The organism is Corynebacterium amycolatum SK46 (genome assembly GCF_000173655.1).
GTDB classification, from domain to species: domain Bacteria; phylum Actinomycetota; class Actinomycetes; order Mycobacteriales; family Mycobacteriaceae; genus Corynebacterium; species Corynebacterium amycolatum_A.
In genome coordinates, this window is the sequence record NZ_ABZU01000007.1 from 57672 (window position 1) to 115342 (window position 57671).

Annotated in this window: 48 protein-coding genes and 1 tRNA gene (2 of these 49 cut by a window edge); 36 read left to right on the top strand and 13 right to left on the bottom strand. The window is 58.6% G+C overall.

The window, feature by feature from the left end; translation table 11 throughout:
• From CORAM0001_RS06020 to acnA, 3 genes are all read right to left on the bottom strand, one after another.
• On the bottom strand, positions 1-73 hold the start of the coding sequence (locus CORAM0001_RS06020; protein ID WP_005510733.1) for a glutamine amidotransferase-related protein. The gene continues 677 nt to the left of window position 1, outside the view; only the first 73 of its 750 coding nucleotides appear in the window; its start codon is at positions 71-73; its stop codon lies off the left edge, out of view.
• Positions 74-216: 143 nt separating this feature from the next.
• Positions 217-783 (bottom strand): TetR/AcrR family transcriptional regulator, encoded by a 567-nt coding sequence (locus CORAM0001_RS06025; RefSeq protein WP_005510746.1) that lies wholly within the window; start codon positions 781-783, stop codon positions 217-219.
• Between the two features lie 222 nt (positions 784-1005).
• Positions 1006-3792, bottom strand: a complete 2787-nt coding sequence (acnA, locus tag CORAM0001_RS06030; RefSeq protein ID WP_005510761.1) for an aconitate hydratase AcnA — start codon at positions 3790-3792, stop codon at positions 1006-1008.
• Between the two features lie 367 nt (positions 3793-4159).
• On the opposite strand from acnA, the gene CORAM0001_RS06035 reads away from it, so the two are divergent.
• The 6 genes from CORAM0001_RS06035 to CORAM0001_RS06060 all read left to right on the top strand — a co-directional run bounded on the left by CORAM0001_RS06035 (position 4160) and on the right by CORAM0001_RS06060 (position 11153).
• A complete protein-coding gene (locus CORAM0001_RS06035) occupies positions 4160-4669 on the top strand; it encodes an Rv1476 family membrane protein (protein WP_005510765.1) in 510 nt (169 codons plus the stop codon).
• Positions 4670-5299: 630 nt separating this feature from the next.
• Positions 5300-6964 carry a DIP1281 family NlpC/P60 protein gene (locus CORAM0001_RS06040; protein ID WP_005510823.1) on the top strand — a complete coding sequence of 555 codons (1665 nt, stop codon included), beginning with the start codon at positions 5300-5302 and terminating at the stop codon, positions 6962-6964.
• Positions 6965-7018: 54 nt separating this feature from the next.
• The gene (locus tag CORAM0001_RS06045; protein ID WP_005510819.1) at positions 7019-8023 is read left to right on the top strand and encodes an AAA family ATPase; all 1005 of its coding nucleotides are present in this window, start codon (positions 7019-7021) and stop codon (positions 8021-8023) included.
• The gene (locus tag CORAM0001_RS06050; RefSeq protein ID WP_005510732.1) at positions 8023-8871 is read left to right on the top strand and encodes a DUF58 domain-containing protein; all 849 of its coding nucleotides are present in this window, start codon (positions 8023-8025) and stop codon (positions 8869-8871) included. The genes CORAM0001_RS06045 and CORAM0001_RS06050 overlap by 1 nt, the downstream gene beginning before the upstream one ends.
• A 112-nt stretch (positions 8872-8983) precedes the next feature.
• Complete coding sequence (locus tag CORAM0001_RS06055) at positions 8984-9976, top strand: VWA domain-containing protein (protein ID WP_005510773.1); 993 nt, start codon at positions 8984-8986, stop codon at positions 9974-9976.
• 118 nt (positions 9977-10094) lie between these two features.
• The gene (locus CORAM0001_RS06060) at positions 10095-11153 is read left to right on the top strand and encodes a ferrochelatase (protein ID WP_005510738.1); all 1059 of its coding nucleotides are present in this window, start codon (positions 10095-10097) and stop codon (positions 11151-11153) included.
• 41 nt (positions 11154-11194) lie between these two features.
• Here CORAM0001_RS06060 and CORAM0001_RS06070 read toward each other — a convergent pair whose 3' ends face one another.
• Positions 11195-12052, bottom strand: coding sequence for a hypothetical protein (locus CORAM0001_RS06070; protein ID WP_005510805.1), 858 nt, complete (start codon positions 12050-12052; stop codon positions 11195-11197).
• Positions 12053-12117: 65 nt separating this feature from the next.
• On the opposite strand from CORAM0001_RS06070, the gene CORAM0001_RS06075 reads away from it, so the two are divergent.
• The 3 genes from CORAM0001_RS06075 (at position 12118) to CORAM0001_RS06085 (ending at position 14953) form a co-directional block, all read left to right on the top strand.
• Complete coding sequence (locus CORAM0001_RS06075) at positions 12118-12972, top strand: DUF3097 domain-containing protein (RefSeq protein WP_005510727.1); 855 nt, start codon at positions 12118-12120, stop codon at positions 12970-12972.
• 60 nt (positions 12973-13032) lie between these two features.
• On the top strand, positions 13033-13470 hold the full coding sequence (locus CORAM0001_RS06080; protein ID WP_005510741.1) for an NfeD family protein: 438 nt from the start codon (positions 13033-13035) through the stop codon (positions 13468-13470).
• A 91-nt stretch (positions 13471-13561) separates the two neighbouring features.
• Entirely contained in the window at positions 13562-14953 is a 1392-nt protein-coding gene (locus CORAM0001_RS06085; protein WP_005510846.1) for an SPFH domain-containing protein, read from the top strand.
• A gap of 4 nt (positions 14954-14957) precedes the next feature.
• On the opposite strand, the gene CORAM0001_RS06090 is transcribed toward CORAM0001_RS06085, so the two are convergent.
• The gene (locus tag CORAM0001_RS06090) at positions 14958-15530 is read right to left on the bottom strand and encodes a hypothetical protein (RefSeq protein ID WP_005510816.1); all 573 of its coding nucleotides are present in this window, start codon (positions 15528-15530) and stop codon (positions 14958-14960) included.
• A gap of 128 nt (positions 15531-15658) precedes the next feature.
• A complete protein-coding gene (locus tag CORAM0001_RS06095; RefSeq protein ID WP_005510787.1) occupies positions 15659-16330 on the bottom strand; it encodes a TVP38/TMEM64 family protein in 672 nt (223 codons plus the stop codon).
• 384 nt (positions 16331-16714) lie between these two features.
• Between CORAM0001_RS06095 and CORAM0001_RS06100 the strand changes: the two genes are divergently transcribed.
• From CORAM0001_RS06100 to meaB, 3 genes are all read left to right on the top strand, one after another.
• On the top strand, positions 16715-18607 hold the full coding sequence (locus tag CORAM0001_RS06100) for a methylmalonyl-CoA mutase family protein (protein WP_005510745.1): 1893 nt from the start codon (positions 16715-16717) through the stop codon (positions 18605-18607).
• Between the two features lie 8 nt (positions 18608-18615).
• The gene (gene scpA, locus CORAM0001_RS06105) at positions 18616-20835 is read left to right on the top strand and encodes a methylmalonyl-CoA mutase (RefSeq protein ID WP_005510731.1); all 2220 of its coding nucleotides are present in this window, start codon (positions 18616-18618) and stop codon (positions 20833-20835) included.
• Positions 20836-20901: 66 nt separating this feature from the next.
• Complete coding sequence (meaB, locus tag CORAM0001_RS06110; RefSeq protein WP_005510827.1) at positions 20902-22014, top strand: methylmalonyl Co-A mutase-associated GTPase MeaB; 1113 nt, start codon at positions 20902-20904, stop codon at positions 22012-22014.
• A 51-nt stretch (positions 22015-22065) separates the two neighbouring features.
• Here meaB and CORAM0001_RS06115 read toward each other — a convergent pair whose 3' ends face one another.
• Positions 22066-22398, bottom strand: a complete 333-nt coding sequence (locus tag CORAM0001_RS06115) for an ArsR/SmtB family transcription factor (RefSeq protein ID WP_005510797.1) — start codon at positions 22396-22398, stop codon at positions 22066-22068.
• Between the two features lie 188 nt (positions 22399-22586).
• On the opposite strand from CORAM0001_RS06115, the gene cls reads away from it, so the two are divergent.
• Positions 22587-24080: a cardiolipin synthase gene (gene cls, locus CORAM0001_RS06120; RefSeq protein ID WP_005510789.1), complete on the top strand. Its 1494-nt coding sequence runs from the start codon at positions 22587-22589 to the stop codon at positions 24078-24080.
• A 77-nt stretch (positions 24081-24157) separates the two neighbouring features.
• On the opposite strand, the gene CORAM0001_RS06125 is transcribed toward cls, so the two are convergent.
• Positions 24158-24243: transfer RNA gene (locus CORAM0001_RS06125), tRNA-Leu, on the bottom strand.
• A gap of 226 nt (positions 24244-24469) precedes the next feature.
• Between CORAM0001_RS06125 and CORAM0001_RS06130 the strand changes: the two genes are divergently transcribed.
• On the top strand, positions 24470-25066 hold the full coding sequence (locus CORAM0001_RS06130; RefSeq protein WP_050773610.1) for a YbhB/YbcL family Raf kinase inhibitor-like protein: 597 nt from the start codon (positions 24470-24472) through the stop codon (positions 25064-25066).
• Between the two features lie 138 nt (positions 25067-25204).
• Here the strand turns inward: CORAM0001_RS06130 and CORAM0001_RS06135 are convergent, their stop codons facing one another.
• The 3 genes from CORAM0001_RS06135 to CORAM0001_RS06145 all read right to left on the bottom strand — a co-directional run bounded on the left by CORAM0001_RS06135 (position 25205) and on the right by CORAM0001_RS06145 (position 28513).
• Positions 25205-26305 (bottom strand): quinone-dependent dihydroorotate dehydrogenase, encoded by a 1101-nt coding sequence (locus tag CORAM0001_RS06135; protein ID WP_005510777.1) that lies wholly within the window; start codon positions 26303-26305, stop codon positions 25205-25207.
• Positions 26306-27469, bottom strand: a complete 1164-nt coding sequence (locus tag CORAM0001_RS06140) for a hypothetical protein (protein WP_208854640.1) — start codon at positions 27467-27469, stop codon at positions 26306-26308.
• 108 nt (positions 27470-27577) lie between these two features.
• Positions 27578-28513, bottom strand: a complete 936-nt coding sequence (locus CORAM0001_RS06145; protein ID WP_005510811.1) for an aldo/keto reductase — start codon at positions 28511-28513, stop codon at positions 27578-27580.
• Positions 28514-28645: 132 nt separating this feature from the next.
• On the opposite strand from CORAM0001_RS06145, the gene CORAM0001_RS06150 reads away from it, so the two are divergent.
• From CORAM0001_RS06150 to metH, 4 genes are read left to right on the top strand one after another with little or no spacing between them, the layout of a single operon-like run.
• Positions 28646-29527 (top strand): undecaprenyl-diphosphate phosphatase, encoded by an 882-nt coding sequence (locus CORAM0001_RS06150; RefSeq protein WP_040361409.1) that lies wholly within the window; start codon positions 28646-28648, stop codon positions 29525-29527.
• Between the two features lie 18 nt (positions 29528-29545).
• Positions 29546-30901, top strand: coding sequence for a cysteine--1-D-myo-inosityl 2-amino-2-deoxy-alpha-D-glucopyranoside ligase (gene mshC / locus CORAM0001_RS06155; protein ID WP_005510782.1), 1356 nt, complete (start codon positions 29546-29548; stop codon positions 30899-30901).
• 2 nt (positions 30902-30903) lie between these two features.
• Entirely contained in the window at positions 30904-31311 is a 408-nt protein-coding gene (locus tag CORAM0001_RS06160; RefSeq protein ID WP_040361372.1) for a hypothetical protein, read from the top strand.
• A gap of 49 nt (positions 31312-31360) precedes the next feature.
• Positions 31361-35020, top strand: a complete 3660-nt coding sequence (metH, locus tag CORAM0001_RS06165; RefSeq protein ID WP_005510794.1) for a methionine synthase — start codon at positions 31361-31363, stop codon at positions 35018-35020.
• A gap of 7 nt (positions 35021-35027) precedes the next feature.
• Here the strand turns inward: metH and CORAM0001_RS06170 are convergent, their stop codons facing one another.
• Positions 35028-35936, bottom strand: coding sequence for a thioesterase family protein (locus CORAM0001_RS06170; protein ID WP_005510826.1), 909 nt, complete (start codon positions 35934-35936; stop codon positions 35028-35030).
• A 155-nt stretch (positions 35937-36091) separates the two neighbouring features.
• Between CORAM0001_RS06170 and CORAM0001_RS06175 the strand changes: the two genes are divergently transcribed.
• The 5 genes from CORAM0001_RS06175 to CORAM0001_RS06195 all read left to right on the top strand — a co-directional run bounded on the left by CORAM0001_RS06175 (position 36092) and on the right by CORAM0001_RS06195 (position 41078).
• Entirely contained in the window at positions 36092-36775 is a 684-nt protein-coding gene (locus tag CORAM0001_RS06175) for an HAD family hydrolase (RefSeq protein WP_005510757.1), read from the top strand.
• A gap of 22 nt (positions 36776-36797) precedes the next feature.
• Positions 36798-37061 (top strand): phosphoribosyl-ATP diphosphatase, encoded by a 264-nt coding sequence (locus tag CORAM0001_RS06180; RefSeq protein ID WP_005510825.1) that lies wholly within the window; start codon positions 36798-36800, stop codon positions 37059-37061.
• 14 nt (positions 37062-37075) lie between these two features.
• Positions 37076-37921, top strand: coding sequence for an ATP phosphoribosyltransferase (hisG, locus tag CORAM0001_RS06185; protein ID WP_005510747.1), 846 nt, complete (start codon positions 37076-37078; stop codon positions 37919-37921).
• A 354-nt stretch (positions 37922-38275) separates the two neighbouring features.
• Entirely contained in the window at positions 38276-39724 is a 1449-nt protein-coding gene (gene aspA, locus CORAM0001_RS06190; protein ID WP_005510833.1) for an aspartate ammonia-lyase, read from the top strand.
• A 40-nt stretch (positions 39725-39764) separates the two neighbouring features.
• Positions 39765-41078 carry an anaerobic C4-dicarboxylate transporter gene (locus CORAM0001_RS06195; RefSeq protein ID WP_005510839.1) on the top strand — a complete coding sequence of 438 codons (1314 nt, stop codon included), beginning with the start codon at positions 39765-39767 and terminating at the stop codon, positions 41076-41078.
• 88 nt (positions 41079-41166) lie between these two features.
• Here CORAM0001_RS06195 and CORAM0001_RS06200 read toward each other — a convergent pair whose 3' ends face one another.
• Complete coding sequence (locus tag CORAM0001_RS06200; RefSeq protein WP_050773613.1) at positions 41167-42102, bottom strand: RecB family exonuclease; 936 nt, start codon at positions 42100-42102, stop codon at positions 41167-41169.
• Between the two features lie 120 nt (positions 42103-42222).
• Between CORAM0001_RS06200 and CORAM0001_RS06205 the strand changes: the two genes are divergently transcribed.
• The 13 genes from CORAM0001_RS06205 to CORAM0001_RS06265 form a co-directional block, all read left to right on the top strand.
• Positions 42223-43065, top strand: a complete 843-nt coding sequence (locus tag CORAM0001_RS06205; RefSeq protein WP_005510776.1) for a tRNA (adenine-N1)-methyltransferase — start codon at positions 42223-42225, stop codon at positions 43063-43065.
• A gap of 109 nt (positions 43066-43174) precedes the next feature.
• The gene (gene arc / locus CORAM0001_RS06210) at positions 43175-44752 is read left to right on the top strand and encodes a proteasome ATPase (RefSeq protein WP_244262007.1); all 1578 of its coding nucleotides are present in this window, start codon (positions 43175-43177) and stop codon (positions 44750-44752) included.
• A complete protein-coding gene (gene dop, locus CORAM0001_RS06215; RefSeq protein ID WP_005510763.1) occupies positions 44745-46346 on the top strand; it encodes a depupylase/deamidase Dop in 1602 nt (533 codons plus the stop codon). The genes arc and dop overlap by 8 nt, the downstream gene beginning before the upstream one ends.
• Before the next feature lie 60 nt (positions 46347-46406).
• Entirely contained in the window at positions 46407-46601 is a 195-nt protein-coding gene (locus tag CORAM0001_RS06220; protein ID WP_005510795.1) for a ubiquitin-like protein Pup, read from the top strand.
• 3 nt (positions 46602-46604) lie between these two features.
• The gene (gene pafA / locus CORAM0001_RS06225; RefSeq protein WP_005510838.1) at positions 46605-48095 is read left to right on the top strand and encodes a Pup--protein ligase; all 1491 of its coding nucleotides are present in this window, start codon (positions 46605-46607) and stop codon (positions 48093-48095) included.
• 43 nt (positions 48096-48138) lie between these two features.
• Complete coding sequence (locus CORAM0001_RS06230; protein ID WP_005510832.1) at positions 48139-49167, top strand: helix-turn-helix transcriptional regulator; 1029 nt, start codon at positions 48139-48141, stop codon at positions 49165-49167.
• A complete protein-coding gene (locus CORAM0001_RS06235) occupies positions 49167-50198 on the top strand; it encodes a helix-turn-helix transcriptional regulator (RefSeq protein ID WP_005510767.1) in 1032 nt (343 codons plus the stop codon). Before CORAM0001_RS06230 ends, CORAM0001_RS06235 begins: the two co-directional genes overlap by 1 nt.
• 74 nt (positions 50199-50272) lie before the next feature.
• Positions 50273-50596 (top strand): Sec-independent protein translocase subunit TatA, encoded by a 324-nt coding sequence (gene tatA, locus CORAM0001_RS06240; protein WP_005510726.1) that lies wholly within the window; start codon positions 50273-50275, stop codon positions 50594-50596.
• An 18-nt stretch (positions 50597-50614) separates the two neighbouring features.
• On the top strand, positions 50615-51841 hold the full coding sequence (tatC, locus tag CORAM0001_RS06245; RefSeq protein WP_005510762.1) for a twin-arginine translocase subunit TatC: 1227 nt from the start codon (positions 50615-50617) through the stop codon (positions 51839-51841).
• A gap of 24 nt (positions 51842-51865) precedes the next feature.
• Positions 51866-54652 carry a DEAD/DEAH box helicase gene (locus CORAM0001_RS06250; RefSeq protein WP_005510749.1) on the top strand — a complete coding sequence of 929 codons (2787 nt, stop codon included), beginning with the start codon at positions 51866-51868 and terminating at the stop codon, positions 54650-54652.
• A 162-nt stretch (positions 54653-54814) separates the two neighbouring features.
• A complete protein-coding gene (locus CORAM0001_RS06255) occupies positions 54815-55666 on the top strand; it encodes a GDSL-type esterase/lipase family protein (RefSeq protein ID WP_005510760.1) in 852 nt (283 codons plus the stop codon).
• 69 nt (positions 55667-55735) lie between these two features.
• Positions 55736-57352 carry an AMP-binding protein gene (locus CORAM0001_RS06260; protein WP_005510755.1) on the top strand — a complete coding sequence of 539 codons (1617 nt, stop codon included), beginning with the start codon at positions 55736-55738 and terminating at the stop codon, positions 57350-57352.
• A 47-nt stretch (positions 57353-57399) separates the two neighbouring features.
• Positions 57400-57671, top strand: the 5' end (the start) of a protein-coding gene (locus CORAM0001_RS06265) for a M24 family metallopeptidase (RefSeq protein ID WP_040361384.1). Its footprint extends 844 nt past the window's final position; 272 of the gene's 1116 nt are visible here — the first part of the coding sequence; the start codon lies at positions 57400-57402; the stop codon falls past the right edge of the window.

The window sequence follows — 57671 nt, forward strand, 5'->3', positions numbered from 1 at the left end:
AGTCCTGGTACTCGGCTTGCCCCGCACCATCCGCGGGGCGGAGCGCCACCAACAAAAACTTACCCACACTCATAAATAGACAGCTTAGTCCATATTGGATGAAATCTATGTATCTTCACCGGTCAAATGGGGTAAATGCAAGGCAAAAAGCCGAAACCCGCTCCCGTATTAGGGGGAGCGGGTGGTACGGAACGCTATCAGACCTAGCCTGAGTGGCTAGACCTTGCGCCGTAAGCTGTCTTCAACTAAATCAAGCACGGAATCCAATTCGTCGACAGTGCGACCAGATGCCAGACGAACGATGATGCCATCGAGCATCAGCTCGAGAAAAAGCTGCATCGTGCGAACCGAATAATCCGTCCGTAGGGAGCCGGATGAGGATGTCTGGGTCAATCGGTGGGCAACAGCGTCATCCAATTGATCCTGATGGCCCAACCATTGACCCTTAAACTCCGGATCGCTGCGAAGGCGACGGGCAATCTCAAGGCGAGTTCCCAGCCAGCCATGCTTGTCTGGGTTCGCCACGATGTCACGCATTACTTCCACTAATCCGGAAGACTCCGCGACTTCCGCCATATTTGCGGCATCTTCTTCGGCCAACGCTAAGAACAGACCTTCTTTGGATCCGAAGTGATGGAAAATAGCACCGCGAGACTTACCGGTAGCGGCCTCCAGACGAGACACCGTTGCGCCGTCGTAGCCGAATTCTGCAAAGCACTGCCGAGCGCCGTCGAGAATTTCGTGCCGCCGTTGAGCTAAATCCTGATTACTCACTTTTGGCATTAGGAAACTCTTTTCTTGCCGGCGACCCCCAGGGGCATATTTCACTGCATGACGTGGCAACGCCATTCCTATACTTCCCAGGCCTCATTTTGACTGGAGTAGAGAAACCCGAGGCCGGCAGGGCGCTAGTCCGTGGGGTGTGAATCCGCGGGCTAGCGCTACCTACCGGCCTCTAGAAGCGCTGCTTACAACAAGCCCTAGCGCGCACGAGTCAAAGGGAAACTAGTTGCCCTTGATCATGTTGCGCAGGACGTACTGCAGAATACCGCCGTGGCGGTAGTAGTCAGCCTCACCAGGGGTATCGATACGGACCACAGCGTCGAAGTCGAAGGAATCGCCGTTTTCCTTGGTAACCGTGACCTTGACGGTCTTCGGAATGGAGCCGTTGTTCAGCTCCTCCAGACCAGCGATGTCGAAGGTCTCAGTGCCATCGATGCCCAGGGACTTCCAGGACTCACCCTCCGGGAACTGCAGCGGAACAACGCCCATGCCGATGAGGTTCGAACGGTGAATACGCTCGAAGGACTCAGCGATAACAGCCTTGACGCCCAGCAGCAGGGTGCCCTTAGCTGCCCAGTCACGGGAGGAACCGGTGCCGTATTCCTTGCCACCAACGACGACCAGCGGAGTGCCAGCCTCCTTGTAGTTCATGGCAGCGTCGTAGATGAAGGCCTGCGGGCCACCCTCCTGGGTGAAGTCGCGGGTGTAGCCACCGGTAACACCGTCAAGCAGCTGGTTCTGCAGGCGGATGTTAGCAAAGGTACCGCGCACCATGACCTCGTGGTTACCACGACGGGAACCCAGGGAGTTGTAGTCCTTGCGCTCAACACCCATGGAGTCGAGGTACTGAGCAGCTGGGGTGCCCGGCTTAATGGAGGAAGCCGGGGAGATGTGGTCGGTGGTCACCGAGTCGCCCAGGGCAGCAAGGACGCGAGCGCCCTTGATGTCGGAAACCGGTGCCGGCTCCATCTCCATCTCGTCGAAGTACGGTGCCTTGCGGATGTAGGAGGACTTGTCGTCCCAAGCGAAGGTCTTGCCCTCCGGGGTCGGCAGATTCTGCCAGCGCTCGTCACCAGCGAAGACATCCTTGTAGTCCTCGTCGTACAGCTCGGAGGAGATGGAAGCCTCGATGGTTGCCTCGATCTCTTCGGTGGACGGCCAAATGTCGCGCAGGAAGACATCGTTGCCCTCTGCGTCCTGACCCAGGGCGTCGGTTTCGAAGTCGAAGTCCATGGTACCGGCGATCGAGTAAGCGATAACCAGGATCGGGGAGGCCAGGTAATTCATCTTCACGTCAGGGGAGATGCGGCCTTCGAAGTTACGGTTACCGGACAGAACCGCGGTAGCAGCCAGGTCGGCCTCGTTGATGGCGGAGGAAATCTCAGCCGGCAGCGGACCGGAGTTACCGATACAGGTTGCACAACCGAAGCCGGACAGGTAGAAGCCCAGAGCTTCGAGGTCCTTCCACAGGTCAGCGCGCTTGAAGTAGCCGTTAACAACCTGGGATCCCGGGGCACAAATGGTCTTGACCCACGGCTTAGCCTTCAGACCCTTCTCGACAGCCTTGCGTGCCAACAGACCAGCGCCAATCATGACCGACGGGTTGGAGGTGTTGGTACAAGAGGTGATGGAAGCGATAGCGACCATACCGTGGTCGAGCGTGTACTCGCCGCCGTTCGGGGAAGTGACGGTGATCGGGGAGCTCGGGCGACCTTCAGCGCCGTTAGCGGCGGACTCGCCGTGGCCCTCGCGGGACTCGTTGTAGTCTGCGGCCAGCTCGGAGGTCGGTGCGGAAGCCTTGACAGCGCCCTTGATCTCGCCGTCGGAGTAGTTGTGCAGGTCCTTGCGGAACTGCTCCTTGGCGGAAGCCAACTCGATGCGGTCCTGCGGGCGCTTCGGGCCGGCGATGGACGGAACGACGGTGGACAGGTCCAGCTCGAGGTACTCGGAGTACTCAGCCTCCGGAGTGTTCTCGTCCAGCCACATGCCCTGAGCCTTGGCGTAAGCCTCGACGCGCTCCAGGGTCTCCTTGTCGCGACCGGTCAGGGCCAGGTACTTGACGGTCTCGTCGTCGATCGGGAAGATTGCGGCGGTGGAACCGAACTCCGGCGACATGTTACCGATGGTCGCACGGTTGGCCAGTGGCAGCTTGGAGACGCCAGCGCCGTAGAACTCTACGAACTTGCCGACGACGCCGTGCTGGCGCAGCATGTCGGTGACGGTGAGCACAACGTCGGTTGCGGTAACGCCCGGCTGAATGTCGCCAGTCAGCTTGAAGCCAACGACGCGCGGGATGAGCATGGAAATCGGCTGGCCAAGCATTGCGGCCTCAGCCTCGATACCACCGACACCCCAGCCCAGGATACCCAGGCCGTTCTGCATGGTCGTGTGGGAGTCAGTACCAACACAGGTGTCCGGGTATGCCAGGCCGTTGTTCTCAAAGACAACGCGAGCCAGGTACTCGATGTTGACCTGGTGGACAATACCGGTTCCCGGAGGAACAACGCGGAAGTTGGAGAATGCACCAGTACCCCAACGGAGGAACTTGTAGCGCTCATCATTGCGCTGGTACTCAATCTCGACGTTCTTAGCCAGAGCGTCTTCGCTACCGAAGGCCTCGATGATGACTGAGTGGTCGATGACCATCTCTGCCGGGTTCAGCGGGTTAACCTGATCCGGGTCGCCGCCGAGAGTCTTAACAGCCTCACGCATGGTAGCCAGGTCAACAACACAGGCGACGCCGGTGAAGTCCTGCATAATAACGCGAGCAGGGGTGAACTGAATCTCGATCGACGGATCAGCGGAAGGAACCCAGTTGGCGACAGCCTTGATGTGCTCCTCAGTGATGTTGGCGCCATCTTCGTTGCGCAGCAGGTTCTCACCGAGAACCTTCAACGAGTAAGGCAGCTTCTCCATACCCGGCACGGCGTCAAGAGCGAAGTAGTCATAAGACTTGTCTCCGACCTCAAGCTTGCGCAGGGCGTTGAAAGAGTTCTTGCTTTCAGCCACAGTCAGCTCCATTTCTATTCGGGTGAATTGTCGCCTTAACTGAAGAGTCCGGCACTCGAATTTCGGCTCTCCACAAGGCATAGGTGCGATCACGCCGCCCCTTATCAACCAATTAAAGCAATAATCACGACGCGGGGCACACGAGCCCACGCACACGTTTTCAAGGAAGCGTTACCGTCCTTGCATCAACAATAACAGTACGAACGTTCTGTATGTAGATTGCCTGCGGCGCGCCGAGTCAAGCTACCCCCGTTCACGTCCAAGACAGGCCATTATAGATAGGACAAACGAAGTAGTATCTCCGCCAAATTGGGGCGCGTGGAAACCATTCTCACGCAAAACAGGAGCACGATACGGAAGGCAGTTAATGCATACGCCAGCAGATTCACAGGCAGCGAAAGAAACCGTCGAAAAGGCGGTCGCCCAGCTACGCACCGACAACATCGTGACAACTAACCCAAAGCTCCGGGAAGCGGTCCAGCCAATTGTCGACGATGCAGCAAATCGGGGGGTGCCCAATTTCCATATCATCTACCTAGACACCGAGAAGATTTACCCCGTCGCCGAACAAAAGAACACCGACATCTTTTCCTTTGCCCGCCAAGTAGCGGACCAAGTCGGCGGAACGACTGTCGTGCGCACACCGGGCAATGTGGCCACCGCATCTTCCGATTTTCCCCGCGCAGCCATTGAACGCGCCGACCACGCAATGATGGAGACTCCGCGAGACTATCCGGCAGGTCTCGATGCCTATTTGCACGAGCTCACTAACTACGTCGTTCCGTGGACTCTTTACAGCCTCATCGCTGGCGTCGTTATCGTCGCACTATTCGTCGGACTGACGTTCTACTGGCTACGCACACGCCCAACCGTCTAAGGGCTCGCTTTACGACGGGCACTGAAGCTAGCGGCCCCACTGGACACATTCACCATCCTCGGTTTTCCATCCCCAGGAAAGAGACAGAGTAAATGCCCCAAAAACTGGTAGCAGTGAGGAAATCAGCCACTATCCAAATTGGATAACGCTGTTGCATTCGCCGTAACCGTGCCAACGATTTTTACAAAGGTCAAGCATGAACGCTTGACCTTTTCTTATGTCCGATACCCTAGGTAGGGGCCTGCGATATTCCGGCACGCCGACAAGCCATCGAATAGTGACATAATTCACATAGAAAACTAGGGCTCACCATAACCGCAGGCCACGGCGTATAACGAAACGATTACAAAGTGGGGGACAGTTGGTAATTTTGTTACTTATGTTTTTTTAGAGCTTTTTGACCCGTAAAGTGCTTCGTGATGCCAATAGTGGACTCAAGGGTCCAGTATTGACCAAAGAAAACTCGCGGGAGCGCCGCTGTTGCTTTTGGTTCTGGTTTCGGTTCGACGTTTTTCGTAGTTCCACTCAAGACCGGGAGACAACAACGGGAAGATATCCAACGATGGGGAAGTCGCTGGTGTCGATTCTGAGGCGTGAACGCACCCATAGGAGAAATGTAGGAGTAACGCGGTGCCGAGTAATCGCAAAGTCCGTGCATCATATTGGACTCGTCCAATTGCCGGTATTATCACGGCGGGTCTTCTGGCGACGAACACTCAGGTCGCAGCTGCACAACCACTAAATCCGAGCGACGCCCAGATCCGTCAAGCGCGCGAGGCGGCCTCTAACGCCGAGTCGTACTTGCAGTCCCTGGTCGCCGAGGTAACTTCGAGCGAGCGCCGGGTATCTGACCTCGAGCTACGCATGGGCACTCTGCGCGAGGACGTCAACAAGGCCATGGTGGACCTTGAAAACGCTCGGGATGCTGCGAACCGTGCGCGCGAGGCGGTCAACGAGGCACGTACCCAACTCGACCGTTCCCGCGCCGAACTCGCTAGCGCTCAGAAGCAGTTCGATGAGCTAGCACGCACCATCATGCGTCAGGGCCGTTCCAGTGGTTCGATTCTCGAGGGTGCGCGAGATGCTTCCGAGGCCATTAACCGCCTGTCCGCTTTGCGTCGCGAAGCTGACCGTCAAGAGCAGACCGTTGACTCGCTGGATAAGAATCGAACTGAGGCTGCTAACCAGGAGTCCACACTTCGCAAGAAGAGTGACGAGGCTCAGCAGGCGGAGGCCACCGCAAACCAGCGAAACACCGATGCTCAGAACGCGTACTCCGAGGCAAACGAGGAGCTTCAAAAGGAGCAAGCTGATTACCAGCAGGCTCAGGTCGACCGCGATGCTGCAAAGGCATCTTTGGACGCAGCCCGAAACGCGGTCAACGAGCTGAACTCTCAGCGCCAGAATTATGAGAACGAGCAGGCCCGCAAAGAAGCGGAAGACGCCGCTGCCAAGAAGGCCGCTGAGGAAGCTGCAGCTAAGACTCGCGCCGAGGCGCAGTCGAACCAGACTGATGAGGATTCCTCTTCCGAGTCCACAGATGAAAGCTCTAGCACCACCGACTCGACTGGCTCCACCGGCTCCACTGGTTCTAACAGCTCCACAGGTTCCAATAGCTCGACCGGCTCGACTGGTTCCGCGGGTACCACCGACTCGACTGGCTCCACCGGCTCCACTGGTTCTAACAGCTCCACCGGCTCTTCTGGTTCCACTGGCTCCACCAGTTCCTCTGAGACGACCGAATCTTCGGACTCCTCTGAGTCCACCGAGACCTCGGAATCGTCGAGCACCGGCAGCTCGTCGTCAAGCGGTACCCCAGCACAGACTGTGGCGCCGACGAATCCAGAGACCGGTCAGAGCACCTCAGGTTCTTCCAGCCAGAAGGTTGAGACTGTCATCGCACGTGCGATGGGGCAGCTCGGTGTCCCTTACGCATGGGGCGGCGGCAACGCCAACGGCCCGACCAAGGGCATCCGTGACGGCGGAGTAGCTGACTCCCACGGCGACTACAACAAGATTGGTTTCGACTGCTCGGGACTGACTCTGTACGCCTACGCCGCTGTCGGCATTGACCTGCCTCACTACACCGGCTACCAGTACCAGCGCGGAAAGCACTACCCGGCATCTCAGATGAAGCGTGGTGACCTGCTGTTCTGGGGCCCGAATGGTCATGGCCACGTCGCTATCTACCTGGGCGATGGCAAGATGATTGAGGCACCACAGTCTGGTTCTGTGGTTAAGATCTCGCCAGTCCGTTATAACGGAATGACACCGAACGTTGTCCGCCTCGTCTAGTTTCTAACGACGTGTTCTACAGGTCGGGCGACCGACCTAAAGAAGGGTTTCTCTGTGACCTACCCAACGCCCACTGACCACACGGACCTCGAGCGCGCATACGCGGAGCTGGGGAAGGTTGTGGTTGGCCAGGAGCACCTGATTAAGCAGCTCTTTATCGCGATGCTCGCAGGAGGACATGTCCTGCTCGAAGGTGTTCCGGGTGTTGCGAAAACTCTGGCAGTGTCTACCTTTGCCACAGTGATGGGTGGGTCCTACTCCCGCATCCAGTTCACTCCGGATTTGGTGCCATCAGATATTGTCGGCACCCGGATTTTCCGCCAGGACACCTCGGAGTTCATTGTCGAGCCCGGCCCGGTCATGTCAAATATCGTGCTCGCTGATGAAATCAACCGCGCACCGGCGAAGGTGCAGTCGGCACTGCTGGAAGTCATGGCAGAGCACCAGGTGTCCATCGCAGGAGAGTCCACGCCAGTACCCGAGCCGTTTCTGGTCCTGGCCACGCAAAACCCAATTGAAAACCAGGGTGTCTACCCACTGCCAGAGGCCCAGCGGGACCGATTCCTATTCAAAGTCCTCGTGGGTTACCCCACTCCGGCGGAAGAGCGGGAGATTGTCTACCGCATGGGAGCCACCCCTCCAGCCGCGCAGCAGATTCTCACCCCAGAGAGTGTTCGGGAACTGCAGCGCGCTACCCGCGAAGTCTTTGTCCACCACACACTGATTGACTACATCGTGGCCGTTATCGAACTCACCCGTAATCCGATGCGGGCGGAGTTGAAGGATGTCGACCGCTGGCTTTCCTATGGCGCATCGCCGCGTGCAACTCTTGGTGCTGTCGCGGCTGCCCGCGCTCACGCGCTGTTTTCCGGTCGCGACTATGTCGTGCCGGACGATGTGGTCTCCGTGCTTCCCGACGTGCTGCGTCACCGCCTGGTCCTGTCCTATGAGGGATTGGCCGATGGCGTTACTCCCGAACGGATTATTGACATCGTGTTGTCTCACGTGCGTCTTCCCCAGGGCGCGGGCACTGGCTCCGATGAGGGCACTGCCTCCTAATGTCAGCTCGTGAAGACGATCTTGCACGCGTCCTGGCGTACTTAGAGCTAACTGTTACACGTAAGCTTAACGGACTTTTGCGCGGCAGCTTTCTCTCCACCGCTACTGGAGAAGGCTCTGAGCCGGTTGGCTCCCGCGAATATGTCATCGGCGATGATGTTCGCCAGATGAACTGGGCAGTGACAGCCCGTACTGGAGTGCCACACGTTCGCACCTCCGAGGCCGAGCGCGAGCTGGAGTGTTGGATCGTCGCCGAACCCGCCGCACGTCTGTCCACGGGATTGGCCGATACCACCAAACGACATCTGCTCACCGCCGCTGCCGGCGCTGTAACGATGCTTAACGACGCCCCGGGGTCCCGAACTGGATTAATCGCCGGTGGCACTCCAGTGCCCGCGGGCCAGGGCCGTGCCCACAGCTTGATGCTGCTCAAGCAGTTGGCTGACGCGACTGCTGAGCATAACCTCGCAGCGGATATTGACACAGTAATGACTCAGGCTCCGCGCGTTGGGCTGTTGGTTGTCATCTCGGATTTCCTTGGATCACTCGATTGGGCGCGCCCGCTGCGCGTTGCCTCGGCCTCGACAGAGATTATGGCGATCCGCCTGGTCGATCCAGCCGATGAAGCCCTGCCCGGCGAAGGCCCGGTGGTTATGGCGGATTCAGCAACTGGTGAGACCATTGAACTCAACATCAACGACAAAACCCGCGCCGAGTATGCAGCTCAGGCTAGTGCCCACCACGAGCGTGTAATCAATGAACTGCGCAAATGCCGTGCTCGCGTTATTACCTTGCGTACGGATTCCGATTGGATACTGGATTTTGCTCGACAAATTGGCCAACATTAGCGGCTGAGTAACCGCTTGTTAGTGCTATTTTTAGGCCACCGACTAACCGGCTATAACCACTGGTTTATACGCGACTGTTTAGGCGACTGGATGTGAGGAAACTGATACCGCGATGACGTTCCTAAACTCAACTTTTGCGCACCCAGGTTGGCTACTCGCACTCGTTCTGCCTCTCGTGGCAGCCGCGGCCTATTGGATCAGCACTAAGCAGCGAAAGCAACGTGCCATTGCCTTTGGCAACTTCACCATCGTTGGGTCACTGGGGAATAAGTCGTCGGCACGCCTGCGCCATGTCGTGGCTATCAGTGCGCTGTTGTCTCTAGTTCTGGTCATCATTTCATTGGCTGGTCCGATATCGGAGACCAAAGTCGCCCGCAACCGAGCGACGGTCATGCTGGTGGTCGACGTTTCACTGTCCATGTCGGCCACCGATGTTGCGCCCGACCGCATCACTGCCGCTAAAGAAGCCGGTCAAGAATTCGTGGAGAACCTTCCCGACGACCTCAATATCGGCCTGGTGACGTTCTCTGGCCGCGCTCGCACTGCTGTTAGCCCGACTACCAACCATGACACCGTGAATCGAGCGCTTCAGGCTGCTGAGTTAGATCAGGCTACTGCTACCGGTGATGCCATCGCAGCCGCGCTCGATGCCATCAATCAGTTCAGCGACTCAGTTCAAGGCGGGGGAGAAGGTGCCCCACCAGCGACAATTGTGCTGCTTTCCGACGGCAAACAGACCGTTCCACAAGAACTCGACGATCCCCGCGGCGCGTATACAGCCGCCGCCGAAGCCGCCAAGGCCGGGGTGCCAGTCAACACGATTTCGTTCGGTACCGCGCAAGGCGCAATCACGGTTCAGGGCGAATTAATTCCAGTGCCTAACGACGACGATTCGCTGCGAGAAATCGCCCGTCGAACAAAAGGTGAGTTCTTCAGCGCTGGGTCCTTAGAGCAGCTCCGCGATGCCTATGGCTCACTGGAAGATGACATCGGTTACGAACTCAAGCGGGCCGAGAATCCGAGGCCCTATCTGATTGCGGCCTTCGCGATGCTGCTAGTGACTGTGGGCTCACTGCTTGTGACCAATCGTCGAATTCCGCAGTAGGGCGGGGTTAGGGTGCCGTCGTAAAGCGATGGGCATGGAACCCAATGGGTAGGAGACGCCGGGGCATTGAGCAGTCGTCTTATGGTGTCCTCAGACTGCGCTACTAACATGATTGGCTATGTCTTCTGATAATTTTGACGCTATTTTGCTGTTGTCTTTCGGCGGTCCCGAAAAGATGGCCGATGTGCGTCCCTTCCTGGAGAATGTCACCCGCGGCCGCGGAATTCCGCCGGAGAGGTTGGACGAAGTCGGTGCTCACTATGCGCACTTCGGCGGTAAGTCCCCGCTCAACGATTTAAACCGTGAAATTGTCTCCAACCTTAAGGCTGAGCTGACTCGCCGTGGCTATGACTTGCCTGTTTATTTCGGCAATCGCAATTGGCATCCGATGGCTGAAGACACCGCGGCAAAGATGGCTGAAGACGGCGTTAAGCGAGCGCTCGTATTCGCCACTAGCGCCTGGGGAGGCTATTCCGGCTGCCGCCAGTATCACGAAGACATTGCTCGGATGCGCGAATCTCTGGGCGACCGTGCTTTTGACATGGAGAAGATTCGGAGCTTCTACGATCATCCACTCTTTATTGAAGCCTATGCAGACGCAGTGCGTGAGGCGTTTGCCAAGCTGCCGGATGACCGCCGTGACGAGGCCCGGCTTATTTTCACCGCTCACTCTATTCCGGTATCGGCGGACAAGGCTTCCGGACCGGTAGAGCTCGGCGGAAATCTTTACTCTCGCCAGGTCAACGAAGCAGCACGACTCGTCGCCGATGCAGTCGGCATCACCGACTTTGACGTCGTCTGGCAGTCCCGCTCTGGCCCGGAGCACGTGCCGTGGTTGGAGCCTGACATCGTCGACCACGTTGAAGCGAAGGTCGCCCAAGGCCTCCGATCCGCAGTAGTGTGCCCGATTGGCTTCATCTCGGACCACGTTGAGGTCGCCTGGGATTTGGATGCTGAGCTTCAGGATGAAATGGCTCATCACGACATCGTCATTGAGCGTGTCGGAACGCCTGGTCCGACGGCCACTTTCACTGACATGCTCGTGGAGCTCATCGAAGAGCGCATCGCAGATGCCGAACCCCGCCGCCTGGGAAGTGAACCGCTACTCGGCTCGGCCTGCAACGGCGCCTCCTGCTCCGCAGCCTGTTGCACCCCGGCAAAGCGCCGCCCGCACTGATTCCTTTGGTTTCAATCCGGGCCTCGGGGCAGGGCAAACCTCTAGCGGGTCCACTCCTGAATCGCGTATTCCACCGCGCTCATCCGCGCCTGCCGGATCTTTCGCCACAGCGGGATGAGCTGCGTATCAAAAGCGGCGCTGCCGTGCCCCGACTCGCTGCCCTGTGCCACCGCCAGAATCGACGACACCCGATCAGCTCTGGCGAGCACTCCCAGTGCACGCCGCGGCACATCATCTGGCACAAAAGCCATGTCCAGGTGATCATCGAGCATGCCGACCATCAGCCGGGGGTCCGCCTTCGGGACACCACTGCTTGACGACGTCAGCGGTGAACGCGGCATCGCCGCAATAGTGGCAGCCGCAACCCGCGCCGCATCTGCGAGCTGCAAATCTGCCTCGCCAGGGGAGAGATACGCCGGCTCGGGAATGTGGCCTTCCAGTGTGTACCAATGCCACTGCGGCAGACCGGGCACCGGCGATGTCACTGGTATGAGCACATGGTTCCAACCCGGCTCCGCATCCGCAATCGCAATGGCTGAGCCTGCTGCGCGTGCAGCCTCAGCGGCGTCGGTTCCCGCAGGCAGTGCAGGTGCATCACCGGGCCCGGAGAGAATAAGGCGGACGAGGGGACGGTGGTCACTGTGCCAATCTCCCGCTTCAGTAACTGCTCGAAGAAGGCGGAGCATGTCGCTTCGATCGAGGTCAGCGTCGCAATCGATGACATTCGGAACCGTGGCGTCGGCAAGCACGAACGTTCCCGGAACTGACGTGGGCCCTCCGAGCGAGTCGAGCGCGTCGAGGAGATGATCGTAGTTTTCCAAACCCGACAACCATGCGCCCAGCCAAAGGGCGATGTGCTGAGTTGGACTCCAGACCTGGTCGAGAACACTGCGCTGCATAGTGCAGCTCATCCTAGTGCAGTGTGTCGTTGGTCCCGTAACCGATGCTGTTAATCTCAGTACCCATGAGCTTTCAAGACCCGTACCGCAATCAGGACGTGTTCGCTGGCGCACGTGGCCACCGCCGTCGTATCCCACAGCCGGCACGCGAGGTGACAGCAGAAAATGGTGTTGTCGTCGAGGCGTCCTATGACGGATTCGTCGGTGCGATTATCGGGTTGGAGAAAACTTTCGACGGCTGGTGCGTCCGGCTGGAGGACCGCCACGGCAAGTCGCGGCTGTTTCCCATGCACGAGCGCGGTTTTCTCATCGACGGCAAACCTGTGACTCTGGTGCGGCCGAAGGCACAACCAAAAAAGCCCTCACAGGATCTGTCGGCATCGGGCTCGCGCAAGGTTCACAACGTCAAGGCCAAGGTTGCTCTACCCAGCCGTATCTGGGTTGAGGGTATTCATGACGCTGCAATTGTCGAGAAGGTATGGGGCCACGATCTGCGTGTTGAGGGCGTAGTCGTCGAGTATCTGGAGGGCTTGGACAATCTCCCGGAACGCTTGGCCGAATTTGGTCCGGGTCCGAAGCGCCGCGTCGGAGTCTTGGCAGACCACTTGGTGGAAGGCAGTAAAGAGAGCCGCATGACTCAGCAGCTCGGCCCGCACGTGATGGTCACAGGCCACCCGTTTATCGATGTCTGGCAAGCGGTCAAGCCCTCGTCGGTAGGCATCGAAGCATGGCCGGAAGTTCCTTACGGGGAGGACTGGAAGACAGGAATCTGCCGTCGCTTGGGCTGGGGAGACGACCCCAAGCAGGGCTGGCGACGCGTCTACGCAGGTGTACACACCTACCGTGATCTGGAGTCGGATTTGATTGGTGCAGTCGAGCGCTTGGTCGACTTTGTAACTGAGCCACATATGCAGTACTGACCCCTGAATATTGTCTCCACTCGCCCCACATTTGTTCTGCAAAGTAGGTAGGGTGAGGGCGTGATTCCTCTCCTTTGGCTCGGAGCAAGCCTCCTACTGGTTCTCGGTGAACTCGCGGTCGGAGATTTAGCACTGTTAATGCTCGGAGGTGGTGCGCTGGCAGCGTCCGGTGCGAGCCAGCTTGGAGCGCCGCTTTGGCTGTCAGTGGTCATCTTCGCCGTTGTGTCCGCCACACTTGTGCTGACAGTTCGCCCTGTGTTGCGCAAAAAGATGGCAAAACCGGACAAGTCCGCTGAACTGGAGTCGCGTCCGGAACTGCTAGCGGGCCGTCATGCTGAGGTCATCGAGCCAGTTTCCTCGTCATCGGGTCTGATTAAGGTCAATGGTGAGTTGTGGAGCGCGCGCAGTCTTCTGACTGCGCAGACTTTCGATGCGAAGGAAAGAGTCACGATTGTAGAGATTTCGGGCAATACCGCAGTAGTGGACAAGCTGCTCTGAGCAGTCAACTCACTTAAAGGGCGCTCGGAGCACTCTTAGTTACTGACCATTAAATAACTGACCACACAGTTTCTAACTACGAGGGAATCCCATGGAAGGCTTTATCATCCTCGTCGTTTTCATTCTCGTGGTTGTTACCTTGGTTCTCAAAGCGATTGTCCTGGTTCCTCAGGGTGAAGCGGCAATCGTAGAGCGACTGGGACGATACACGCAGACACTGAATAGCGGCCTGAACTTCATCATCCCGATCATTGACCGAGTGCGCGAGAAGGTTGATACCCGTGAGCGTATGGTTACCTTCCCGCCACAGGCAGTGATCACCGAAGACAACCTGACTGTGGCTATCGATACTGTCGTGACCTTCCAGGTCAACGAACCGGATCGGGCGATTTACGGTATCGACGACTACATTTTCGGTGTCGAACAGATCACCACCGCAACGCTTCGCGACGTCGTGGGTGGCCTGACTCTGGAAGAGACACTGACTTCCCGTGACTACATCAACCGCCGTCTGCGCGGCGAGCTGGACGAGGCCACTGCCAAGTGGGGTCTTCGTATCGCTCGTGTGGAGCTGAAGGCTATTGAGCCGCCACCGTCGATTCAGCAGTCGATGGAAAAGCAGATGAAGGCCGATCGCGAGAAGCGTGCCATGATTCTGACTGCGGAAGGTACCCGCGAAGCCGATATTAAAACTGCTGAGGGCCGTAAGCAGGCACAGATTCTGGCCGCCGAAGGTAACAAGCACGCAGCAATTCTGGCTGCTGAAGCTGAGCGTCAGGCAACCATTCTGCGCGCTGAGGGTACTCGCGCCGCTACCTACCTTGAGGCGCAGGGTAATGCTCGCGCTATCCAGAAGGTCAACGCAGCTGTTAAGGCTTCACAGTTGACACCTGAGATTCTTGCCTGGCAGTACCTGGAGAAGCTACCTGAGCTGGCAAATAAGGACGGCAATACTGTTTGGATGATTCCGTCGCAGTTCGGCGACAGTCTCGAGAGCTTCGCTAGGGCTTTCGGCAAGAAGGATGCCGACGGTGTCTTCCGCTATGAGCCTCCGGCCGTGAGCCGAGAGACCAAGGAAGAGGCTGAGCAGGGCCGCGACGAGAACTGGTTCGATATGTCGACCAACCCGGAGTTGGCTCGTGCTGTTGCCGCGGCGAACGAGGTCGCTAACCGCCCGGTTGATGATCCGGTAGCTGCAGCAGCTGGTAATACCCCTGAGAGGAAGAAGAACCGCCGCGCTGATTCGGCTCAGCCCGCTCAGCCTAAACAGTTGGGTGGCCAGAACCGCCCGGCAGCGGTTGAACCTGCGACACCGGCTGCGCCCGCTGCACCGGCTGCGCCGTCAGGTCCTTCCGGCAAACGTGACCTGCCCTCGGCTCCTGGCACCGGTAATACCAATGCAGGCGGCGGTGCACACTCCACCGAGCGTCCAGATTTTTCAGGATGGTCACGTGACCCTTACGCCCCAGAAAATGGGCAGTAAGCTTTTATAACTCATCAGCTCGCTGAAGCAGGTGGACGGCCAGGTTCCAGCCGGCCAGCTCCGCCTGCCAGCCAGCTGCTGCGAGGCGCTGATTGACGGCCTGCTTTGAAACTCCCAATTCTTCCGCGGCCTCTACCTGTGAATAACCAGCGCGAACCAAACCAGTAGCCTCACGCCCTTCAGGGGACCTGCGAGAGATAACATGGTGCAGCAATGTGAATGCTGCACCAATATCCTCCGAGTAGTCCTTACCACGCGGATTGTTAGTCCGAATGCGGGTTTTTACCGTGCCGGACCTGCCTCCCTTACCAACGACTGAGCTCGATGCCAGATGCGCTTGCTCCATGTCGTCCTGAGGACAAACACCGATACCTATTGCCCAGTCACCTGCGGCCAATAGCGCCAGCACAAGCGTGGTGACTCCCACGGCATTTTCAGGAGCTGCGCGAAGCTCTTCGATACCTGCAACCTCAACAGTTCCTACGCCTTCCAGGCCGGAAAGTGCCTGCGCAGAGGCCCGAACGTGATCTGCCCTGCGAGTAGATCGACCGCGATACCTGGCAAAGACTGAGTACATACGCTCTAGTCTAGCCCCACCCCTTGACAGTTGGGCTAAGACACGTTCCTTCCCTCCGCACACTCACGGGCACCGAACACCAGCTCGCCGAAAAACTCACGCCTAGCTCAAGAGCGCCAAGCGGTGTTTTAACGTTTCGAAGAACCGGTTACGACAGGGAACTTGGCGTCCGCAAGAAGCCCCAGCAAGCCAAGCACGAGCAGAATTCCCGTGGCCACCGCAAAGCGCACGTCAAAGCCGACCAACAGCGCGTCGCCAAGCAGAACGACGGCGAGTGTGTTCGGCGCCGAACCTAGGGCAGTGGCGATGATATACGGCACGATGCGTATCGACGACAGCCCACAGGCGTAGTTGAGAAACGAAAATGGCACGCCAGCAATCATGCGCAAGCTGAGCACTGTGAGCCAGCCGCGTTGCTCCAACCGGTGGTCGAGACTGAGAAGACGGCGGTTGGTCAGGTGCGTGCGAATCCAGTCGCGCCCCAGGAAACGCACAATGCATAGGGAGAGAAGGGCAGAAACCGTCGTCGCAGTAATTGCCAGCAGGAAACCGAGCACTGGCCCGAAGAGGATTCCGGAAGCCAAAGTGAATACGGTGCGGGGGATTGGGAACTGAGTCAGTGCAACGTATGCGAGGAAGTAGAGAAGCGGGAACCAGTCACCGGCATCGATGGACCACTGCCGGATGGTAGCGACGGTGGGAACATCGACGTACAGCGTGACGACGACCCCCACACCTACGGCTAGCACCAGCAGAACCTTTTTGAGTGTAGGGGTAATTCGCACATCGGATACGTTCACCCATTTGAGGTTACCGGGGATTGCGGGGAAGCGTGTGACCTGCGAGTTGGGGGTTCTGCAAGGAGAGCGAGTCAGTGGCTAAAGGCGTTTGCCCTTTATTTCACTAGGATGGGTATCAAGGTCACTATGCCTTGGCTCGAGCACTTGACGTGCCCGTCAGCACAAACCGAACGTAAGGGTATTGCACAAGTACCTGAAAAGTTCAGTGCACGGACACTCGGGTTTGTCTTAGCGTCTGACTAGTGGCTCTTATTGACTATTGGAGGAAGCCAACGCCTTTAGATCCTTTTCCGGCGCGGAGAATTCGGAAATTGTCGCAGCCGATTTTCCTCGGCCGTGGATTGATGGGGCGTTGCTTAGAACATGTAAGGGAGAAGGTCTGTCGTGACTGACCGAACGACCCCCGAATCACCTTCCACGCTGCCACCAAACTTCGAGGAATTGCAGAATTCCTGGTATCAGGGCGTGGCCAAGGTATTCGCGCGGGTGCACAAGCAAGACGTTGCAGATGTACCGCTCGATATTTGGAAACGACTGATTCAGACCACCTATGACGGTGTCGATGTCCGCCCGCTCTACACCCGTGCGGACGAGCTCGCGGAAAGCCCAGCTCCGGGCCAGTTCCCATTCGTCCGTGGCGCAAAGGTCACTTCGGACAACACCAACGGTTGGGGTGTTCGGGAGACCTTCGGTCGCCAGTACCCGGGTGAAGATGCCCTCGATCCGAAGACCGTCAACGAGACTCTGCTGACTGCCCTGGAAAACGGAACCACGGACATCCGCCTGGACTTCACCGGCTCCCTCGAAGCCGCTGATGTGGCGGCTCTGCTTAACAACGTCTACGTCGACCTCGCTCCGATTGCCGTGCATGCCGGTAAGAAGACCGCGCAGGTTGCGGAAGCACTGACGTCCTACATTGAGCAGGCGAACCCGGCTAATCCGGACAACGTCGCAGTCGAGCTTTCCGCAGCTCCGCTGACCTCCGCTTTTGCCGGTATTGACGATGTTTCTCTCGACGAGGCCACTCAGCTGGCCGTCAAGGCGGCAAAGCAGCCGGGCGACGTCCGTGCCCTGCTTGTCGACGGCGTTGTTTTCTCCAACCTGGGTGCAAACAACATCCAGGAGATTGGCTACAGTCTCGCCGTTGGTGTCGCCTACTTGCGCGCGCTGACCGAAGCGGGCTTGAGCGCTGAAGAAGCCCTCGGCCAGATCGCGTTCCGCTTTGCCGCTACCGACGACCAGTTCGACACCATTGCGAAATTCCGCGCCGCTCGCGTTCTGTGGGCTCGCGTTGCTGAGGTTGTCGGTGCCCCCGAGGCTGGCCGCGCTCCGATGCACGCCGTAACCGCCCCGGTGATGTTCAGCCAGCGCGATCCGTGGGTCAACATGCTGCGTGTGACTGTCGCCTCCTTCGCCGCAGGCGTCGGCGGTGCCTCCTCAGTTGAGGTTCTGCCTTTTGATTACGCAGTTGTCGGCGGCATGCCGAACGTCTCCAAGACCTTCAAGGCTCGCATCGCTCGCAACACCAACCTGTTGCTGTTGGAAGAGTCTCACCTTGGTTACGTCGCCGACCCAGCAGGTGGCTCCTACTTCGTCGAAGACCTTACCGAAGAAATGGCCGACAAGGCGTGGGAGATTTTCACCGGCACTGAGGCCGCCGGCGGTTTCACCTCCGCGGAGGCCGATGTTCGCGCCGCCCTGGACGCTACCTGGGAAAAGCGCCGCGCCGATATCGCACATCGCCGCACCAAGGTCACCGCTATCAACGAGTTCCCGAACCTGGCTGAAGCCCCACTGGCTCCCGAGGCCCGCCCGGAGGGCGACCCGATTCGCCGTTGGGCAAGCGACTTCGAGGCACTGCGCAACCGCTCCGATGACTTCCTGGCTGAAAAGGGCAACCGTCCGCTTATTGCGATGCTGCCGCTGGGTCCGCTGGCCAAGCACAACATCCGCACTGGATTTACCTCCAACCTGCTGGCATCCGGCGGTATCGCCGTCGCTAACCCCGGTCAGGTTGTGCCAGGAGAGGCCGGTTTCGAAGAGGCAGTGAAGGCCTCTCCGATTGTCGTGCTGTGCGCAGCCGACAGCGAGTACGAGGCTTCGGGCCAGGACGCTGTCAAGGCCGCCCGCGCCGCAGGCGCTAAGGAGGTCCTGGTGGCCGGCTCCGAGAAGAGCTTCGCCAATGCCGCTGAGGACGCTCGCCCCGACGGATACCTGAACATGACCATCGATGCTGTCGCGGAGCTGTCCCGACTGCTGAACGAACTGGGAGCGTGAAGGAAGTAATGACCACCATCCCAAATTTCGCTGACATCTCCCGCAACACCGACGACGCAGCCGCTGCCACCAACAAGGCAGCTGCCGCGGAAGCTGGTGAAGTGTGGACCATTCCAGAGGGCATCGATGTCAAGCGCGTCTACGATCGCGCTGACCGCGACGCCGCTGCCGCCGAGGGCCACCCGGTAGATTCTTTCCCGGGTATCGCCCCTTTCATGCGCGGGCCATACCCGACCATGTACACGAACCAGCCGTGGACTATTCGCCAGTACGCTGGCTTCTCCACTGCAGCTGAGTCCAATGCCTTCTACCGGCGCAACCTCGCGGCTGGCCAGAAGGGCCTTTCGGTCGCTTTCGACCTGGCTACCCACCGTGGCTACGACTCGGACAACCCGCGTGTGTCCGGCGACGTCGGTATGGCCGGTGTGGCAATCGACTCGATTTACGACATGCGTGAGCTCTTCCAGGGCATTGACCTGGGCGGCGTCTCGGTGTCTATGACCATGAACGGCGCTGTGCTGCCGATTCTGGCCTTTTACATTGTCACTGCTGAAGAGCAGGGCGTTTCGACTGAGCAGCTGCGCGGTACGATCCAGAACGACATTCTCAAGGAGTTCATGGTTCGTAACACGTACATCTACCCGCCGAAGCCCTCGATGCGAATCATCTCTTCGATCTTCGAGTACACCTCGGCAAAGATGCCGAAGTTCAACTCGATCTCGATTTCCGGCTACCACATTCAGGAAGCCGGCGCGACGGCCGACCTTGAGCTCGCTTACACGCTTGCCGACGGCATCGAGTACCTGCGGGCCGGTATTGACGCCGGCCTGGAAGTTGACAAGTTCGCTCCGCGTCTGTCCTTCTTCTGGGGCATCTCGATGAACACCTTCACCGAGATTGCCAAGCTGCGTGCAGGCCGTATCCTCTGGTCCGAGCTGGTTGGCAAGTTCGGCCCGAAGAACCCGAAGTCGCAGTCTCTGCGTACTCACTCGCAGACCTCCGGTTGGTCGCTGACCGCCCAGGATGTCTACAACAACGTCGCGCGTACTGCAGTTGAGGCTATGGCCGCAACACAGGGTCACACCCAGTCGCTGCACACCAACGCACTGGACGAGGCCCTGGCACTGCCGACTGACTTCTCGGCCCGTATTGCTCGTAACACTCAGCTGCTGCTTCAGCAGGAGTCCAACACCACGCGTCCGGTTGATCCGTGGGCTGGTTCCTACTACATCGAGTGGCTGACTAACGAGCTGGTCAAGCGTGCACGTCAGCACATCGACGAGGTCGAAGAGGCCGGCGGTATGGCACAGGCCACCATCGAGGGCATTCCGAAGCTGCGTATTGAAGAGGCCGCAGCTCGTACGCAGGCCCGTATTGACTCGGGTCGTCAGGCTCTCATCGGCGTGAATAAGTACCAGGTCGAAGAGGACGAGGCCATCGAGGTTCTCAAGGTTGAGAACTCCCGCGTACGCCAGGAGCAGATTGACAAGCTGGCTCGCCTGCGCGCCGAGCGCGACGAAGAAGAGGTTCAGAAGGCACTGGCCGCTCTGACCGACGCTTGCCGTAACCCGGGTGAACCGGGGGACCTGGACAAGAACCTGTTGAAGCTCGCTGTCGACTGTGCTCGCGCCATGGCCTCCATCGGTGAAATCTCCGACGCCATGGAAGAGGTCTTTGGCCGCCACCAGGCCGAGATCCGCACTCTCTCCGGCGTCTACAAGGACGAAGTTGGCAAGGAGGGAGCCGTGTCCAACGTCTCCAAGGCCATCGCCATGGCCGATAAGTTCGAAGAGCAGGAAGGTCGCCGTCCGCGTATCTTCCTGGCCAAGATGGGCCAGGATGGTCACGACCGCGGCCAGAAGGTCATCGCGTCCGCCTACGCGGACCTTGGCATGGACGTTGACGTGGGACCGCTGTTCCAGACTCCGGAGGAGGCCGCCAAATCGGCCGTCGACTCGGATGTCCACGTCGTGGGTGTTTCTTCGCTGGCCGCCGGACACCTGACGCTCGTTCCTGCCCTGCGCGATGAGCTGGCAAAGCTGGGTCGTGAGGACATCATGATTGTTGTCGGTGGTGTTATCCCACCGGGCGACTTCCAGGAGCTCTACGATGCCGGCGCTGCGGCTATTTACCCGCCGGGCACCGTCATCGCTGATTCGGCAATCGATATGATGACCAAGCTCTCTAACGAGCTGGGCCTCGACCTTGCCGTTGACGAAGAGTCCTAAATAACTACCGCATCCGCGCTGGGCTGAGTGTTCAGCTCAGCGCGTTGTCGGAATTGAGAAGTAGCGATGAACGAGTATCTTGAAGAAAACCTGGGCACCCTCGTCACTACCGCTGGTACGGTCGTTGAGGGAAAGACTGCTGTAGCCCCCGAAGTCGTCCGCCGTGCGCGACGACGGATAGATGTCGACGACCTCTTTGAGGGCGTGCGGGCTGGAAACCGCACTAAGTTGGCTCGGGCAATCACGCTGCTGGAGTCGACTGCTCCGGCGCATAAGGTGCTGGCTCAGGAGCTACTGGTGAAGTTGCTGCCATTTTCCGGAAAGGCCATGCGTGTCGGCCTTACCGGTGTCCCCGGCGTCGGTAAATCAACCACGATTGAAACCCTCGGGCTGAAGCTGATTGAGGAAGGGCACCGTGTTGCGGTGCTGGCCATTGACCCGTCGTCGACGAAGTCCGGTGGTTCGATTCTGGGCGATAAGACCCGTATGTCCCGGCTCTCGGCTGCGGATGAGGCCTTCATCCGTCCGTCGCCTTCTGCGGGCACGCTCGGTGGTGTCGCCAAGGCAACGCGTGAGGCCATGGTGGTGCTCGAGGCCGCAGGCTACGACATTGTCATCGTCGAAACTGTCGGCGTCGGTCAGTCCGAGGTCGCGGTGGCACAGATGGTGGATACGTTTGCGTTTCTGGCACTCGCTGGCGCTGGTGACCAACTCCAGGGCATCAAGAAAGGCGTGCTGGAGATGGCCGACGTGATTTCTATCAACAAGGCGGATGGTAAGAACTTGCGCCCGGCAAAGCGCGCTGCGCGTGATTTGATGACGGCCATGAAGATGGTTCGCTCCTCAGATCAAGTCTGGACTCCACCGGTGCTGACTATGTCGGCATTGGAGGACGACGGCATCGACAAGTTCTGGCAAGCCATCGAAGACCATGTCGAGGCTATGCACGAGCATCATCTCTTTGATGAAAACCGCGCTAACCAGCAAATTAAGTGGATGTGGTCCATGGTGCACGAAACGCTCTTGCAGCGACTCAACACCAACGAGGCTGTGCAGACAGAGAGCACCCTGGTGGAAAAACAACTCCGCTCGGGGCAGCTCACACCGACGCTCGCCGCCCAGCGCATCATGGAGGCATTCGACCAGGGAAGGGCATCGAACGCCGGGCTCGCCAACTAGGTTCAGAAGGGCGCGGGGTTTTCGTCGTAAAGCGAGCGTATCCGTGTGCGCCTACTGAGCGCGGTGATGGGGCGGATTGCTGTAGAGCGTGTGTTCGGCGAAGTGGAGAGCGTTGACCACCAGGTTGGTGAGGTGCTCGTCGGGCTGAGAGTAGAAGCTAGACGTACCTTCCTTGCGGGTCTGCACCATATTGGCCATGCGCAACTTCGCCAGGTGCTGAGAAATCGCGGGGATGGGGCGATCGAGCGCACTAGCGATGGCGGTGACGCTCATCTCCCCGTCACGGAGGAGTGACAGGATGGAGAGACGCGTCTTGTCTGCCATCAACTTCAGTACGTTAGTGGCAACGTCGAGCTCGGTGCTCGTAGGAGCATTCTCAGTCATTTGGAGGGGTTAGTCCTTTCGAAGTCGACATGCCAAACACTTACTATGTTCAATGTAGTGAACATTACTACGTATTGATACCAGTATTCAATTTCAGATGTCACAATAGGCTGTCACGAAAAAGGGGAGAGTGCACCTAAGGGGCAGCGACCAAAGGTACTGAAAATTCCTTCAGTAATATCATCTGCATGGATTGGTTGATGGGTACCTTCCCGTGGCTGGTGGAGGACTTAACGTGGTGGCAAGTACTATTTTTCGCACTCGACTACACGATTAAGTTCATTGCGATTGGATGGGTGCCGGAAAACCGAAGTCCATCGGCTTCGACGGCGTGGCTGCTGCTGATTCTGCTTATTCCATTTATCGGCCTACCTCTGTTCCTCTTCCTGGGCTCGCAGCAGATTACGGGCCGTCGACATAAGGTACAGGCACTGGCACAGGAGCTCATTGCGGAACGTACCGAGCATCTGCCCGACGTACCGGACGATGCCGAGATAGAAGATGATGTTGTCAACGTACTCAAGCTCTCGCGCCAGCTCACGGGAATGCCGGCAATTGCCAGCGCGGAAAAGGGACTTTTCACCGAATTCGATGCCTCTATTGACCGCATGATTGAAACCATCGATGCGGCCCAGAAATCAATCCACGTGCAGTCCTACATCTTTGCACTGGATTCCAGCACGGAGCCTTTCATACAGGCTCTCGAGCGCGCGAACGACAGGGGACTAGATGTCAAGGTACTGGTCGATCCGATCGGTTCATGGAAGTACCCCGGCTACTACAAGCTGAAAAAGCGCCTGGACCAGGCTAAAATCTCCTGGCACCCGATGCTGCCCGTGAGCCTACTGAAGCTCACCTGGCGCCGCCTGGATCTGCGTAATCACCGCAAGCTCGTAGTTATTGATGGCGACATTGTATTCATGGGCTCGCAGAACTTGATTGAGCCCGAATATCAGAAGAAAAAGAACCATAAGATTGGCCGTCGCTGGGTGGACACGTGGATTGAGCTCGAGGGCGATATTGCGCTGGCCTTCGACGCAATTTTTGCGGTCGACTGGACCAGCGAGCTATACAAGACCCCAGACGCCACCAGGGACTATTCCCTCCACAACACCGAAGTCAACGACAACTACAACGTTGTCCAGGTGCTGCCGTCGGGTCCGGGCTTCAGCACGGAGCCGAACCTGCGCGTTTTCAATAACATGATCTACCAGGCGCACGAACGAATTATCGCCGTCAGCCCGTACTTCGTCCCGGACGAGTCCATGCTGATGGCGCTGACCTCCGCCGCATATGGAGGCATCGATGTCCAACTCTACGTCAACGAAGAGTCCGATCAGTTCATGGTTGGCCACGCGCAGCAGTCCTACTACCAGGCACTGCTAACCGCTGGCGTGAAGATTTACCGCTATCCGGCACCTGCGGTCCTGCACTCCAAGTTCATGGTTATCGACGACCGCATGGCCATGTTCGGCTCCTCCAATCTGGATATGCGCTCGTTCGGCCTCAACTACGAGATCACGCTTCTTTCCGCCGCCGGTTCCATCGTGGACAAACTGATTACGCTTGCCGACGAGTACCGCGACAAATCCCTCCTGCTCACCCAGGAGGAATGGAATGACCGGCCCCTTCGCCAGCGCTACCTGGACTCTGTTTTCCGCTTGACCTCGGCGCTGCAATAGGGCAGAGCCATTGGTCCGACAGACAAAGCAAAAATCCCGAGATCTGCATTTACTGCAGTTTCTCGGGATTCATCTTGTGTCCGGAGGGGGACTTGAACCCCCACGCCCGTTAATAGGGCACTAGCACCTCAAGCTAGCGCGTCTGCCATTCCGCCACCCGGACCGGGTAGGAAGCACTTCCGTGCTGACCTGTGATACTGTATCCCGACTACATAATGAAACACAAATTGGCAGGTCAGCGGGGCATTGGCACGCCAAACCTGGGTGTAATTACATCAGCGGTGTTAGCCCCGCACCCGACTTGGATTCGCGCTGAGAATCAGGCCCTGCAGATAGGCAGTCTGGTGAAGTCCCTGCAGCGCGCTCATAAAGTAGGCACACTGGTATTTATGACTACGAATTCCAACGACACTGCAAACGACACCGCAAGCAAAACTACAAACAACACTGCAAATGCTCCGGTTTTCCCGGGCCCGGATCCGTACGCACCGCTGAAGGATTTGCCGACCTTCGAGCTGTCCTCACCAGATATCAAGGATGGCGAGAAGATTGCGGATGAATTCCGCGCTCCGTCGAATGTGTCGCCGCAACTGGATTGGGCAAATCTGCCGGAGGGCACTAAGTCCATTGCCGTGACCTGCTTCGATCCGGACGCCCCGACTGCGTCGGGCTTCTGGCACTGGGCTGTCTTCAACATTCCAGCGACCGAAAAGGGTCTACCACAGGGAGCTGGCTCCGAAGACGGCTCTAAGCTGCCAGAAGGCGCTATCCAGCTTGTTGGTGACTCGGGCATGCGTGGTCACTACGGAGCTAACCCACCGGCGCAGCATGCCCCACACCGTTACATGTATGCGGTGCACGCGGTCGACGTCGAGAAGCTCGATGTTCCGGAAGATGCGACGCCAACTGTGCTTGGCTTCAATCTGTACTTCCACTCGATTGCGCGTGCCATCATCACGCCGTGGTGGGAGAACGTCGGGGAGTAGGGACACGCCGCCCACACGGGCAACTCAACCGGCCGGGCACGATACTCATACAGAAACCCCCGGGGCCAGCGCCTTCATGGCCGCAGGACCCGGGGTCACGTGTTTGTTGGGTTAGGAAGCCTCAACCGCTCTCAGCAATTAACCCCGCCACGGCAGACCACAGCCGACAGCCTCAGAAATGGAATAGAAGCCCTGAGCTCGAATCTGGCGAGCCAACCCTTGGTGAATGTCACGAATCCAGTCTGGACCGCCATAAATCAACGGTGTGTAGCCCTGCAGCAGGGAAGCGCCGTTGGCAATCCGCTGCCACGCCTGCTCAGCAGTTTCAATGCCGCCGACACTGATGAGAACTAGTTTGTCTCCGACGCGCTCGTGCAGCAGCTTCAGCACCTCTAGTGACCGAGCTGCCACAGGAGCGCCCGAGACTCCACCGGCCCCCATCTCCGCGACTTCATCCGCGGGCGTACGCAGGCCTTCGCGAGAAATGGTGGTGTTGGTGGCCACAATGCCTGCCAGCCCAAGGTCAACAGCCAGGTCAGCAACTGCGATGACATCATCGTCGGAGAGATCAGGAGCGATCTTGACCAGCACCGGCGAGTCGGTCTCCTCAGTCACCGCTGCCAGAATCGGGCGCAGGGACTCCACCGCCTGAAGGTCGCGCAGACCCGGCGTGTTCGGTGAGGAGACATTGACAACAACGTAGTCCGCTAAGCCGCCGAGCTGGCTGGCCGATTCTCGATAGTCATCGACGGCCTCTTCCAGCGGAGTCACCTTGGTTTTGCCAATGTTGATACCGATGACGTCGTCACTGCGACGCGCCCGCAAGTTCTCCGCTACAGCAGCTGCACCGGGGTTGTTGAAACCCATGCGGTTCAAAATGGCGCGGTCTTCCTTCAGGCGGAACAGACGCGGGCGATCATTGCCCGGCTGCGGCTTGGCAGTCACGGTTCCCAGTTCCGCGTAGCCAAAACCGATTGGCCCCCAGCAATCCGGAGCAATAGCAGCCTTGTCGAAGCCCGCGGCGAGCCCCAGCGGACGCGGGAAGTCCACACCGAACACGGTTTGTCGCAGCACAGCATCGTCAACAACGAGTAGCTTGCTTATCGCCCGCTGAAGACTCTCCGACTTCTGCAGCCCCTTCAGTGTCTTCGAGATGGCCTCGTGAATCTGCTCCGGCGGGACCTGGAACATTGCCTTTAGCGCGAGTTGATAGGACTTGGCGCGAAGTTTCGAAGGCATCTACTTAGTCTCTCCCTCGGAGTCGTCTGCTCCCTTGGTGTCACCTGCACCGGTCGGTAGTTTATCGGCTGGTTCCCGGACCGACATCTCCTCACGGATCTTCTCTGCATCCTGCTTGAAATCAGCAATTGCCTTATCGACGTCCGCGGAGTCAAAAATCTGGGCCCCGTCACCGGTAGCCGAGAAGATGCCAATCTGGCCATCCTCGGTGGCAACAACCGACTGTGGATCTGCAACCGTGTTGATGTCCGCGACCTTGACTGGGGTACCCGAGCTGATGTCGTAACCAGTCAGCTTGTTCACCTTCGTCGAAGTCACCCAGACAATTCCGCGCGATTCATCGACCGCTACCGCCCACGGAGCCTCCGGGGCCGGAGCTGCCTGATGGAGGCGAATGATGTCAGTGGCAGTGTAAATAAGCAGCTGGTTGCCCTTGGTGTCTGCGGCAGCGATGACATGGTCACCGGAAGCTACCTTGCCGACGCCGATACCTGCACGCAGCGCAGAGCCAGCGCGAGACTCATCGAGCTTGAGCTCATGCACCGAAGTCTCCGGACGATTGACCTCTAGCAGCTTGACGTCCGCGTCATTGTCCGCTTTGGGAATCTCAACGAGCTGCGACCCGTTATTGGCAGCCTTGAAGTCACTGGCCAACTCGCCATCAGCGCCGAACACATCGACGACATTGCTATCCGCATGGGCACCGATGATGCGACCGCCCTCCAGGCCAACTGCGGCGGAGTAGTTGGTGCCACGGCCGACAACAGCCGTTTCCGTAGCCTGGTCAGTAATGACGTGGATGCCATCTTCACACGGCAGCAGAGCATTAGGGCCGCCCGGCGCGAGCTCGCCACACTTCGCGTCCAGCTTCATTGAACGTTCGATTGGGTTATTCAGCGGACCGGCAAAGATCTTATCCCCGGCTTTCAGGACAACTCGGTCGCCGACAAGCACGGCATCAGTGATGCCCTCATCAATCTTCTTGGCTTTCCCGATAGCAGTATCGGGAGCAGCGGGTGAAGCGGCCGGCACTGGCGTGGCGTTGCCCATTCCGGCATCGATGTCTCCTTCCACATCGGAGGAGCATCCAGCCAGGACCACTGCGCTAGCGGAAAGCCCCGCTAGAAGGGAGGTTATGACACGTCGACGACTGTTTTCACTCACGCTATAGAAACTACCACCCCGGCCGGACTACTTTGTGGACGCCTCCAGCCGTGGGAAGTTCTCGCATTCGTTGCTCCTTATAAGCCCTTATAAGAATGCGGTTACTGATTACAGCGTGACGTCGTCAAGCGCGTTGCAAATCTGCGGTGGCAGCGTGAGTTGTTCGGCGGTGAGGTTTTCGCGTAGTTGAGCGCGGTCTCGAGCGCCAACGAGGATCGAGGTGACGCCCGGCCGATCGCGCGCCCAGGAAATCGCTGCGACGGCAGCACTGACGCCGAGCCCCTTGGCTGCGGTGGTCAGCGCGCCTGCGACCGTGACGCCGCGCGTATCGAGGTAGTCCTGTACCTCTGCGTCGGCATGTTCGGAAGCAGCGCGGGAATCCTCGGGAATGATGTGCTGGTATTTGGCGGTCAACACACCTTGGGCCAGTGGGGCGCCACCGATAAAGCCGAGCCCCAAATGCTCACAGGCGGGCAGCAGTTCGGCCTCAGGGCTTCGCTGCAGCAGCGAGTACTCATGCTGTGCGAACACCGGGGCGATTCGATCCGCGGCGGCATGCGTCACCGCCGCCTGCCAACCGCTGTATCCACGCAGTCCGGCGTAACGTACTTTCCCCGTGCGCACAGCCCATTCCAGGGTGTCGGCGACCTCTTCCGGCGGGGTTAGCCCGTCCCAGTAGCCGGGCGACCACAGATCAATGTGTTCGACGCCGAGGCGTCCGAGCGTTTCATCGAGGTCCTTTTGCAATGTTTTACGCGAGCAGTCCACGCGCCTGCCGACGGGTCGCTCGGGGTGTATGCCAGATGCGACCGAGAGCACCAATTCGTCGGCAACGCCGCGCTTTGCGATGACTGCACCCAGCATGTCGGCAACAGTGTCGCCGCCGTGGAGTGGGGAAGCGTCGACAAGGTTGCCTCCGGCGTCGAGGAAGTCCGTCAGGATGCGTCCGGCTTCGTCTTGCCTGGTACCCGCACCCCAGGTGGCCGTACCCAGCCCCACGGCGGAGACGCGTAAACCGCTGTTGCCCAGAATTCGTTGTTGCACGATTTTTACTTTAGGACACCCGTGTGCGGTCGCGGGAAAAGTTCCACGCGAGAGGTCTCGCTATCGCCGCACCGAAACCTCGCTATAGCCACAACACAAACCGGACGAGTAGCCTATACACCCGTGACTATCATGACGACACTAAGCGCCTCAGCGGATACCGCTGCCGATACCGCCGGCACCGGTATGACCTGGGCGCAGACGATCATCCTGTCCGTAGTGCAAGGTCTGACGGAATTTCTCCCAGTGAGTTCCTCGGGGCACCTTCGGATTGTCTCCGAGCTGCTGTGGGGCCAGGACGCCGGCGCATCCTTCACCGCTGTGGTGCAGCTTGGCACCGAATTGGCTGTGTTGGTGTTCTTCGCCAAGGATATCTGGCAGATCCTCACTGGCTGGTTTGCCGGTCTGTTCAATAAGGAAGCCCGCGGTTTCAACTACCGCATGGGCTGGATGGTGATTGTCGGTACGCTGCCGATTGCCATCATCGGCGTGCTGGGGAAGGACCTCATCCGCGATAACCTGCGCAATCTCTGGATTACAGCCGCTGTGTTGGTGCTTTTCTCCTTCGTCTTTATCGCCGCAGAGAAGTTCGGCCGTCGTGAGCGCAATTATGAAGAGCTGACCATGCGAGATGCCATCGTCATGGGTTTCGCGCAGTGTCTGGCGCTCATTCCGGGTGTGTCACGCTCGGGCGGTACGGTGTCTGCCGGCCTGTTCTTGCACTTGGATCGAGAGGTTGCAACGCGATTTTCCTTCCTGCTGGCTATCCCCGCTGTTTTCGCTGCTGGAATTTTTTCGCTTCCAGACGCGTTTGACCCTGCGGCGGGACAGGCCGCTAGTGGTGCGCAATTGGCCATCGGTACGCTGATTGCCTTCGTCGTCGGTTATGCGTCTATCGCATGGTTGCTGAAGTTTGTGTCGAACCACTCCTTCGCTTGGTTCGCCGCGTACCGCATCCCGGTCGGTTTGATTGTTATGGTGTTGCTCGGCTTCGGCACGATTAACGCTGTTTAGTGAGGTAGTGAGTATTTAATGCATTCGTGGCCCCAACCACAGGTTCCCAGTCTCGGCGATGCGCGCTTCGATGTGTTCAACCGCGCCAGCAATACAGGTAAGGCGCATTCGCTTGACGACGAAAGCTCAACATCGGTACCCCTACGCCTCTACGACACCGCGGATCAGAAGGTCTCCCAAGTGGAAGCGGGACCGGAGGCGACCATGTACGTGTGTGGCATCACGCCCTATGACGCCACACACCTGGGACACGCAGCAACCTACCTCACCTTTGATCTGATTTACCGTCAGCTGCTGGACAATGGACACTCGGTGCATTACGTCCAGAACATCACCGATGTCGATGACCCGTTGTTCGAACGTGCGGAGCGCGATGGGGTGGACTGGCGCGAGCTGGGCACCTCGCAGATCGATTTGTTCCGCTCGGATATGGAAAACCTGTCGGTGATTCCACCGCGCGACTACATCGGCGCCATGGAGTCCGTCGACGAGGTCGTGGACATGGTCGAGAAGCTCTTGGAAAATGGCTCGGCCTACCAGCTCACCAATGACGAGTACCCGGACGTGTACTTCCGCAAGAGTGCCACCGAGAACTTCGGTTACGAGTCCAATTACTCGGCAGAGCAGATGGCGGAGTTCTTTGCGGAGCGCGGTGGCGACCCGGATCGCCCGGGCAAGGAGAACCCGCTGGACGCGCTGGTGTGGCGTGCCGCTCGCCCCGGGGAGCCAAGCTGGGAGGCTCCTTTTGGTGCGGGCCGACCGGGTTGGCACATTGAGTGCTCGGCGATTGCCACCAACCGCCTGGGGAAGAGCTTCGACATTCAGGGCGGTGGCTCGGATCTCGCGTTCCCGCACCATGAGTTCTCGGCGGCTCACGCTGAAGCCGCTACTGGCTGTGCCCGTATGGCTCGCCACTATGTTCACGCTGGCATGATTGCGCTCGATGGCGTCAAGATGTCCAAGTCGCTGGGCAACCTGGTGTTTGTCTCCAAGCTGGTGGCCGCCGGAGTGGATCCGAGTGCTATTCGCATTGGCGTGTTCGCCAGCCACTACCGCTCTGATCGCGATTGGTCGGACGAGGTGCTGGAGGCAGCCAAGGCACGTCTCGAGGCCTGGCGTGCGGCTTGCGAATCTACTAAGACTGCCACCGATGAGAAGGCTGTACGCGAAGCAGCGGCACTGGTTGCCGATGTGCGCGCAAGCCTGGCCAATGACCTGGATACGCCGGCTGCTCTGGCCGCTATCGATGCCTGGGCTGTGGAGTGTTCCTCGGCTACTGGCAACAAGGCTGATGCTGGCACGGTAACTAGCGCAGCTGGCGCCGGAGAATTCGTTGCCGCCGCGCTGGACGCGCTGCTGGGCGTTAAAATTTGACCATGAGCAACTCAGATTTATCTGCTGCCGAAGTAACGAAAGAGAACATCGATAAGCTAGTTGCCGATTTGCGCATGTTTGCCACTGGCAGCTACCTGCAGCCCGAGGAACGCGAGTTCTGGGAGCCACTTTTTGACGAAGCGGTAGCGGACCAGGTCGGGGAAGCCCTCCGCGAGGCCATCGCTGGTATTGATCAGGCGGCGGAGCTGGCCGTCGATAAGCGGGAAGAAGCCGCAACGCAGGCGGTGGAGAACTGTCTACAGCGCGTGGCTGCGATTGAGCATGAGCACGGTGGCTCGATTTTTGATGAGGAGCTCGACGAGATTCTCGCGATTATCAATTCCGCAACGAAGGCTGTCGGTTTGGACCTGCCTGCGGTGAAGGCGGAAAGCTACTTCGAGATGGAATAATCAGCCCAATTAACGGCGCGGTTATGAAAGTAGACTAAGGTGTCTATTCATGACTGAACGCCACTCTTCCGAGTTCCTCACCGCACTGCACAGCCGTGTACTCATTGGCGATGGCGCCATGGGTACCCAGCTGCAGTCTTTTGACCTCGACGTTGACGCGGACTTCCTCGGCTACGAGGGCTGTAATGAGATTCTCAATGACACCCGTCCCGACATAATCGAGACGATTCACCGGCGTTATTTCGAGGCCGGCGCCGACCTGGTGGAAACCAACACCTTCGGCTGCAACTTTCCGAACCTCGCGGATTACGACATTGAAGACCGTATCCAGGAGCTAGCGCACAAGGGCACCGCAATCGCCCGCAAGGTCGCTGACGAAATGGGACCGGGCCGCGAGGGGATGCGACGCTTTGTCCTCGGTTCGCTGGGGCCGGGCACGAAGCTGCCGTCGTTGGGACACGCTCCGTACGCTCAGCTTCGCGACGCTTACACGGAGGCCGGACTCGGCATGATCTCCGGTGGCGCGGATGCGTTTTTGATTGAGACCTGTCAGGACTTGCTGCAGGTAAAGGCGGCCGTCAACGGCGTCAAGGCCGCCATGCGACAGGCTGACAAGAAGATTCCGATCGTCGTCCACGTGACCGTCGAGACCACAGGCACCATGCTGATGGGCTCGGAGATTGGTGCAGCCCTGGCGGCGCTGCAGCCGCTGGGTATCGACATGATTGGCCTGAACTGTGCAACGGGCCCGGACGAGATGAGCGAGCACCTGCGCTACCTGTCCAGTTTCGCCTCCATCCCGGTATCCGTGATGCCGAATGCGGGTCTACCAGTGCTGGGTAAGAACGGGGCGACCTACCCTCTGACCGCACCAGAGCTGGCCACAGCGCTGCGCGGCTTTGTTGAAGAGTTCGGCCTGTCGATGGTCGGTGGCTGCTGTGGTACCACACCGGAGCATGTTTCTGCTGTTCGCGATGCTATTACCGGTACTGGCGCCTACGCCGAGCAGGGCCCTGCTGTTCAGGCAGCACGCCCATCGACGGATCCGAACGCAAAGCCAATCGATGAGGTTGCGTCTCTGTACTCGGCAACCCCGCTGACACAGACAACCGGCATCACCATGATTGGTGAGCGCACCAACGCCAACGGCTCCAAGGCGTTCCGCGAGGCCATGCTGGCCGGTGATTGGGAGAAGTGCCTTAACACCGCCCGCGGTCAGGTCACCGATGGCGCACACATGATTGACCTGTGTGTGGACTACGTGGGTCGCGATGGGCGCGATGACATGGCAACCCTGGCATCGCAGATTGCCACCTCGGTGACGTTGCCGGTCATGCTGGACTCGACGGAACCGGAGGTTTTGAAGACTGGCCTGGAGCACCTCGGTGGTCGCTGCGCGGTCAACTCTGTGAACTTTGAAGACGGCGATGGCCCGGACTCGCGCTACCAGCGCATTATGCGCCAGGTTGTTGAGCACGGTGCTGCTGTGGTCGCTTTGACTATCGACGAAGAAGGTCAGGCGCGTACGAAGGACAAGAAGATTGAGATTGCCGAGCGCCTCATCGCCGACATCACCGGCACGTGGGGACTGCGCGAGCAGGACATTATTGTCGACTGTCTGACTTTCCCGATTTCCACTGGCCAGGAGGAAACTCGCCGCGACGGTATCGAAACCATCGAAGCCATCCGCGAACTTAAGCGTCGCCACCCGAACGTGCACACCACGCTCGGCCTGTCCAACATCTCCTTCGGTCTGAACCCGGCGGCCCGCCAGGTACTCAACTCGGTGTTCCTCAACGAGTGCATCGAGGCCGGCTTGGACTCCGCCATTGCCCACAGCTCCAAGATCTTGCCGATGAACAAGATCGACGATAAACAGCGCGAAGTCGCGCTCGATATGGTGTACGACCGCCGTCGTGAAGCGGGACACCCCGACGGGGAGTACGACCCACTGCAGGTATTCATGGAGCTCTTCGAAGGAGTCTCCGCCGCTGATGCGAAGGATGCCCGGGCCGAACAGCTTGCCGCCATGCCGCTGTTCGACCGCCTAGCGCAGCGCATCATCGACGGCGAGCGCACAGGTATCGAAGCTGACCTCGATGAAAGCATGAAGGAAAAGGAACCGCTGGCGATTGTCAACGAGGACCTGCTGCGAGGCATGCAGACCGTTGGTGACCTGTTCGGTTCCGGCCAGATGCAGCTACCGTTCGTGCTGCAATCGGCTGAGACAATGAAGGCCGCGGTGGGCTACCTCGAGGGCTTTATGGATGCCGAGGATGCCACTGGCTCCAAGGGGTCGATTGTGCTGGCCACGGTGAAGGGCGATGTCCACGACATCGGTAAGAACCTGGTGGAGATTATTCTCTCCAACAACGGTTACACCGTACATAACCTGGGCATTAAGCAGCCGATAGCTACGATTTTGTCCGCGGCCAAGGAGCTGGATGTCGATGCCATCGGCATGTCCGGCCTGCTGGTGAAGTCCACTGTGGTGATGAAGGACAACCTGCTGGAGATTAACTCCGCGGGAGACGCTGCCCGCTTCCCGGTGCTGCTTGGCGGTGCCGCGCTGACACGCAGCTACGTCGAGGACGACCTCTCTGAGCTCTACCATGGCGATGTCTACTACGGCAGGGACGCCTTCGAGGGGCTGCGCATCATGGACGAGCTAATGGCAGCGAAGAAGGGCCTGGGGCCAGACGAGAATTCGCCTGAGGCCATTGCCGCCCGCGAGAAGAAGGAAGCTCGCCGCGCCCGCCGTGAGCGCTCCAAGCGCATCGCCGCGCAGCGCGCCGCCAAGGCTGCTGCTGAAGCCCCCGAGGTGCCGGAGCGATCCGACGTCGCCGCTGATGTCCCCGTTGCGACACCGCCGTTCTGGGGAACTCGCATTGTCAAGGGTCTGCCCCTCGACGACTACCTGACCACTCTCGACGAACGCGCTCTGTTCATGGGGCAGTGGGGTCTGCGCGGCACCCGTGGCGACGAGGGACCGAGTTACGAGGAATTAGTCGAATCCGATGGTCGACCGCGCCTGCGCGCATGGCTGCAGCGCCTGCGCGCCGAGAACATTCTCCAGCATGCGGCTGTCGTCTACGGCTACTTCCCGGCGGTTTCTGAGGGCGATACCGTCCACGTACTCCCGCTGCCTGCGGAAGGGGAGCAGCCCGACCCCACAGCCGAGCCAGTGGTGTCCTGGACCTTCCCGCGCCAGCAGCGCGGTCGCTTCCTATGCATTGCTGACTTCATTCGCTCGCGCGAAGATGCCATCGCCGCAGGACAGACCGACGTCATGCCGTTCCAGTTGGTGACCATGGGACAGCCCATCGCTGACTTCGCCAACGATATTTACGCCAAGAACGAATACCGCGACTACCTGGAGGTTCACGGTATCGGCGTGCAGCTCACCGAGGCGCTGGCCGAGTACTGGCACCAGCGCATTCGCTCCGAGCTCGCGTTCTCCGACGGCACAAGTGTTGGCGCGGAAGACTCGGACGATACCCAGGATTTCTTTGACCTGAAGTACCGTGGCGCTCGTTACTCCTTCGGCTATGGTTCCTGCCCGGATCTGACCTTCCGTCAGGGCATGATTGACCTGCTGCAGCCGGAGCGCATCGGCGTGGAACTCTCTGAGGAGCTCCAGCTGCACCCAGAGCAGTCCACCGATGCGTTCGTGCTCTACCACCCGGAAGCGAAGTACTTCAACGTGTAGCTTCGCGTTATCCCTGCGGGCGCACCAGCAAAGTCTGCATGCTGCGACCTATCGGTCCGTGCGCATCATAGAGCTCGCCCGCCGTCATACCGATTCCATCGGGCCCGATGGAACCGCGGGCGGCGATACCAACCCAGCCGCCGTCTTCCGGCTGCGACTCCGATTCCGCCGACTTCTCCGACGCTCCGAGCTGAGGGAGTCGGTGCAGATGAACTACTAAATCAGTGTTCATGAAGGCCCACTGGTGCGGGCTCAGAGTGGCTCCGATACCGTTGGCGGTATCGGCTACTTGCATGACTCGCTCCACTGCAGTCGGCTCCTCCCCGAGCACGATTGGGTGCGGCGCGCGAACCCAGTGAATCTGCGTCCCCGCATCATCCTCCGTCGCTGCTGCGCGGGCTTCGATGGACTCAATGTAGCCACCACTCCAGTCCTCAGTAAGCGGAATGTACTCCGCGGTACTTTCCGCCGGGCCAGGCACATGTTTGTCGAAAGCGCGCTCAATATCCCGCGTATCCGCCGTGGCCATCATCCACGCAGATGCAGTGGCAACGGGGCGCCAGACACCCTTGACGTCGGCAAGCAATTCAGCCTCAACTTTGGCAATCTGACGTCCCGGTCGCGACACCCACGAGCGCGTCCGCAACTCCGTATACGGCACGGCGGAGAGCAAATCGACAGCTATGCGAGTGATGCGCATTCCCTCGCTCTTTAGGCGGCGACGTTCCAACATGCGCGTCAGTAGGGCAGACGGCGGCGCCCCGTGCTGGAACGGACCCCACGCACCGTAAGTGAAGCTGGTGGGCATGAATCGTTCGTAACTCAATTCATTTTCGGTGATAGTTCCCAGCGGAATGAAATAGGCCTCGGGGTTGTCGATGGCTTGCGCGAGCGAATCTGTCGTGGGGTTGGTCATAGCTTGTTAATGCCTTTCTTTTGCTCGGGAGACGTATACGCACTATCTTCCCGAAATCCCTGGCGGTACTTTTCTACCTAAAACCCTAGTCCTAAATCTCGTGGCCTTGCTGACATAATCGCCAAATACATTCTCACCTGGCATAGTCGCATGGTGTGAAAGCAATTTTGTGGGACATGGACGGCAGCCTCATCAATACGGAACCCCTGTGGGAGATTGCCACGTACGACCTCTCGGAATTCGTAGGCCGTCGCCTGACTCCGGAGTTGCGCATGCAGTGCGTCGGCAACACGCTCTGGGACACGCTGTCGATTTGTGCTGATCATGCGGGACGCACGCTTGACGACGAGCTGTTTTCCTCGGGCTCCCAATTCGTCGAAAACCGCTTCACTGAATTGGTTCTAGAACATGGGGTGGAGTGGCGCCCGGGTGTGCCGGAGATTTTGGACCAGACCCGAGCTGCTGACATTCCGGTGGTGTTGGTCACCAATACTCGTCGTCACGTGGCGCAACCCTGCATTGATGCCATGGGGGAGCATCACTTTGCCGCGACAGTGTGTAGTGATGAGGTGGCCAACGGGAAGCCGGCACCGGATCCATACTTGCGTGGCGCAGAGCTAGCCGGATTTGCGCCAGAGGACTGCCTGGCTATCGAAGACTCCTCAACGGGGGTGCGTTCTGCACTCGCGGCAGGCTGCACGGTGGTGTGGAATCCAATGCCAGATGTGAGCGTTTCGCAGGCTGATGTGGAGACTTTAGTACCCCCGGCGCGCTTCATTTCGGGCAATTTGGATACCTCGAATTTGGGCTTATTGCGGGCTGCTTTCGCGGGCGAGTAGACGACATGGAACAATAGACCAGGTGAAGAACTTTGATGACCTGTTTGCAGAGCTGAAGGAAAAAGCACAGTCGCGCCCCGAGGGATCGGGCACAGTCAAGGCGCTGGACGCTGGCGTGCATTTCCAGGGCAAGAAAATTGTCGAAGAGGCCGGCGAGGTCTGGCTTGCAGCTGAGCACGAATCTGACGAAGCCCTCGCAGAGGAGATTTCGCAGCTGTTGTACTGGCTGCAGGTGGTCATGGTCGGTCGCGGGCTGAGCCCCGAGGATGTTTACAAGTACCTGTAGGAGAAATCAACACCATGCTGCGTATTGCCGTGCCCAACAAGGGATCGCTGTCCGAGGCGGCAGTCGAAATCCTGAAGGAAGCTGGCTACCCGGGCCGAGGCGATTCCAAGAGCCTGACCATCCACGACGAAGCCAACGACATTGAGTTTTTCTTCCTCCGTCCGAAGGATATTCCCATCTACGTTGGCAACGGCCATCTGGATTTGGGCATCACCGGCCGCGACCTGGCCGCTGACTCGATGGCCCCGGTCGATGAGGTTCTAAATCTGGGCTTCGGCGCCTCGACCTTCCGCTACGCCGCTCCAGTCGATGAGGAGTGGACCGTAGAAGCTCTGGAGGGCAAGCGCATTGCCACCTCGTACCCGAATCTGGTGCGGGAGGATCTGAAGGCTCGCGGCATTAACGCCACCGTTATTCGCCTTGATGGTGCAGTGGAGATTTCCATCCGCTTGGGAGTTGCCGACGTTATCGCCGACGTTGTCTCCACCGGCCGTACCCTGCGTAAGCAGGGATTGAAGCCATTCGGCGATGTTTTGGTCAGCTCTGAGGCAGTTGTTGTCGGACGCAAGGGTGTGGAGGTCACCGAGGAGCAGCAGGTGTTCCTGCGTCGTATGACCGGCATTTTGCATGCCAAGACGTACTTGATGATTGACTACAACATCCGTGCGTCTGCGCTGGAAGAGGCGTCCAAGCTCACTCCGGGCCTGTCAGGCCCGACCGTGTCGCCGCTGGCGAACGAGGATTGGGTAGCAGTTCGCGCGCTAGTGCCGAAGACCGAGGCCAACCCGCTCATGGACGCACTGGCAAAAATCGGTGCCGAGGCAATTCTGGCCTCGAATATCCGTATCGCTCGAATCTAGTTACTAGGTCCGGTGGCGCGGAGTTAGTTGCGTGTTTTTAGCTTGGGCGCGCCGAGCTGCTTTGGGGACGGCTACACGGGTCTAGTTGCATATTGATGGGAGGGCTAGTCGCGCGTAGCCAAATGCGAGCTCGCTAGGGCCAGACGCGAGCTCACTAAAGGATTTCAATCTTTACCTACTTTTGCGTAAGTAGTAGCGTTGACCATAGAAGGGCGCACGGCGTTAGCCGGATTGAAGCAGCAAACTCCTGTGTGAATGCGGCAATCACGCCGACGCTGTAGTTTTGACAACACAACCATGTCTTGTCAATCACTGCAGCCCACAAGGCTGCGACTCCTAGAAGGGATTGTCCATATGTCCGCAACACGCACCGAGGTTGACCTGCTTGGCTCCATGGAGGTTCCAGCAGAAGCTTATTACGGAATACATACCCAGCGCGCAATCGACAACTACCAAATCTCCGGCAAGACCATCAATGATGTGCCGGAGTTCATTCGCGGCATGGTAATGGTGAAAAAGGCCACTGCTATTGCCAACCAGCGCGTCCATACACTGCCGAGCGATGTTGCGGAAACTATTGTCGCAGCCTGTGATGAAATCCTGGAAAAGGGACGCTGTATGGATCAGTTCCCAATCGATGTCTTCCAGGGCGGAGCTGGAACAAGTGTCAATATGAATACCAACGAGGTCATTGCCAACCTCGCGCTGGAACTCCTCGGTCAGGAAAAGGGACGCTACGACATCATTCACCCCAATGATGATGTCAACCAGTGCCAGTCGACCAATGACGCCTACCCAACTGGTTTCCGCCTTGCTGTCCACATGTCTCTGCTAAATCTACAGAAGCACTTTGATTCCCTGGTTGAAGCGCTGCATGCCAAGGGCGATGAATTCAACGACATCATCACGATGGGGCGCACACAGCTCCAGGATGCCGTTCCTATGACTCTGGGGCAGGTATTCCACGCATTTGCCAACAACCTTGAGGAGGAACAGGAGTCCATCGCAACCGCGTCGGCACGCCTGCTGCAAATTAACCTCGGTGCAACTGCCATCGGCACTGGCGTGAATGCACCGGCGGGTTACCGCGAAGCCGTAACACAAGCGCTTCGGGAAGTCAGCGGTTTTGATGTGAGCTCCGCGAAGGATTTAATTGAGGCTACCAGCGATACTGGCGCATACGTCAGCGTGCACGCCTGCTTGAAGCGCGCGGCCATGAAGATTTCTAAGATGTGCAACGACCTTCGCCTACTGGCATCGGGTCCGCGTGCTGGTTTGAACGAGATCAACTTGCCAGAGCGTGCTGCTGGTTCGTCAATTATGCCGGCGAAGGTTAACCCAGTGATTCCGGAAGTCGCAAACCAAGCCTGCTTCAAGGTTTTCGGCAATGATGTCACGCTGACCTGGGCCGCCGAGGCCGGCCAGCTTCAGCTGAACGTGATGGAGCCAGTCATTGGCGCATGTCTTTTTGAAACGATTGGTCTGCTACGCAACGCCACCGACACTCTTCGAGACAAGTGCATCACCGGTATCACTGCAAACGCTGATGTGTGCCGTGGCTATGTCGACAATTCGATTGGTATCGTGACCTACTTGAATCCGGTCATTGGCCACTACGAGGGAGACATGGTCGGCAAAGAGGCCGCTCGCACTGGTAGGTCTGTCCGCGACATTGTACTTGAGCGAGGACTTATGGATGAGTCTGAACTCGACCGCGTCCTGAGCACCGAAAATCTGATGCACCCAGAGTACCGAGGTAAGCGATACGTAGCAGGGGAGTCTCGACTAGACAACCTGTCTTAGACGGCCTCCGGGATTACGTTGTGATTTTTCGGAGATTCACGTGTTAGTTGCAGTCCAAATCCTCATCGTCTTAGCTGCTATCGTCCTGGGCGCACGTCTTGGTTCAATTGCTATCGGATTCGCCGGTGGGCTTGGCGTTTTGGCGCTCGGTATTACCGGTATCCCGGTTACCAAAGATGACATACCCTTCGATGTCATCGGCATCATAATGTCGGTCATTGCGGCCATCGCAGCAATGCAAAGGGCCGGTGGCATGGACTACCTCGTCCATCTTGCCGAGCGTTTGCTTAGAAAGAATCCGCGCCACATTACTTACTGGGCACCAGTAGTCACTTACCTCATGACGCTGCTCGCCGGCACCGGCCACACCGCATTTTCCACCCTCCCAGTTATCGCCGAAGTATCCAAGGAAGGAGGCGTTCGCCCGTCCCGCCCGCTGTCCGTGGCGGTCATCGCATCTCAGTTGGCGATTACGGCATCACCCATTTCAGCGGCTGTGGTGCTCATGGCTTCGCTCATGGAACCCCGCGGCGTTGGTTATCTCACCCTCCTGGCGATTGTCATTCCTTCAACTTTCCTCGCCATCCTTCCGACCGCCTTTGTCACAAATCACCTAGGCAAAGAGCTTGACGACGATCCGGGGTATCAAAGCCGCTTGGAAAAGGGGTTGGTCTCTAAGCCACGTGGCCAGATGAGCAAATACGTGCCAACCAAGTCGGCCAAGTGGTCCGTGGCGATTTTCCTACTCTCGATTCTCGCGGTGATGGTCTACGCGACCATCAGCACTGAACAGGTCGGCCTCGTCGCTGATCCCACGCTCCCACGAAACGAGGCGATCATGTCAATCATGTTGACCGCCGCCACCGTTATCGTGCTGGCCTGCAAATTGGACGCGGCAACCATTTTGAACACCCCGGTGTTCAAATCGGGCATGTCCGCCAGCGTCTGCGTTCTCGGTGTGGCGTGGCTGGGAACCACAATTATTAACCACTACATCGACGACATTAAGACCGCGTCCGGCAGCGTACTGACCACGATGCCGTGGATGCTGGCAATTGTGCTCTTTTTCGCGGCCGCTTTGCTGTACTCGCAGGCGGCCACTACAAAGGCCATCATGCCCGCTGCACTCGCGGTGGGAGTTTCTCCCATCACCGCGATTGCTTCCTTCGCAGCTACTTCCGCGCTATTCGTACTGCCTACTTACCCGACGCTCCTTGCCGCGGTGGAGATGGACGACACTGGCACAACCCGAATTGGCAAATACGTGTTTAACCACTCGTTCATCATCCCAGGCACCTTATGTATTGTCCTGTCCGTCGCGTTCGGTTTCGCCTTCGGCAGCGTGCTGTTGTAGGCGCGGAACATGTAGGCATGGATTACGCAATTAGTGCCTAGGTTTATGGCAAGAATTCGCCTGTAAATGCCATTCAATTGCTATAAGCCTAGTCACTTTTTTTGCTGCCAGCACTGCCCGAGCTTCCAGCGGCGGCATCACTATCTCGACTATCGCCGACAGACCCCGGCCAACCCGGGTACTCCGGTGTGACCCCGCCGTAGGCAGGGCACAACTCCTGGAAAGAACACCACCCGCAGAGCTTGGACTTCTTCGGCACAAAGTCACCGGTTTCACCGTCGCGCACGATGGCCGACCACAAGTCGGCAATCTCCGCTTGGAAAGCCTCTAATTCTGTCGCGTTGGGGCTCAGTACCAGATCATCGGCAACCTTCAGGTACATCAACCGCAACTGCTCCGGGATACGACCGGTGAGTCGCCACCACACCAGCGCGTAAAACCGCATTTGGAAGAGTGCCTCGTCCTGGAAGCGAGGAGAGGGCTTCTTGCCCGTCTTGTAGTCGACAATCCGGACCTCACCGGTCGGGGCAATATCGACGCGGTCGATAAAACCACGAAGCGGCACCGACAACGGCACGGTCTGATCAGCATCCGGATCGATAACCAGCTGAACGAACTTTTCCATCTCAGCCGCATCGAAGCCCATGGGGTTTTCCATCATGAAGTACCCCTTGAGCAGTCCGCGGCATTCGACCAGGAAGTCGTAGTAATCATCCTCCGGAACTAGCTCAATCAGTTCCTCATCCTTTGCACGCATGTCCTCCCAGGTCGGCTTCAGACGTTTCACCGCCGCCGGGTAAGTGCGTTCTTCACGGGGCCAGGCATGCATCTGTTCGAGCACAGCATGTACCAACGTGCCCTTGACCTGCGCGACAGTCGACGGCTCCGGAATCTTGTCAATCGCACGGAACCGGTACTTCAGCGGGCACTGGCGGTAATCATTAGCTCTCGACGGCGACAGCGCCAACTTAGAGCGGCGGGAAGGTTGAACTGCTGACTTAGAACTTTGGGCATTGTCGGGCATACTAGCCAGGTTAGAGTACCGCCGGGATTTGGCTGCACCCGACACATCCCGACACGACCGAACCCAACCAAACCGAACCCAACCCGACACAACCAAACCCCAAAAGGAGCCCACACACCTATGGCATTGAGCGGACCATTCCAGGTCGGCGACCGAGTCCAGCTAACTGACTCGAAGAATCGCCACTTCACCGTCATCCTCGAGGAGGGTGGCAAGTTCTTCACTCACCGCGGCACCATCCTCCACGACGACCTCATCGGCGCCAAGGAAGGCACCACCGTCACCTCCGGCGAAGGCACGGTCTACCTGGCCATGCGTCACTTGCTGGTCGATTACGTCCTGTCCATGCCGCGCGGTGCTGCGGTGATTTACCCGAAGGATGCCGCACAGATCATCGTCGAGGGCGACATCTTCCCAGGTGCGCGCGTGTTGGAGGCCGGCGCTGGCTCCGGCGCGCTCAGCCTCAACCTGCTCCGCGCCATCGGCGCTGACGGGCAGCTTATCTCCTACGAGGTCCGCGAGGACCACATCGAGCACGCCGAACGCAACGTTGTCGACTTCATGGGCCACAAGCCAGACAACTGGGACTTGCGCCTGGGCGATCTCAACGAGGCCTCCGTCGAGTCGCTCGGCGGCCCGGTCGACCGAGTCATTCTGGACATGCTCGCTCCGTGGGAATGCCTGGACACCGTTTCGAAGGTGCTTCAGCCTGGCGGCGTGCTCATGGTCTATGTCGCCACTGTTCCGCAGCTAATGAAGGTCATGGAGGGCATCCGCGCGCAGAAGTGCTTCACCGAACCACGCGCCTGGGAATCCCTGGTCCGAGACTGGAATGTTCAGGATCTCTCCGTCCGCCCGGCGCACCGTATGCAGGCGCATACCGCATTCCTGGTGTGGGCACGCAGGCTTGCCGACGGCACGGTGCCTCCGCGTCCACAGCGACGAAATCAAAAGAAGCTCTAGAACCGCCGCTTCGCGCTGGGAGGTGTAGCCGTCGTAAAGTGTGATGCGACACACGGTCTAAATCGACCAAGCAACAACGACATCTGGCCCTATGGGTAATCTGGGGTATATGACAACGCCGTCTGACAAAATCCGTGATCTTGAGCAGAAGAACTACAACCTCGGCATTCGAAATAATCGCCTGGTTGAGCTGTTGCGGGACTCCCGTAACAAGCTAGAGCTACTGCGCCAGGACATGGAGGACATGCTGGAGCCGCCTAGCACGTACGGTATTTTCCTCAAGCCGGGGCCGGAGAAGGGCACCGCAGAGGTGTTTACCGGAAATCGACGGATGCGCCTGCGGGTGCAGCCGGAGATTAACGAGCGGGCACTTCAGCCGGGCGCGCAGGTGCGTCTGAATGAGGGCTCGATAATCGTGGAGGACTGCGGTTATCCGGAAAGCGGCGATATCGCCAACGTTCGTGAGGTGCTGCCGGATCGGGAACGCATTTTGGCCTCGGATACTCACGGCGAGGAATTCGTGGTGTCGCTGGCGGGGGATTTGTCGCCGAAGCCGGGGGACTCGGTGATGATTGACCGCAAGTCGGGCTATGCGTTTGAGGTCATTCCGAAGTCCGAGGTGGAAAACCTGGTGCTTGAAGAGGTACCGGATGTCACCTACACGGATATCGGTGGTTTGGACAGTCAGATTGAGCAGATTCACGACGCCGTGGAGATGCCTTTCCTGCAGCCAGAACTGTTTGAGCAATACAACCTGCGTCCGCCGAAGGGTGTGCTGCTCTACGGCCCTCCCGGCAATGGTAAGACGCTGATCGCCAAGGCTGTGGCTAATTCGTTGGCACGCAAGATTGCGCTATCCCGAGGTAAAACCGAGGCGGAGGCTCAGCGGGCGCAATCGTACTTCTTGAATGTCAAGGGCCCGGAGCTGCTGAACAAGTTCGTGGGTGAAACCGAGCGTCAGATTCGCCTGATTTTCGACCGCGCTCGAGACATTGCCGAGGATGGCAAGCCGGTTATCGTCTTCTTTGATGAGATGGACTCGATTTTTCGCACTCGTGGTTCGGGTATCTCCTCGGATATGGAAAACACCGTGGTCCCGCAGCTGCTCAGTGAACTTGACGGTGTGGAAGGGCTGGAAAACGTCATCGTGATTGGTGCCACCAACCGCGAGGAGATGATTGACCCGGCAATTCTGCGCCCAGGACGCCTGGATGTGAAAATCCGCATTGAGCGCCCGAATGAGGCTGCGGCGAAGGATATCTTCCGCAAGTATTTGACTCCAGAGCTGCCGTATAACGCAGCCGAGGTGGAAGCGCACGGTGGGGTGGAGCAGAATGTCTCACACCTCATTGACCAGGTTGTTGAGCGGATGTACGCCAAGACGGAAGAAAACGAATACGTGCGGATTCGCTATGCAGATGGCACCAGCGAGGTTATGTACTACCGCGATTTCAACTCCGGCGCGATGATTTCCAACATCGTCGACCGTGCGAAGAAGTCCGCCATCAAGTCGGTTATCGCTGGCGGCGAGGCTGGTATTAGCTTGGATCACCTGCTGTCCGCAGTGGCGGAGGAGTTCGCACAGAACGAGGACCTGCCGAACACCTCGAACCCGGATGAGTGGGCTCGAATCTCCGGCCGTCCGGCGGCGCGCGTTGCCTCGGTTGAGGTGATTCGCCATGGCTAATTCCGCACAGACGATGCCTTCCGCACAGCCGAAACGTCCCGCACAGCCGAAGCGCTTCTTCGGCACGGAGATTGAGTACGGGATTTCCAGCCCGGACAACCCGGATGTCAGCCCAATTCTCACCTCCACGCAGGCCGTGCTGGCTTTCGCGCACGAGCAGGAGGAGGGCCTGTCGGGACGCATCCGCTGGGACTACGCGCCAGAGTCGCCACTGCGTGACAGCCGCGGCTTTGACCTGCGCCGCTACCACCAGCCGCCGATTGTTGACCCCAACGCCGTCGGCGCTGCAAACCTGCTGGTGCAAAATGGTGCTCGCTTCTACGTCGATCACGCGCACCCGGAATACTCCTCACCGGAAACGGCAACTGCTCGCGAGGCAGTTATCGCAGACCGTGCAGGGGACAGGATTATGCTGCGCGCAGCTCAGCTTGCCGCAGAAGCCACCGACGCCGAGGGCAATCCAGGTCCGACGCTGAAGCTCTACCGCAACAACGTCGATGGCAAAGGCGCTTCCTATGGCGCCCACGAGAACTACCTCTTCTCCCGAGAAACCGAGTTCGATGACATCGTCGCCGGTCTGACACCGTTTTTCGTCACCCGCCAGGTGTTCACGGGCGCTGGTCGCGTAGGTCTGGGGCAGATAGGGCAGGAGTCGGGTTTCCAGATTTCGCAGCGCGCGGACTACATCGAGACTGAGGTCTCGCTGGAGACCACTTTGAACCGCGGCATCATCAACACCCGCGATGAACCACACGCCGACTCCGATCGCTTCCGCCGCCTGCACGTCATCATCGGGGATGCCAACATGAGTGAGGTCGCCACCTTCCTCAAGCTGGGCACCACAGGTTTGGTCATTGACGCCATCGAGGACGGCGTGCGTTTCGACGACCTGCAGCTCCGCAACCCCGTCGAGGCCGTCCATAAGGTCTCCCGAGACCTGACTTGCACCGAGAAGCTGCAGCTGGCAGACCATGTCACGTGGATGTCCGCGGTGGAAATGCAGTACGAGTACCTGCGTCGCGTGGAGAGCTACGACCAGCAGGGTGACGTCGTCAAGCTCTGGCGTGAAGTGCTCGACGTGCTTTCCGACGACCCCCGCAAGGCAGCCCACCTGCTGGATTGGGTGGCGAAATACAACCTCATGGAGGGCCTGCGTACCCGCCTGGGCGCGGGCTGGGACCACCCGAAGTTGGCGTTGATAGATATTCAGTACTCGGATATCGATCCGGCTCGTGGACTGTACCATGCGCTGGTGCGCCGCGGTTCGATGCGCACGCTCGTGACAGAGGAAGAAGTCGACCACGCGGTTGAATACGCGCCGGAATCCACGCGTGCGTATGTGCGCGGTGGCATTCTGCGCCGCTTTGGCAAGGACGTCGTCGCGGGCAGTTGGACCAGCTTGGTGGTGGACACCGCGGGGGTGTATCGGCGCACTCGTGACGTGGAGTCGCCAGGAATTACGCTGGCCTACATTACGCTGGATGAAGTTGACCGTTTCACTGCCGCAGAATGCGGTGACGTGTTGGAGGCTGCGGAGACAGTGGCCGAGGTGGTCGAGCATCTGCGTACGCTCGGGGCTATCCGCGAACAATAGGCACACATAGTGCAGTAATAGGCAGTAATACTCAAAAGTTCAATTTTAAGGAGCAATATCATGGCTGGTAACACTCAGGTTTTCGGCGGCGGTTCCGGCGGAGGCGACGAGGAAGAGTTCGGCGAGGTCGCTGGCGGCGGTCAGGCTCAGGAGCACGTTGCAGCTGCTGACGACCTGCTGGATGAAATTGACGGTCTGCTGGAGAACAACGCCGAGGAGTTCGTGCGCTCGTATGTCCAGAAGGGTGGCCAGTAAAAAGTGACTGACCAGCAGGAGCCGGCACAGGCGTTGACCCGGCGCATCACCGGCATTGAGACCGAGTTCGGCATCACTCTGACTCTGGATGGCTCGCGCCGTCTGGGGCCGGATGAAATTGCCCGTTACATGTTCCGCCCGGTGATTGCCAAGTACGGGGCGACCAACATTTTCACCCCCAATGCTGGTCGTATGTACCTCGATGTCGGAAGCCACCCGGAGTACGCCACTGCTGAGTGCGATTCGGTCTCGCAGCTGGTCGCGTACGACCGCTCGGGCGAGGTCATCTTGAACGAGCTCGCCGAGAAAGCCGAGGCAGAGCTTGCCGACGAGGGCATCGGTGGCAAGGTCTACCTGCTGAAGAACAACGTTGATACCGTCGGTAACTCCTACGGTTGTCACGAAAACTACCTGGTTGGACGTGAACTGGGACTGAAGTCCCTGTCCAAGCTGCTGTTACCTTTCTTGGTTACGCGTCAGCTCATTTGTGGTGCGGGGAAGATTTTCCTGCCGTACCCAACCTCGCCGTATCACAACGATCCGATTCAGTACTGCTTCTCGCAGCGCGCGGATCACGTGTGGGAGGGTGTCTCCAGTGCAACGACACGCTCCCGGCCGATTATTAACACTCGCGATGAGCCACACGCGGACTCCAACCGATTCCGCCGCCTGCACGTCATCGTGGGCGACTCCAACATGAGTGAGACGACGACTGCACTCAAAATTGGCTCCACTCAGCTGGTCCTGGAAATGATTGAAGCCGGCGTGAAGTTGCCGGACTTCGAGGTCGCCAACGAGATCAAGTCCATCCGTGCGGTGAGCCGCGATATGACGGGCAAGGCCGAGATTCCACTGCGCAGTGGCGAAACTGCCACCGCGCTGCAGATTCAGCGTGAGTTCTTGGACGCTGCGACGGAGTGGCTGAAGGTCCGCGAAGAAAACATGGTCAACGAGGACAAGGGCATTGCCGGTGCCGGCACGTCCAACGAAGAAATGAGCCGCATTGTCGAGCTGTGGGGTCGCGCGCTCGATGCCGTGGAAACCGGTGACTGGTCTCTCATTGAGCACGACATTGACTGGGCCATTAAGTACTCGCTCATGAAGCGCTACCTGGACCGCGGTCTAACGCTGGAGGACCCCAAGCTTCATCAGATCGACTTGGCCTACCACGACATCCGTCCCGGCCGAGGCATCTTCCGCGCGCTGGAAGCCCGTGGTATTGCCTCGCGGTGGATTACCGATGAGCAGGTCGCTGAGGCGGTCCGCATCGCACCGCCAACTACTCGTGCGAAGCTGCGCGGTGATTTCCTCGTTGCAGCCGAAGACTCCAGTTTGAAGACCGTAGTGGACTGGACACACCTGAAAATCTCCGGCGACGATCCCATCTCCACTATGCTCGGCGACCCCTTTGCCACGGAAAACGATGAGGTCAATGAGATGATCGAGATTCTGACGGCCGCGAAGAAGACCTCGGATACGGATTCGAATAACTAGTTCCGTCCCCGGAAACTGCCCCAGGAAAAGGAGCCCCACAGTCGTGTCTGTCTCGCCGGTATCGGAAAACCCCGGATCCGCTGCGATCAGTGAGAACCAACGTCAGGTTCAGCTGCTGTTGGCGCTTGCCGACGACACTGGGTGGGTCAGCGAGTCGTGGATCTCCAAACATGTCGAGGGTTACTCCCGTGTTTCCGAGGATTCCCGGGCTCGTTATTTACGTGCGGACACCGCGGCACTCCTGGCAGCCGGGGTCCCGGTGGAGGTTTCGTCGTCAAGCGCGGGCGATAAGGTCAAACGTCTGCGCCTGAACAGACTACGGTGGCCCCAGCACGACCCCGAGTTCACTGAAACCGAGGCTTCAGTGGTTTTCCAGGCGGCGAATGCGGCGTTTGGTTCGGAGGAGCTGAGCTCGACGGCTGTGGCGGCGTGGCGGAAGCTCGCGTCCTTTACGCAGCGTAGTGCTATCGCAAAGCCGGAGGAGTCGGTAGTGGTGGCCGATGCGGTGGATATGAGTCGAGTGGATTTCAGCACGCTGCTGACCGCGATGACTTCGCCACGGCGAACAGTGGAGATGTGGTACTCCCGCCAGTACGGCGTGGATGATGAACTGCGCATTCTGGAGCCGTGGGGTCTGATTAATCTGCGCGGGCGCTTTTATTTGTTGGGCTTTGATCCGCAGCGTGAGGCGGCGCGTATGTTCCGGCTCAGCCGTATCCGCGATGTGTCGGATACGGGGACGTCGGCGACCCAGCCAATGCCCGATGGCGACTTGCAACAGATTGCGGAAGACATGTTGCACCGCGGTGGGAAGACCTATCAGGCGGTTGTTCGTATTGCGCCGAATACCTGCGCCGATGTGGTGATGAAAGCGACGGCCCTGGGGGAGGGGCGCTACGAGTTGCCGGCGGCACCTGTGAGCGAGATTGTGTCCACAGGATTGAGTTACGCACCGGATTTGATTGTTGAATCACCGGCGAAGGCGCGGTCGGAAATTATTGCTCGGTTGGAGCAGGTACTCGCTCGCCATGGCGGATCGAATGGTACGAAGAACACTCTGGAGGGCAACTAATGACAGTGCATGCAGCCCGGGAGCTTGACGCGAATGTCAGCGTCGACGAGTTGTTGGCAGTCGTACCGTATTTTTCGCAGCACCGTTCAATGACAGAGGCCGCTACCGAGCTAGCCATCCCTTTCGCCCGAATTCGGGCAATCGTGGAGCAGATTGCCGATATTGACCAGCCGGGACTCCTCGGAGTGCGGGCTTTTGAAGTTGATTACCGCAACAGCTTTGACGTCCGCATTCGCCCTCAGGCAACGGTGCTCAGCCAGCCGCGTGCGCTCACAGCCGAAGAGACCGCGACCTTGCTGCTCGTCCTGGAAACCATCGAGGACTCCGCAGCCACCACTTCCTCCGAGGCCGCGCAGACGGCCGCGACAAAGCTCCGCAGTGCGCTGGGAACAAACGTCCCCATCATTGACTCGACCGCCGCGGAGGATGGCAAATCCTTTTCCTTTTCTGAGCAGATTTACTCCGCGCTGCATCAGCGCAAGGTGTTGAAGGTGCGCTACCGGAATGCCTCGGGGCAGGTTACAGTCCGTGAGCTTGACTGTGTCAACGTTTATACAGTTGAATCCACGACGTATCTCCGCGCTGTCGACCGTGCCCAGGAAGACAGCCGTCAGAAGAGCTTCCGCGTCGACCGCCTGGAGGCCGCCGAGGCCCTCGACACTCCAGCCGGTTTCCACCGCGCCGAGCCGGTCGACATCCGTGATCCCCACGCCTTTGGTGCGGAAACGGGAACGTCCGAATGGGCGAGTGTGCTTATCGACGCCGACGCCACCTGGATCGCAGACTATGAACCGGTCTTTTTTACCGAGAATGAAGAAGGCCAAGAAGATGCCGAAGATGTCTTTGACCAGGGCTTAGGGCCGTCGGAATTTTCCGCTGACGTGCCCATGTCAGACTTGGCCGCAACTGTCTCCTTTGTTCTCCGCCGTTCACCGAGCGTAACGGTCACTGAGCCCCTAAAATTGAAAAACGCCGTTGTTGCGCAAGCCCGCGAAGCTTTGGCAGAGTATGGTCGAAACGACAAGGCTTAAATCAAAGCTTCAATCGCGCACGATGTGGCAATTTGCCACTTGTATTTAAATTCATTCGAAAGGTCTCTAAGCGGATGCCGAACCTAGGTCCCTGGGAAATCATCATTATCCTGGTCGTTCTTGTCTTGCTCTTTGGTGCAAAGAAGTTGCCAGATGCCGCACGTTCGCTCGGCCGCTCCATGCGTATTTTTAAGTCCGAAGTCAAGGAAATGCGCAACGATGACGAGCAGCAGGAGCAGGCTGCAATCCAGCAGGCTCCACAGGCTCAGCCACAGCAGCCGTACCAGCCGCAGCAGCAGTACCAGCAGCCGGCACCTCAGGCCCAGCCGCAGCAGCAGTACCAGCAGCCGTACCAGCCACAGCCTGGCCAGAACAACCCTGGCCAGCCGCAGCAGTAGTAGAAGGCCGGTTGAAGCGTGACTTCAGCTACATCCACATCACGTCCTCGGAAGCGCCAGCATAAGCGCAATCCCGAGGGCGTGATGACTATTGTCGAGCACATTCAAGAGCTCCGGCGTCGCCTCGTTCTCGCCCTCGCTGGTATTGCCGTCGGCACTGTTGTGGGCTTTATCTGGTATCAGACCGCCTTTACCATTGGCCAATTCCGCATACCGTTTACCTCAACAAATATCGGTCCTCTGCACTTTAAGTCCTTGGGCGAGTTGCTCAAGGATCCGTACTGTCAGCTTCCACCCGAGATGCGTCTCGGCGGTGGTGAAGGCGCGGAGTGTCGTCTGCTGGCGACCAGTCCGTTTGAAATGTTCATGTTGCGCCTGAAGGTCGGTGCGCTGGCCGGTCTGGTGATGTCGTCGCCATGGTGGCTCTACCAGATTTGGGCCTACATCACTCCCGGCTTGGTGCGCAGAGAACGCCGCACCACGCGCAGGGTTGTGACTGCCGCCGCGCTGCTGTTTGTCATGGGTTCCGTCCTGGCGTACTTCGTTGTCGCCATCGGTCTGGAGTTCTTGCTCCAGATTGGTGAAGAGACGCAAATTTCTGCACTCACCGGTTCGCAATACTTCGGTTTCCTCTTGGCGCTCATCGTCTGCTTTGGCGTGAGCTTTGAGGTTCCGCTTTTCCTGGTCATGTTGAACATGGCCGGTGTCGTTACCTACGAGAGTATCAAGGACAAGCGCAGCATCATCATTATGTCGCTGTTCATCTTTGCAGCCTTCATGACTCCGGGGCAGGAACCAATATCTATGGTCGCGATGGCGACTGCACTGACGTTGCTGGTGGAAATCGCAATTCAGATTTGTCGCATTCATGACCGTCGGAAAGCAGAAGAGCGACCGGAGTGGTTGGATGTGGATGACGAGCAAGGCTCCGGACCGATTACGGCTTCCGGTCCGATTGGCTCCGCCGGCGGTATCGGTGACGTGGGCGGCATCGACGCCCCGACTTCAGTAAGTGCGCCGACGTCGATTCAGCCGGGCGGCATGCCGACGGCATCAGCGGCCCCGACGACCTCCCCGATTTCTGGCCCGACGCCTGTGCCCGCGCCGACGCCGACGCGGGCATCCCAGGTGCGCCCGACTCGCAATTCTCGTCCACCACGGCCACAGGGCATGATTCCGGAGACGCCGATGCCGACGCAGGACTTGCGAAATCGTCCGACGAGCGACTTTGATGATGTTCTCTAGCGCGGTTTATGACACTCTAGAGGCATGACTCTTCTCGGCGATTTCGTCAGCCAACAGGATTTCGATCTTGACGACTTTCAGCTCCGCGCCTGCCAATCAATTGAGGCAGGGCGGGGCGTTGTCGTCTGTGCCCCCACCGGTGCGGGCAAGACCATTGTTGGCGAATTCGCTATTTATGCAGCTCTCGAGCGTGGTGGCAAGTGCTTTTACACCACGCCCATCAAGGCGTTGAGCAACCAGAAGTACCACGATCTAGTCGAGGACTACGGCGAGGACCGCGTGGGTCTGCTCACTGGTGACACTTCGATTAATGGTGACGCAGACATCGTGGTGATGACTACCGAGGTGCTGCGCAATATGATTTACGCGAACTCGCCGACGTTGAAGAAGCTCACGCATGTAGTGATGGATGAGATTCACTACCTCGCTGACCGCGAGCGCGGCGCTGTGTGGGAAGAGGTTATTTTGAACCTCGACCAGTCCGTGGCCGTCATCGGTTTGTCCGCGACGGTGTCCAACTCCGAGGAGTTCGGCCGCTGGCTTTCCACGGTGCGCGGGCATACGGACGTCATTGTCACGGATCTGCGCCCGGTTCCGCTGCATCAGCACATGCTGGTGGGAAACCGGCTCTATCCGCTTTTCGAGGCGAAGTCGGACAAGGTCAATCAGGACCTGTTGGAGGCGTGCCGTCGTGCCGAGTTCGGCTACGGCGACGCTGGGGCCAGGGAGCGCTACCAGTACAAAAAGCACAAGGGCGGTGGACGCTCGTATAGCTGGGGCGATAAGGGGCAGCGTAAGTTCCGCCCACCGAAACGTGGCGATGTCATTCGCATGCTCGGCGCCATGAACATGCTGCCCGCGATTGTTTTCATCTTCTCCCGCGCGGGCTGTGAAGGAGCGCTGGCACAAGTCGGTGCTACGCGCGCAGAACTCACTGACCGGGACGAGCAAGAGCGCATCGCCAAAATTATCGATGACGGTGTGGCTCACATTCCGAAGGAAGACCTGCAGGTTCTCGGCTTCCTGCGCTGGCGCCGCATTCTCATCCGCGGTTTTGCCGCACACCACGCGGGCATGCTGCCGGCGTTCCGGCACATTGTGGAAGAGCTCTTTAACGAAGGCCTGGTCAAGGTCGTCTTCGCCACCGAGACGCTCGCACTGGGCATCAACATGCCTGCCCGCACGGTTGTGCTGGAGAAGCTGGTCAAGTTCAACGGCGAAGCACACGTGGACCTCACCCCGGGGCAGTACACGCAGATGACAGGTCGCGCTGGTCGCCGCGGTATCGACACCGTCGGCAATGCCGTGGTGCAGTGGGCTCCGGCAATGGACCCGAAGGCTGTCGCAGGGCTGGCATCCACACGCACATATCCGCTGATTTCCACCTTCGCACCGAGCTACAACATGAGCGTCAACCTCCTGCAGACACTCGGTTACGAGGGGTCGAAGCGCGTCATGGAGCGCTCATTCGCACAGTTCCAGGCGGATGGCGACATCGTCGGAGTTGCTGCCGAACTCTCCAAGGCCAAGCAGGAAGCCGCGGCCCTGCGTGCGGAATTGCTCGGCAGGGGAGCCGACGCACACGCTGAAGGGGCGGAGGCTGAAGCGTCGTCGTCAAGCAGGGAAGGCAGTTCGCGTGACGACGAGCGCCTAACCCAGATGCTCGAATACCTGGATCTGCGCGCGAAGCTGACCCAGGAGGAGAAGAACGCCAAGCGCCGCAATATTGAAGACCGCCACACAGAAACGGTGACCGCGCTGCGTAGGCTCCGTCGAGGCGAGGTTATTCCGCTGCCGAAAGGTAAGAAGGTTCAGTTGGCGGTGGTGTACCGAGAGGACCATTCGAAGTCGAATCCGCGTCCCGGTGTCATCAGTGTCGGCGGGTTCGTGGGGCGTGTGGAGCCGCATATCTTCCCAGCGGCGCCGCAGACGGTCGGCTCGATTAAGCTGCCGCGGGATGCGGATCGGCATCCGCGACGTGCGCTCGGAATTGTGCGAGCAGAGATTGGCCGCAAGGGGCTAAAGGGACCAAAGAGGCTGAAGCGTCGCACTGGTGGCAACTCGCCGGCAGTGAGGAAGTTGCGCCAGGAGCTGCGCGAGCACCCGCTGCATGGGGACCCTGCGGTGGAGACGATGGCTCGTCACGCCGATACGCTGCGACAGGCCGAGGCGCATGTCGCCAAGCTGCAAAAGCGCGTCGATTCCGCCTCGGATACATTGGCACGCACATTCGACCGCATGCTGCAGTTGCTAACACAGATGGACTACGTGGAATGGCTGGAGGGCGCGGAGCCGACGATTACGGAGGAAGGCCTGCGGCTGGCGCAGATTCACAACGGCTCGGATTTGCTGGTGGCCACGTGTCTGCGCCGTGGCATCTGGGATGACCTGGACCCCGCGGAGCTGGCCGGTGCGGTGTCGAGCTTGGTCTTTGAAAACCGCAAGGCCAGCCAGGGCAGCGATGAAGTGCCGACCGAGCCGCTGGCCAAGGCTCTGGGGAATACATACCGCATCTGGGAAGAGTTGTCGGAGGACGAGCGCCGCTACCGGCTGCCGGTAACGGACTTGCCGGATATGGCTTTTGCTACGGCGATTCATCAGTGGACTGCGGGCGCACCGCTGGGGTACTGCCTACAGGCAGCGGCCGAAAGCGGCGCGGAGCTAACCCCGGGTGACTTTGTCCGCTGGTGCCGTCAGGTCATTGATCTGTTGCAGCAGATTAAGAAGACCGGCTACTCCACGGACATTCGTGACAAGTCCGCCGAGGCTATTCAGGCAATTCGCAGGGGAGTAGTGGCGCTGAATAATTAGTTATCTCGGACACATCTCTTCTCCTGAACATCTGGTTCCTGAGGTGAACATGATAAATTACTAAAAGCAGAATAGTTACGGCACTATTCTTATCTCGCAGTGACTAACGAAACTGCAGATTATATTTTTCATATCTGACTTCATTTCTCAGGAAGGCCCCGAATGCGCAAGCTTCATAAGACTCTGTCCGCTGTAGGAATCGCGGCACTGAGCTTCGGCATTGCCCCAATCGCAAACGCTGCACCCGCTGGAAACGTTGTTACCTTCGGCGATTCGTATTTCGCCAATCCGACCGTTGAGGACTACTGGATTGCCAAGGCTCCAGAGCAGATTCCTGGGCTCCCAGAGGTTCAGCAGAAGAATGGTTGCGCGCATGACCCTGATGGAATTCCGGCCAAGATCGGTAAAAAGACTGGCCGCCAGCTAGATGACTACTCCTGCGCAGGAGCCGTCCTCTACACGCCGAATGCAAACAATCTCGATCGACAAATCGAAGGCGCTATTCGCGATGGAGCACTGACCCCGCAGACTGCATTCATCGCAATTCAGATTGGTTTCAACGACACCTACAACAACGCAGTCAATCTTCCTTCCGTGCGTGAGGGCTGGTGGAAGGATGCTTCCGATGCCGCAGTAAATAAAATTCGCGCACATGCGCCGAATGCCCGTATCGCGTTTGTCAATTACCCAACCATTTCGCATCCCGGTGATTCCAAGCAGTGCCTCATCCATGTGAACGTTGCTGGACAAAACGTCGACGCCGGGGTTCCCGCATTCTGGATTGAGCAGGGCGAGATTGAAACCTCTAAGTACGCACAGCAGGCCGCTGACCGCCATAACGCCGAGTTTGTTGATGTCCGCTCGATGACCACGGATCGCCATGAGTGTGCACCGGATGATAAGCGAATCATCGCAGGCGCAGTCGACAACCGCACTCAGGACTACAACCTTCCGGTTCATCTCAATGGTGAAGGCAAAGAGATTATCGCCGACGCAATCGTCGCCCGCATCTAGTCCTTGCCTCTGAGCCCTGCGCCTTATGGCCCAGGGCTTTTATCTTCAACTCACTACTTTTAGGGAAAAATGACACCTCGCACTCAACGCGCAACTCATGTGTCGTCTTGGACCCAGGTTAAGCAGTTTGCTACTGCTCTCGGCCCTCTCAAGCGTGCCGGCATCCTCAGAAATGATGGTCCTAAAGCACTGAAGAATATGTCCCAATGGGGCATTTCCATGGCAGCTCTCGTCGAAAACGACTGCCTTAATTGGCCTGACCGACTTGCCATTGTGGATGATTTCGGCGAACTTACATATAGCGAGCTTCGAACCCAGGCTAGAACACTCGCGGTACGCCTAATGGAAAAGGGGATTACCGAAGGATCCACCATCGCAATACTTGCGCGAAACTCCCGTGCCATCGTGCTGCCGTTGTTGGCCTGCAGCTACCTCGGGGCCCGCCCGATGATTATGAATCCTGCCTCATCGTCGAAGCAGGTTAGCGCGATTATGTCTGACTATGGCGCGGATATTTTGGTCGTAGACGCCGAGTACAACCAAGACGCAGAATTTCCAATCAAATCACTCACTGTCGGTGGTGACCATGATGAGTTTCTTTCCCTCGTTTCCGGCCCAACCGATAGCTCCAAGCTTCCTCGAAAGCCGCGGCAGCAAGAAACGATCATCATGTCGTCTGGAACTTACGGAATCCCCAAAGGCGTTCGCCTCCCGGTTCCACGCACGCCGAAGGTGCTCGGCGGTATTGTAAAGGCAATCCCGTGGAAGAAGAACATGGTAGTTCAACTGACCGCTTCGGTCTTCCATGCGTGGGGCTGGCTCAACCTTCAGATTGGCTTGGCCACTGGGGCGACACTCATTTTGCGTCGAAATTTTGATGCAGATCAGGCTGCTGCGGACTGCCTTCAGTATGGAGTAACCGGAATTGTCTCAGCTGCAGTCTTCCTGAAGGATCTAGTCACTGCCGCGGACCGAGCAGAAACAAAGATTGGCCCATTTGAGTTCATCGTTTCTTCGGGTAACGCCATGCCGCCATATTTGGTTCGTGAGCTCAACAAGCGATTTGGGCCTGTTGTGTGCAATTTCTATGGCTCCACTGAGCATGGCCAAATCGCCATTGCAACTGGTCCGGAATTCGCCGCTGACCCGCACACCACTGGGCATATTCCATCTGGCGTCGAGCTCCGCATTTTCCGTGAAGATGGCACTGAGGCCAATCCAGGAGAGCTAGGTAACGTCTACGCAGCAAACTCTATGACCATGATCGGGTTACTGGCGGCACGTGACAAATATGATGTCATTAATGGACTGCTCGGAACAGGGGATAAGGGCCTCATTGATCAAAACGGCATGCTTCAGCTAGCCGGTCGCGCAGACGACATGCTGATCAAGGGAGGCGAAAATGTCTACCCTCGTGAAGTTGAGGAATTCCTCGGAACCGTCGATGGAATCGACGATGTGTTTGTCCACGGTAGTCAGGATGACATCGTCGCGACTCTTAGAGCCTACGTTGTACGTGAAGACAGCGTTGCTGGTGCTAACCTGTCCGACGATATGATTCGCGAACACGTTCGCCAGAATCTCGCGGAGCACAATGTACCTGACGAGATTGTGTGGATGAAATCGTTGCCTCGTAATGACGGTGGCAAGGTCGTCCCACGCCGTCTACCCGACACCAGCGTCTAGTTCCGCGCCTCTGTCTTATTCAAGGCCGACGGGTACAGTTGGCAACTATGAGCAACGGTATCTTTAGCTTTGACATCTATCAGCAGCGTCTGGATCGCACGGCGGAGCTACTCCGCAGCCGCGATGCGGACGCTGCAGTCTTTGGAACCGGCGCTGACCTGCAGTATCTCATTGGTTCTGCGGTCACTTCGCATGAGCGTCTCACCGCGCTGGTGGTCACCGCAGTCGGCACAACCACGCTGGTACTGCCCGCTGTTGAGCGCGGGGATCTGCCGCTGTGCGCAATCGGTGATCTCAACGCCGATGTGGTGTTGTGGGA

Bases quoted from the DNA above. Each gene is read 5' to 3' on its own strand.
- CORAM0001_RS06255 (WP_005510760.1), top strand. From the start codon at position 54,815: ATGCGCAAGCTTCATAAGACTCTGTCCGCTGTAGGAATCGCGGCACTG.
- CORAM0001_RS06115 (WP_005510797.1), bottom strand. From the start codon at position 22,398: ATGACTGAGAATGCTCCTACGAGCACCGAGCTCGACGTTGCCACTAAC.
- CORAM0001_RS06130 (WP_050773610.1), top strand. From the start codon at position 24,470: ATGACTACGAATTCCAACGACACTGCAAACGACACCGCAAGCAAAACT.
- metH (WP_005510794.1), top strand. From the start codon at position 31,361: ATGACTGAACGCCACTCTTCCGAGTTCCTCACCGCACTGCACAGCCGT.
- CORAM0001_RS06085 (WP_005510846.1), top strand. From the start codon at position 13,562: ATGGAAGGCTTTATCATCCTCGTCGTTTTCATTCTCGTGGTTGTTACC.
- tatA (WP_005510726.1), top strand. From the start codon at position 50,273: ATGCCGAACCTAGGTCCCTGGGAAATCATCATTATCCTGGTCGTTCTT.
- CORAM0001_RS06170 (WP_005510826.1), bottom strand. From the start codon at position 35,936: ATGACCAACCCCACGACAGATTCGCTCGCGCAAGCCATCGACAACCCC.
- CORAM0001_RS06160 (WP_040361372.1), top strand. From the start codon at position 30,904: ATGAGCAACTCAGATTTATCTGCTGCCGAAGTAACGAAAGAGAACATC.
- CORAM0001_RS06055 (WP_005510773.1), top strand. From the start codon at position 8,984: ATGACGTTCCTAAACTCAACTTTTGCGCACCCAGGTTGGCTACTCGCA.
- CORAM0001_RS06135 (WP_005510777.1), bottom strand. From the start codon at position 26,305: ATGCCTTCGAAACTTCGCGCCAAGTCCTATCAACTCGCGCTAAAGGCA.
- hisG (WP_005510747.1), top strand. From the start codon at position 37,076: ATGCTGCGTATTGCCGTGCCCAACAAGGGATCGCTGTCCGAGGCGGCA.
- CORAM0001_RS06090 (WP_005510816.1), bottom strand. From the start codon at position 15,530: ATGTACTCAGTCTTTGCCAGGTATCGCGGTCGATCTACTCGCAGGGCA.
- scpA (WP_005510731.1), top strand. From the start codon at position 18,616: ATGACCACCATCCCAAATTTCGCTGACATCTCCCGCAACACCGACGAC.
- CORAM0001_RS06205 (WP_005510776.1), top strand. From the start codon at position 42,223: ATGGCATTGAGCGGACCATTCCAGGTCGGCGACCGAGTCCAGCTAACT.
- CORAM0001_RS06220 (WP_005510795.1), top strand. From the start codon at position 46,407: ATGGCTGGTAACACTCAGGTTTTCGGCGGCGGTTCCGGCGGAGGCGAC.
- CORAM0001_RS06035 (WP_005510765.1), top strand. From the start codon at position 4,160: ATGCATACGCCAGCAGATTCACAGGCAGCGAAAGAAACCGTCGAAAAG.
- CORAM0001_RS06070 (WP_005510805.1), bottom strand. From the start codon at position 12,052: ATGCAGCGCAGTGTTCTCGACCAGGTCTGGAGTCCAACTCAGCACATC.
- meaB (WP_005510827.1), top strand. From the start codon at position 20,902: ATGAACGAGTATCTTGAAGAAAACCTGGGCACCCTCGTCACTACCGCT.
- CORAM0001_RS06025 (WP_005510746.1), bottom strand. From the start codon at position 783: ATGCCAAAAGTGAGTAATCAGGATTTAGCTCAACGGCGGCACGAAATT.
- cls (WP_005510789.1), top strand. From the start codon at position 22,587: ATGGATTGGTTGATGGGTACCTTCCCGTGGCTGGTGGAGGACTTAACG.
- CORAM0001_RS06060 (WP_005510738.1), top strand. From the start codon at position 10,095: ATGTCTTCTGATAATTTTGACGCTATTTTGCTGTTGTCTTTCGGCGGT.
- CORAM0001_RS06075 (WP_005510727.1), top strand. From the start codon at position 12,118: ATGAGCTTTCAAGACCCGTACCGCAATCAGGACGTGTTCGCTGGCGCA.
- mshC (WP_005510782.1), top strand. From the start codon at position 29,546: ATGCATTCGTGGCCCCAACCACAGGTTCCCAGTCTCGGCGATGCGCGC.
- CORAM0001_RS06200 (WP_050773613.1), bottom strand. From the start codon at position 42,102: ATGCCCGACAATGCCCAAAGTTCTAAGTCAGCAGTTCAACCTTCCCGC.
- aspA (WP_005510833.1), top strand. From the start codon at position 38,276: ATGTCCGCAACACGCACCGAGGTTGACCTGCTTGGCTCCATGGAGGTT.
- CORAM0001_RS06250 (WP_005510749.1), top strand. From the start codon at position 51,866: ATGACTCTTCTCGGCGATTTCGTCAGCCAACAGGATTTCGATCTTGAC.
- arc (WP_244262007.1), top strand. From the start codon at position 43,175: ATGACAACGCCGTCTGACAAAATCCGTGATCTTGAGCAGAAGAACTAC.
- CORAM0001_RS06235 (WP_005510767.1), top strand. From the start codon at position 49,167: ATGACAGTGCATGCAGCCCGGGAGCTTGACGCGAATGTCAGCGTCGAC.
- CORAM0001_RS06050 (WP_005510732.1), top strand. From the start codon at position 8,023: ATGTCAGCTCGTGAAGACGATCTTGCACGCGTCCTGGCGTACTTAGAG.
- CORAM0001_RS06260 (WP_005510755.1), top strand. From the start codon at position 55,736: ATGACACCTCGCACTCAACGCGCAACTCATGTGTCGTCTTGGACCCAG.
- CORAM0001_RS06150 (WP_040361409.1), top strand. From the start codon at position 28,646: ATGACGACACTAAGCGCCTCAGCGGATACCGCTGCCGATACCGCCGGC.
- dop (WP_005510763.1), top strand. From the start codon at position 44,745: ATGGCTAATTCCGCACAGACGATGCCTTCCGCACAGCCGAAACGTCCC.